We start from the raw sequence: 57,671 nt of genomic DNA on the forward strand, positions 1-57,671 counted from the left end.
GGGGCCGGTGTGTCCCGTGGCGCCGGTCGCGCCGGTCATGCCTTGTGCGCCCGGGGTGCCGGGGGTGCCCGTCGCACCCGTGGGTCCGGTCGGTCCTGTGGGTCCGGTGGGTCCGGTCTGGCCGTTGGTGCCGGGCGTGCCCGTGGCGCCGGTCGGTCCGGTGGGTCCGGTGGGGCCGGTGTGTCCCGTGGCGCCGGTCGCGCCGGTCATGCCTTGTGCGCCCGGGGTGCCGGGGGTGCCCGTCGCACCCGTGGGTCCGGTCGGTCCCGTGGGGCCGGTCGCGCCGGTGGCTCCCTTGTCGCCCTTCGGGCCCTTGGGGCCGGTGGGTCCGGTGGGTCCGGTCGGGCCCTTGCAGTGGTCCTTGCCGCCGGCCTCGGTCGCCCCGGACTTGTGATGGTGGTTCGGCTTGCAGTCGCCGCCGCCGCCGTTGCCGGCCGCCGCCTCGGCGCGCCCGGTCATGCTCCGCGCCGCCGCGACGGTCGGGCTGGCCACCCCGGCCGCCAGGACCAGCGCGAGCGAGGCCACCATGCCCGCCTTCCTGAACCTGTCCCGGGCCAGCGGCCCGAGCGGCGATGTGCGGAACTCACGGAACTCAGGGAACTCAGGGTTCATCCACATGCTCCTTGCTCGATCGGTTCGGGTGATCTCTCGAATCCGAGTGCGAGCTTGACCTGGGCCGGGCGGGGTGATCGGCGTACTGGTTCGGAACGCGCCCGTTTGTCGTCGTATCGGACTAATGGGTGCGTTCTGATGGGGCATTTTTTACCTGCGATCACCCGTACGGGCTCAACCGCCGCTGTTCGGGGTCTCTCGGGCGCGGTCGTCCGCGTGGATGGACGGTCGCGGGGCGGACGCGTGCCACTGTGGCGCGCGTGTTTCCGACGGGACGTCAGCGTCCAGGACGGGTGAGGCCGTGAAGCAGCAGACCCTCTGCCTGTGCATGATCGTCAAGAACGAGTCGCTCGTGATCGAGCGCTGCCTGGAGGCCGTCCGCCCGCTCGTCGACTACTGGGTGATCTCCGACACCGGCTCGACGGACGGCACACAGGAACTGATCCGCAAGGTGCTGGACGGTGTTCCCGGCGAACTCCACGAAGACCCCTGGGTCGACTTCGGGCACAACCGGACCCGGAACATCCAGCACGCCCGCGGCAAGGCCGACTACCTGCTCACCCTCGACGCCGACCATGTCCTGCGGCAGGACGGCCCGCTGCCCCGGCTGACAGCGGGCTCGTACATGCTGCGCTACGACGCTCCCGGCACCCAGCACCGGTTCAAGCACCTGATGCGGGGCGACTGGCTGTGGCGCTACGAGGGCGTGACGCACGAGTACCCCCGCACCGACGAGCCCGACACCCAGGAGAACCTGGACGCGCTCGTCATCGAGGACCAGGCCGACGGCGGGTGCCGTAGCGACAAGTTCGAGCGCGACGCACGTCTGCTGAGGCGGGAACTCGCGCGCGACCCGGACAACCCGCGCACGGTCTTCTATCTGGCCAACACCGAACGCGACCTGGGGCACGCGGAGGAGGCGATCGCTCTCTACGAGCGGCGCGCCGCGATGGGGGGCTGGGGCGAGGAGGTCTACTGCTCGCTCGTGGAGGCCGGGACCCTGAGAGCGGAGAAGACCGGCGACTGGCCGGGGGCGATGGACGCGTTCTCCCGGGCCTGGGACGGACGCCCTCAACGACTCGAAGCCTGCTACGAGTTGGCGTCCCGCCTACGGACCGCGGGCCGCTACCGCACCGCGCACGCCCTGCTCGGCGACGTCGTCGGCAGACCGGAACCGGGTGATCTGCTCTTCACCAAGCCCTGGGTGTACCGATGGGGGCTCCTCTTCGAGTTCTCGATCACCGCCTACTGGGTGGGCGAGTTCGCGGCCTCCGTGGAAGCGTGCGACAGGTTGCTGGCGCTGCCGGACCTGCCCGCGTCCATCCGCCGCCAGACCATGACCAACCGCGAGTTCGCCGCTCCGCACGTCGCCGCGGTCCTGCCCCGACCGTCCGACCCCGCGCGCGGACCGAAGGCCTCCCGTGCCGGCAAGGCGGCCAGGGGCAGGAAGAAGTAGGCGGCGTACCGGCGCGCCCGCGGAGTCGGCCGGCCGGCACGGCGACCTCCTCGCGCCGCAGCCCCGCGACCCGGCGCGCCCCGGAACGGGGAGAACCCACCTGCGCGGGCGTCAGCCGGGAGCGCCGCGCACGCAGGAAGTCACCGAAGGCGTAACCGTCCGTACCGTCCATTCCAAAAGCCCACGGGTCCCTTTCGGTTCCTAGGAGTGGCGCACCCAGGAAGCCCCGTCCTGCCTCGTCGGGCCGATCCCGCCGATGCTCGGGAGGCGCGGTGGATCACCGCCGCGAGCAGCGGTATCGGCGAGGCCAATACAGGGAGTTCAGTGTGCGGCGACCCAGTCCGCCACCGTCGTGACCTCCGCCTGCATCGGGAACACCTTCTCGGTGAGGACCCGGTGGACCTCCGGGTCGTTGTCGAGGCAGCCGTCGGACAGGACGGTGAGGGCGAAGTCCAGGTCGGACGCCTGGCGGAGGGTGGACAGGACCACGCCGCTGGTGGCGATGCCCGTCAGGACCAGGTGGTCGATGTCGTTCGCCCGCAGGACCATGTCCAGGTCGCTGCCGGCGAACGCGCTGACGCGGCGCTTGGTGACGAGGATGTCGCCGGGTCCGGGGGCCACGTCCGGGTGGATCTCGTTGGCCTGGGTGGCGGCGGCCGACGCGGGGGAGCCCGCGAGCCTGCCGAACATCTTGTTGCGGGGGCTGATCTCCGGGGCGCCGGGGCGGAATCCGACGGTCACGTAGATCACGGTGACGCCGTCCGCGCGGGCCGTGTCGATCGCCTTGCGCAGGCGCGGCAGATACGCCGGGTCGGGGTAGCGGTCGACGATGACGCGCTGGACGTCCATGACGAGGAGGGCTTGCTGGGACACCGTTGTCCTTTCGGACGGGGAGGGGCGAGGGGAGGGGAAGGGGAGGGGAAGGGGTAAGTCATCACGTGATTACTTGCCTAACGTAACCATGCCCTGTAGTCATGTCAACGAGTGATTACTTGAATGGGTCGAGGGAGGTCGCCGGTGGTGACGAGTGAGGGTGACGGACCCCGTCGGCGGGACGCGGCGGCGACCCGGCAGGCGCTCCTGGAGGCCGCGAGCAGCCGGTTCACCCGACTCGGGTACGACCGCACGACGCTGCGGGACGTCGCCGCCGACGTCGGGGTCAACCTCGCGCTGATCAAGCGGTACTTCGACTCGAAGGAGGGGTTGTTCAAGGCGGCGCTGGCGTCGACTCCCCGCTTCCTGGGCCGCGACGAGGAGTTCCCGCAGGACCGGGCAGGCCTCGCCGAGGCGCTCAGCCACCAACTGTCCGCAGGTGCCTGGCCGGAGTTCGGCGAACACCCCGTACTGATGCTGCTCCGCGACTCCGGCGACGAACGCGTGGACGCCCTGCGCCGGAAGGCACTGGGCGAGTTCACCCGCCAGATCCTCGAAGCGTCCGGCGGGGGACCGGTGGTGGAGGACGACGAACGGCTGCTGCGGGCGGAACTCCTGGTCGCGCTCGGCGTCGGCGTCGCCGTCGTACGGTCCGCCGTAGGGCTGCAACCCCTGCGGGACGCGACCGCCGGCCAACTGGCTGCGCCCCTGCGGGAGATCGTCGACGCGCTCCTCGCGCCCCCTGCCGACGACCGCTGAAGTCCCGCACAGTGCACGGGTGGACGACATCGCGATCCGCCCCGCCGAACCAGCCGAGTTGGACGTCGTCGCCGGGCTGCGGTGGCGGTGGGTCCTGGAGAGCGGACACCAACCCGTCACCACCCGCGAGGAGTTCGTACGGCACTTCGTCGACTGGGCGGCGGAGAACACCGGTTCACATCGGCGCGTGGTCGTCGTGCGGGACGGCGGTGTCGGCGGGCGGCTCGTGGAGGCGGTTCCGGCCCGCGCCCGGGACCTCGGGCTCGAACGCGTCACCGTCCACTCCTCACCCCGCGCGATCCCCGCGTACGCCCGACGCGGTTTCGCCCCTTCACCCCGCCTCCTCCACACCCATGTCACCCGCGCCGACCCCTACCCTTGACGCCGGGGGCGGGCTCTTCGGTCACACCCTCACGCGTGAACTCCGGGAGTGCGGCGACACCTGGCACGAGCCGGAGGGGTTCACCCGGTACTGGATACGAACGGGGCGCTGCGGCGTCTTGGCTGATATGGACGCCCCTGTGAACTTCGAGAAGTCATCCTCGCGGCCCGCGCCGCAGTCGCCCGAGGGGTGTCTCGCCGTCGCGATCCGTGTTCCCGTGCGGATCGTCGTGCTCGTGCTGGTGGTGCCGGTGCGGTTGGTGTGGGACGCGTCGGTGGTCGGCGGGCGGTTCCTGTACCGCACGGTGCTGCGGCCGTTGGGGCGCGCGGTGTTCGTGTGGCCGTGGGTGGTGCTGTGGCGGTACGTCGTCGTACCGGTCGCGAAGGCCGTCGGGTGGCTCGCGAACGTCCTTGTTCTTGTGCCCCTCGGCTGGGCGTACCGGTATGTGCTGACCCCGGTCGGGCACGCCCTCGCCTGGACGGCGCAGGCGGTCGGGGCCGGGCTGGCCTGGGTGTACGCGCGTGTGCTCACTCCCGTCGGGCACGCGTGCGCGTGGATCGTCGGCGGGGCGGTCGCCGTCGTGGCGTGGCTCGGTCGGTATCTGCTAGTCGTGCCCGCCGGGTGGGTGTACGCGTGGGTGCTCGCTCCCATTGGGCACGGGGTCGCCTGGTGCGGGCGGGGGCTGTTGTGGCTTGTGAGGGCTGTTGGTACGGGGATCGGTGTCGTCCTGTACTGGGCGGCTCGGATGCTGCTCGTGCTGCCGGCGATCGCCCTCTGGCGCTGGGTTCTGACCCCGGTCGGGCGGGCGCTCGCCGTCGTCGGGCGGGAGGTCTGGGACGCGCTCGGGCATGCCTGGCGGATCGCGGGGCACATTTCGCTCGCCGTGGGGCGGTTGCTGGGGACCCTCTTCCGGTGGATCTTCGTGGAGCCCGTGAGCTGGGCGTACCGGACCGTTCTCACCCCGGTCGGACACGTCGTACGGGATCTGGTGCTGCGGCCCGCCGCCGAGGCCGCGCGCGGTGTGGGGCGGGTCACCCGGCAGGTGCTGGCCGCCGCGCGGGAGTCCGCCCGGCAGGCGCGTGCCGACTTCCGGCGGATGGTGTTCGGCGAGCCGCGAGCGCCGGAGCCGGTGGAGCGACGGGAACCGATGGGCGACGAGGCACGTACTCTTGGTAGAAGTACGACCGTTCTCACGAAGGACTAGGACACTGGGCAAGCGACAGCCCGAAGGCCCGCCGCCCGCACCCGCGGTGCAGCGCATCCGACTGCGCTACACCAAGCGCGGTCGCCTTCGGTTCACCAGCCACCGAGACTTCCAGCGCGCCTTCGAGCGTGCGCTGCGCCGCGCCGAGGTGCCGATGGCGTACTCGGCGGGGTTCACGCCGCATCCGAAGGTGTCGTACGCCAATGCCGCACCCACCGGCACGGGCAGTGAGGCGGAATATCTGGAGATCGCGCTCACCGCGGAGCGTGACCCCGACAAGCTGCGCGAGCTGCTCGACGAGTCGATGCCCGTCGGGCTCGACATCATCGACGCGGTCGAGGCCCGGACCTCCGGGCTCGCCGACCGGCTCACGGCTTCCGTGTGGGAGCTGCGGCTCGACGGGGTGGCGCCCGAGGACGCCGAGCGAGCGGTGGCCGCGTTCAACGCGGCCGAGAGCGTAGAGGTCCAGCGCATGGCCAAGAACGGCATGCGCACCTTCGACGCCCGTTCCGCCGTGGCAAGCCTTGAGGCCTCTTCCGAGACGGTCAGTCCACAGGCTGATAGGCCTACCGACCAGGCCTGTGCGATACTGCGGCTGGTTGTTCGGCACGTGACGCCTGCCGTTCGACCCGACGACGTCCTGTCCGGTCTTCGCGCCGTGGCCGACCTGGCGCCGCCGGTCGCCGCAGCGGTGACCAGGCTGGCGCAGGGGCTGTTCGATGAAGAGACCGGCACGGTGACCGACCCGCTCGCGCCCGACCGCGAGGCAGCAGTGACCGCGAACATCACGGTCGCCGAAGCTGCCGCCGCGAAGGCGCCGGCGTAGGGAAGGTTCCGCGTAGGGACGGATGTCGTAGCGCCGCCCTCGGACTCGGGAGCCACCTGGGTCGGGCAGCGCACCGACCACAAGACTTTCGCCAGGCCGTCCGCATCTGGGCGTACGGAACCGGCGAGACAGGACACAGAGAGCTCCCGTGCGGCGCCCGCGCCCCGGACGGCGGCACCGCGCAACGCGCGAGCCGCGGACGTCACCGGCATCCATGCCGGACCAGGCGCGGCGCCCGGGAGCCTGACGGGAGAAACGCCCGCATGCTCGAACCGACCGAATCCGCAGAGGGTTCCGAACTCAACACCCCGAGCGACACGCTGCCGCCGCGCCGTAGGCGCCGCGCCGCGTCTCGCCCAGCGGGACCGCCGACCGCCCCCGAGGGCGCGGTCGCGAACAGCGCTCCGGCCATACCGGCCGAAGTGAGCGACGACACCGACAAGAAGAACGAGACCGACGAGAGCGTCGAGACCGTAGAGGTCAGCGCGGTCGCCGAGCCCTTTGAGGCCGAGGTGACCGAAGCGGCTGCCGAGGCGCCCGACGTCGTAGAAGCCGTAAAGGCTGTGGAAGTCGCAGAGGAGGCCGCGCCTGCCGGGCGTCCGCGTCGGCGTGCGACGCGGCGGGTGTCCGCGCCCGCCGGTGCGCCGGAGGCCGGCGAGGTGCCCGAGGTGGCCGAGATCGTGGTGCCGGCCGTTGCCGCCGCCGCGCCCGCCGCCGTCGAGGAGGCCGCGCCCGTCGCGTCCGACGACGATGCCGCTCCGCGGCGCGGTCGGCGTCGTGCCACGCGCCGGGTGACCGCGCCCGAGACCGTCGCGCCCGCCGCCGAGCCGGTGGAGGAGGCCGAGGCGCCCGCTGCCGTCGAGGCCGTGGCCGCCGTAGCGGCCGTGGAGGAAGAGGCCGTGCCCGCCGGGCGTACGCGGCGTCGGGCGAGCCGGCGTGCCGCCGCGCCCGCCGGTGCGCCGCAGGTGGCCGAGGCCGCTGAGGTCGTCGAGGCCGCTGAGAGCGCCGTGGCGGCCGTTGTGAACGAAGAAGTGACCGAAGGTGCCGCGCCTGCCGCGTCCGATGAGGATGCCGCTCCGCGCCGGAGCCGTCGTCGCGCCACGCGCCGCGTGTCCGCGCCTGCCGGGACGCCCGTGGCCGAGGAGGCCCCTGTGAACGACGAGACCGCCGCGGAGACCGCGGAGACAACCACCGCCGCCGAGCCTGTCGAGGACTCCGGGCCGCGTCGTCGGCGTCGGGCCGTGCGCACCGCCGCCGGAGGGTTCTCCGCGCCCGCGCCGAAGAACGGGAACGGTGCCGAGGAGGAGGACGGTCCGCGTCGTCCCGCGCGGCCCGCCGTGGCCGTGTTCCGGGCGCCCGTCTTCACCGAGCCGATGTTCCAGACGCCGGAGCGGGCCGCCGCCGCTGCCGCCGAGGCGGTGGAGGACGACGAGGACGAGGTCGTCGTCGCCGAGCCCGTGGCCGTGGAAGTCGTCGAGGAAGAGACCGGCGGGCGTCGTCGGCGTCGTCGTCGGGGTGCCGCCTTCGAGGCGGAGCCCGAGGCCGCTGTCGTCGTCGAGGCCGTCGCCGTGGAGGAGGAGCCGGAGGAGGCCGACGAGGCCGCCGAGGACTCCGCCGACGGTGACGAGGCCGAGGAGACCGGTTCGCGCCGCCGCCGTCGCCGTGGCGGCCGGCGTCGTCGCCGTGGCGAGTCCGCCACCGGTGAGGACGAGGGCGAGGACGGCGACGAGTACGCCGCCGAGCAGGCCGATCAGGACGCAGAGGACACCGCCGAGCAGGTCGAGGAGGACGCCGAGGAGGCGGACGAGGACCAGGGCGGTTCCGGGTCGAGCAGCAGCCGTCGCCGGCGCCGTCGGCGTCGTCGCGCCGGTGACTCGGGCGGCGAGAGCGAGACGCCCTCGTCGGCCGACGACCCCGAGCGCACCGTCGTCAAGGTCCGCGAGCCGCGCGCCAAGAGGGACGAGCACCCGAGCGACGAGGTGCAGTCCATCAAGGGCTCGACGCGTCTTGAGGCCAAGAAGCAGCGCCGCCGGGAAGGCCGTGAGCAGGGGCGCCGGCGCGTCCCGATCATCACCGAGGCGGAGTTCCTGGCCCGCCGCGAGGCCGTCGAGCGTGTGATGGTCGTGCGGCAGAGCGGTGAGCGCACGCAGATCGGAGTCCTGGAGGACGGGGTGCTCGTCGAGCACTACGTCAACAAGGAGCAGTCGACCTCGTACGTCGGCAACGTCTACCTGGGCAAGGTCCAGAACGTGCTGCCCTCCATGGAGGCCGCGTTCATCGACATCGGCAAGGGGCGCAACGCCGTCCTGTACGCCGGTGAGGTCAACTTCGAGGCGCTCGGCATGGCCAACGGGCCGCGCCGCATCGAGTCCGCCCTGAAGTCGGGCCAGTCGGTCCTCGTGCAGGTCACCAAGGACCCGATCGGGCACAAGGGCGCGCGTCTGACGAGCCAGGTCTCCCTTCCGGGGCGTTACCTCGTGTACGTCCCCGAGGGCTCGATGACCGGCATCAGCCGCAAGCTGCCCGACACCGAGCGGGCCCGGCTGAAGACCATCCTCAAGAAGATCGTCCCCGAGGACGCGGGCGTCATCGTGCGCACCGCCGCCGAGGGCGCGAGCGAGGACGAGCTGAGCCGTGACGTCGAGCGGCTGCAGGCGCAGTGGGAGGACATCCAGAAGAAGGCGAAGGGCGGCGGCGGTTCGAACGCCCCGGCCCTGCTGTACGGCGAGCCGGACATGACCGTCCGCGTCGTGCGCGACATCTTCAACGAGGACTTCACCAAGGTCATCGTCAGCGGTGACGAGGCGTGGCAGACCATCCACGGCTACGTCTCGCACGTCGCCCCGGACCTCGCCGACCGGCTGTCCCGGTGGACCTCCGAGGTCGACGTCTTCGCGACGTACCGAATCGACGAGCAGCTGATGAAGGCGCTGGACCGCAAGGTCTGGCTGCCCAGCGGCGGTTCGCTGGTCATCGACAAGACCGAAGCGATGATCGTGATCGACGTCAACACCGGCAAGTTCACCGGTCAGGGCGGCAACCTCGAAGAGACCGTCACCAGGAACAACCTGGAGGCGGCCGAGGAGATCGTGCGCCAGCTGCGGCTGCGCGACCTGGGCGGCATCGTCGTCATCGACTTCATCGACATGGTCCTGGAGTCCAACCGGGACCTGGTCCTGCGGCGGCTCCTGGAGTGCCTGGGACGCGACCGTACGAAGCACCAGGTCGCCGAGGTCACCTCGCTGGGCCTGGTGCAGATGACCCGCAAGCGCGTCGGACAGGGCCTGCTGGAGTCCTTCTCCGAGACCTGCGTCCACTGCAACGGCCGCGGTGTCATCGTGCACATGGAGCAGCCGACCTCGGTCGGTGGCGGCGGCAAGCGCAAGCGGCGCGGGCGCGGTGGTGACGGGAGTGGGCAGGACGCCCACGACGGTCACGACACGCACGAGCACGACCACGAGCACGATGTGGCCGAGGACGAGATCGAGACCGAGGCGGAGGTGGCCGCCGAGGTCGCCATGCCGGTGCCGTTCGCGGAATCCGAGTTCCGGCCCGACGAGGATCTGTACAGCAGCGCCGCCGAGGCGGAGGCCGCGGCCACCCGTGGCGGGCGTTCGCGGCGCCGGACGAGCCGGCGGGCGTCGGCTCCGGCCGGTGCGCCGAGGGCGGAGTCCCGTGAGTCGCGGCAGCCGCGTGAGGTACGCGAGGTCCACGAGGTCCACGAGGTGCGGGAGGAGGCCGAGCCGACGGCTGTCGCTGTCGCGCAGGCCGCGCCCGTCGCCGTAGAAGACCCGGTGGTCGAGGCTCCGGTCGTTGCCGAAGCCCCGGTTGCCGAGGTGGTCGACGACGCCGCGCCCAGGGGCCGTACGCGCCGTCGTGCGACCCGTAAGGCGACCGCGCCCGCCGGTTCGCCCGCGGGGGCCGAGGAGGTCGCCGTGGTGACGGTCACCGAGGCCGCCGCGCCGGTCGTCGTCGAGACGCCCGCCCCGGCGCAGGACGAGCAGCAGCCCGAGGCGCCCGCCGAGAGCGCGGCTCCGGCCCGCCCGCGGCGTCGTGCCGTGCGCAAGGCCACCGCGCCGACCGCGTCCGAGGAGGCGGCCGTCGTGGTCGTACCGTCGGCCGTGGTGGAAGCGGTGCCCGCCGCCGAGGCCTCCACCGAGGCTGAGGCCGATGGCGAGGCTCCGGCCAAGAAGACGGCCGCTCGCAAGACGGCCAAGAAGGCCACGGTGAAGAAGGCCGCCGCCAAGAAGACGACGGCGACGGCGACCAAGACCGCGGCCAAGAAGACGGCCGCGAAGAAGACGACGGCCAAGAAGGCCGCCAAGACCACGTCGAAGAAGACCGCGGCGGCGGAGCAGACGAACCCGTCCTCCGTCACCGCCTCCACCGACGAGGGCTGAACCCCAGGTGTGCGGCCGGTCGCAGCAGTGACCGGCCGCACACCGCGGGGGCCCGGTTTGACCCGTTCGGCTGCGGCCCCGTAACCTTGACTGTCGGCGTGTCCACTGGTGACACGCCACATCCCCGTAAACCTCTTCCTCCCGGGTGTGTTCCGCCGGGAGAGGCCGTCTGCTCCGCAGGGCGGCTGGACTGCGGGGGTGCCGTCCCTGAGCAAGAGAGTGAGATCCGCGTGTACGCCATCGTGCGCAGCGGTGGTCGCCAGCACAAGGTTGCTGTCGGCGACATCGTTGAGGTTGACAAGATTTCCACTGCCAAGGTTGGCGACACGGTCGAGCTCTCGACCCTGCTCGTTGTCGACGGCGACGCTGTGACCAGCGACCCGTGGGTCCTGGCCGGCATCAAGGTCCAGGCCGAGGTCGTGGACCACCACAAGGGCGTCAAGATCGACATCCTTCGCTACAAGAACAAGACCGGCTACCGCCGTCGTCAGGGCCACCGCCAGCAGTACACGGCGATCAAGGTCACTGAGATCCCCGCGGCTGCGAAGTAAGGGACTGAGGAGAGATGGCACACAAGAAGGGCGCATCGTCCACCCGGAACGGTCGCGACTCCAATGCCCAGCGGCTCGGCGTGAAGCGCTTCGGCGGTCAGGTCGTCAACGCGGGTGAGATCCTGGTCCGCCAGCGCGGCACCCACTTCCACCCCGGTTCGGGCGTCGGCCGTGGCGGCGACGACACGCTGTTCGCGCTGAACGCCGGTGCGGTGGAGTTCGGTACCCACCGTGGCCGCAAGGTCGTGAACATCGTTCCGGTCGCCTGATCGGAAGCTTGCGCGAGGCGGACCTCACTTCCCCTGGTGGGAAGAGGGTCCGCCTTTCGCGTGTTAGTGCAAAGACACCCCGTATGTAACTGGAGGCACATCCCATGACCACCTTCGTGGACCGCGTCGAGCTGCATGTCGCCGCGGGTAACGGAGGCCACGGCTGTGCCTCCGTCCACCGTGAGAAGTTCAAGCCGCTCGGCGGCCCGGACGGCGGCAACGGTGGAAGGGGCGGTGACGTCATCCTCATCGTCGACCAGTCCGTGACCACGCTGCTGGACTACCACCACTCCCCGCACCGCAAGGCCACCAACGGCAAGCCCGGCGAGGGCGGCAACCGCTCCGGCAAGGACGGCACGGACCTGATCCTGCCGGTGCCGGACGGCACGGTCGTGCAGGACGGCGCGGGCAACGTCCTCGCCGACCTCGTCGGCCACGGCACCTCGTACGTCGCCGCGCAGGGCGGCCGGGGCGGCCTCGGCAACGCGGCGCTGTCCTCGGCCCGCCGCAAGGCCCCCGGCTTCGCGCTGCTCGGCGTGCCCGGTGACCTCCAGGACATCGTCCTCGAACTGAAGACGGTCGCCGACGTGGCGCTCGTGGGCTACCCGAGCGCCGGCAAGTCCTCGCTGATCTCCGTGCTGAGCGCGGCCAAGCCGAAGATCGCCGACTACCCGTTCACCACCCTGGTCCCGAACCTCGGCGTGGTCACGGCCGGCGAGACGGTCTACACGATCGCCGACGTCCCCGGTCTCATCCCGGGCGCCAGCCAGGGCAAGGGCCTCGGCCTGGAGTTCCTGCGCCACGTCGAGCGGTGCAGCGTCCTCGTGCACATCCTCGACACGGCGACGCTGGAGTCCGAGCGCGACCCGATCTCCGACCTCGACATGATCGAGGAGGAGCTGAAGCAGTACGGCGGCCTCGACCGGCGCCCGCGCATGGTCGTCCTGAACAAGATCGACGTACCGGACGGCAAGGACCTGGCCGAGATGGTGCGCCCCGACCTGGAGGCGCGCGGCTACCGCGTCTTCGAGGTGTCGGCCGTCGCGCACACGGGACTGCGTGAACTGTCCTTCGCCATCGCGGAGTTCGTCGCCGCGTCGCGTGCCGCGAAGCCGAAGGAGGAGGCGACCCGGATCGTCATCCGCCCGAAGGCGGTCGACGACAGCGGCTTCACCGTCGTACAGGAGGAGGACGGCCTCTTCCGCGTGCGCGGCGAGAAGCCCGAACGCTGGGTCCGCCAGACCGACTTCAGCAACGACGAGGCCGTCGGCTACCTCGCCGACCGGCTCAACCGCCTCGGTGTGGAGGCGGAGTTGACGAAGGTGGGCGCCCGCTCCGGCGACGGCGTCGCGATCGGCCCCGAGGACAACGCGGTCGTCTTCGACTGGGAGCCGACCGTCATGGCCGGCGCGGAGATGCTGGGCCGGCGTGGCGAGGACCACCGGCTCGACGAGCCGCGTCCGGCGACGCAGCGCCGTCGTGACAAGCAGGCCGAGCGGGACGACGCGGCGCAGGAGTTCGAGGAGTTCAAGCCCTTCTGAGTGGACGGGTGAAGATCGTTTGCCCGGCGTAACCGGAACTGGCTGAGACCCGTTGCTCTTTGAGCAACGGGTCTCTTGCTGTGTGCGCATTTGTCATGGACGCGATACCTACTGTTCAACGGGCGGGACTCCGCGCACTGTGAACCTTCCAAGTGACCCAAGAGGCCAACGTCGCAAGGGAGTTCACGATGACCGGAGCCGTATCACCCGATCGACGACGTTTTCTCGCGGCCGGCGCGGCGGTGCTCGGGGCCGCCGCCTCCGCCCAGTTGTGGCTGCCGACGTCCGCCCGAGCTGCCGAAACCCCGCTGCCCGACGGGGTGTTCAGCCTCGGCATCTCCTCCGGCGACCCGCTGCCCGACGGCATCGTGCTGTGGACGCGCCTCGCCCCGGACCCGCTGCACGGCGGCGGTATGCCCGACCAAGTCGTCCCCGTGGAGTGGGAGATCGCGGAGGACGCCCGTTTCAGAAAGAGCGTGCGCCGCGGAGTCGCGCCCGCACGGCCCGAGTACGGGCACAGCGTTCACGTGGATGTACGGGGACTGCGTCCGGGCCGTGACTACTGGTACCGCTTCCGTGCCGGCGGCCAGCTCTCCGCCACCGGCCGCACCCGCACCGCGCCCCACGAGCGCAGCTCCGGCGGCCGGCTGCGCGTCGCGCTCGCCTCCTGCCAGAACTGGCAGAACGGCTACTTCACGCCGTACGCCGACATGCTGTCCCAGGACCCCGACTTCGTGCTCTTCGTCGGCGACTACATCTACGAGTCGGCGCCGTCGAACGCGGGACCGCGCCGGCACGAGGGCACGGGGGAGCCGTACAGCCTGGTCCAGTACCGCAACCGGTACGCGCAGTACCGCAGCGACCCGGACCTCCTCGCGATGCACGCCAACTCCCCCTGGGTGGTGACCTTCGACGACCACGAGGTGGACAACGACTGGGCGGGGGAGATCCCGCAGGACCCCGACAAGCAGTCGCACGACGCGTTCGTGGCGCGGCTGACGGCGGCCTTCCAGGCGTACTACGAGCACATGCCGGTCCGCGCGACCGCCGTCCCTGACGGGCCGCACATCCAGATGTACCGGCGCCTCGAATTCGGCCGCCTGATGCGCCTGAACGTCCTGGACACCCGGCAGTTCCGCAGCGACCAGGCGACCACCCAGGCCGGCGCCGAGGACCCGGCGATGACGATGATGGGCGCCGAGCAGAAGCAGTGGCTGCTGCACGGGCTGCGCCACTCGCCCGCCCGCTGGAACGTCATCGCCTCGCAGATCATGATGGCCGAGACGGACATCCTGCTCGGCGCGGGCAAGCAGTGGTTCTACGACGCCTGGGACGGCTACCAGGCCGAACGCAACGCCCTGCTGGAGGACTTCAAGAGCGTCCGCAACCCCGTGGTGCTCAGCGGCGACCGGCACCTGACGATGATCAGCGACCTGAAAGAGGACTTCGCCGACCCGGAATCCGCCGTCGTCGGCGCCGAGTTCGTCGGTACGTCCATCTCCAGCAACGGCGACCAGGACCAGGCAGCCTTCCACGCCCAGTGGGACCCGCTGAGGGCGGACAACCCGCACTGGAAGGTGATCGACGCCCACCGCGGCTACCACCTGTTCGACATCCGGCGGGACGGGATCGACGCGCAGGTGCGGGTCGTGGACACCGTCGTGAAGCCCACGGCCGTACCCAGTACTTACGCCTCGCTCCGCGTCGAGGCGGGCGACCCCGGGGTCCAGGTGGTCTGAGGTCTGTGAAACCTGTGTGACGGGAGCCTGGGACTCATCCGTGTCCCAGGCTCCTCTCAGGTCGAACTCAGGAACAACTCTTACCTTCCGTTAACCATGGAGACGGACTGTATTGAGGAAGCGCTGCCCGCCGGGACCCGGCTGCTGCACATCGGCCCGCACAAGACCGGGACCACCGCCATCCAGGGCGCGCTGTTCGCCGCGAAGGACGCGATGCCCGCGCACGGCGTCGACTTCCCCGCGCACAGCAGACACCCGATGGAAGCGGCCCTCGCCGCCTGCGCCCGGCCCGCGATGATGGGCGACACCGTGCCCACGGACAAGCACTGGACGCGCCTCCTGGGCGCCGTGCGCGCCACCGGCGACCGCACCTCGGTGATCAGCAGCGAGTTCTTCGCCGACGCCGAGGACGACGAGACGATCGCCCGGATCGTGGAGCGGCTCGGCGGCGAGCGCGTACACATCCTGGTCACCCTGCGCCCGCTGGCGAGGATCATGCCCTCGCAGTGGCAGCAGTACGTGCAGAACGGTCTGCGCATGGGCTACGGCGACTGGCTGGAGCACATGCTTCGCAAGGCGCCCTACGAGCAGCCCAACCCCAGCTTCTGGCGGCGGCACCGGCACGACCGGCTGGTGGAGCGCTGGACCCGGGTCGTGGGTCCCGGGCGCGTGACCGTCGTCGTGGTCGACGACGGCGACCGGGACGGGCTGCTGCGCACCTTCGAGGCGCTGCTCGGGCTGCCCGCGAATCTGCTGCGGCCGGTTCCGGACACGGCGAACCGTTCTCTCACCCTCGCCGAGACCGAAATGCTGCGGAAGCTCAATGTGGAATTCCGCGGCAATGGGCTCCCCGACGAGCTGTATTCCAAGCTCGTGCGCAACGGCGCGGTCATGCATATGAAGAATGCGTGCAGCCCGACCTCGCAGGACGTGAAGATCACCACGCCCCGCTGGGCCGTGGAGGCGGCGGGCGCGATCGGCGCCGAGATGGCCGGCACCATCGCGGCCACCGGCGTGCGGGTCGTAGGGGACACGGCGCTGCTGTCGGCCGTACCGGAGGCCGCCGACAAGGTGTCCGGGCCGCCGCGGATCGCGCCCGAGGTGGCCGCGCAGGCGCTCTACGGAGCGCTCGCGGCGGTGGCCGCGGCGCCGGTCCGGCACACCGCGCCCGCCAAGGCGCGGACGGTTCACCAGACGTCCTCGAAAGAACTCGTGCGCGTTCTCGGTCACCGTTGTCTGAAGAAGCTCCGGCGCCGCTGAGAGGTGTCGTCGCCCGGTTACCGGCAGTGCAAGATGAATGACAGGTGTCGCTTACATATGCGGCGGAGGTCACTCGCCTTGCACTGCGGTAACCGCGAGTGGGACCATTTGCGAGTTCCCCCGTTGTCCCGAGGTAGGTCAAGGTCACCTGTGTCGCACATAGCCAAGCCCCGCACCACCGCAGTGATCCTGGCCGGTGGCACAGGCCAGCGCGTGGGTCTCTCGATCCCCAAGCAGCTGCTGAAGATCGCCGGCAAGGCAGTCATCGAGCACACCCTGACCACCTTCGAGAACGCCGACTCGATCGACGACATCATCGTGCTGATGGCGCCGGGCTACGTCCCGGACATCGAGAAGATCGTCGCCAAGGCCGGCTTCCAGAAGGTCACGCGGATCATCGAGGGCGGCTCCACGCGCAACGAGACCACCGAGCGCGCCATCGCCGCGCTCGGTGAGGGCCTGGCCGAGGGCGAGGACCGCAACGTCCTCTTCCACGACGCCGTGCGCCCCCTGCTCTCGCAGCGTGTGATCGACGACTGCGTGATCGCGCTGGAGCGCTTCCAGGCCGTCGACGTGGCCATCCCGTCCGCGGACACCATCATCGTGACCCGTACGCACGGCGACGACGGCGAGTTCATCACCGAGATCCCCGACCGCTCCCGGCTGCGCCGCGGCCAGACGCCCCAGGCGTTCAAGCTGTCCACGATCCGCCGTGCCTACGAGGTCGCCGCCGGGGACCCCAACTTCCAGGCCACCGACGACTGTTCGGTCGTGCTCAGGTACCTGCCGGACGTGCCGATCCACGTCGTCGCGGGCGACGAGTACAACATGAAGGTCACCCAGCCCGTCGACGTCTTCATCGCCGACAAGCTGTTCCAGCTCGCCTCCACGGCCGCGCCCGAGCAGGTCGACGAGGCCGCCTACCGCGAGCTGCTCACCGGCAGGACGGTGGTCGTCTTCGGCGGCTCGTACGGCATCGGCAAGGACATCGCCGAGCTGGCCGAGGCCTACGGCTCCACGGTGTACGCGCTGGGCCGCTCCACCACCGGCACGCACGTCGAGAACCCCGAAGAGGTCGACGACGCGCTGTCCAAGGCGTACGCCGAGACCGGGCGCATCGACTACGTCGTCAACACCGCGGGCGTGCTGCGCATCGGCAAGCTGGCCGAGACGGACAACGCGACCATCGAGGAAGCGCTGAAGGTCAACTACCTGGCGCCGGTCCAGATCGCCCGTTCCGCGTACAAGTACCTCGCCGAGACCAAGGGCCAGCTGCTGCTGTACACCTCCAGCAGCTACACCCGGGGCCGTGCCGAGTACAGCCTGTACTCCTCGACCAAGGCCGCGATGGTGAACCTCACGCAGGCCCTGTCCGACGAGTGGGCAGGCGACGGCATCCGCGTGAACTGCATCAACCCGGAGCGCACCGCGACCCCGATGCGCACCAAGGCGTTCGGCCAGGAGCCCACGGGCACCCTGCTCTCCTCCGAGGCCGTCGCCCGCACCTCCCTCGACGTGCTGCTGTCCGAGCTGACCGGCCACGTCATCGACGTACGCCAGCAGGACCCGACGGCCGGCGCGGCCAAGGCTTCCGGATTCGAGGCCGCCCTGGCCTCCGTGCTGGACGTTCAGGACGGCGTGTAATAATCGGCAGTAATTAGGCTTTTGCGGGAATTCAGGTCTCTGTGTTCGCCCAATTCGGGGCGTTCGCAGGGACCTGACTCCTTGACCTGGCAAATTACTCAAAAACCCCAAGAGCAGGTTTATCAGTGATTTCCACCGCTATCCGCGTCGCCCGGGTGGGCAGCGCAGCCGAACTGGCCGCGGCGGTCCTCATGATGCTGGGATTCCCCGCCCTCATGCTGGCCGCGCTGATCCCGAGCGTCCCCGCCTTCGCGGCCGCGGCCGTCGTGACGTACGTCGCGGACCACTATCTGCACCGGCAGGCCAGCTATCTGGTCAACCGCCTCAGCAAGGTCAGAGCGGGCATCTCGATCCGCTTCCTGATCCGCCAGCTTCTCCTGATCCTGCTGCTGGCCCGGCTGAACCTCTCGGACCACCTGATCTTCTACGGCGCGATCGCCTGCTTCATCGCCTTCTACGGCCTCCAGGCCCCGCACGGCGCCGTCGTCACGCTGATCCGCAACCGCCGCCGGATGCCGGTCGCCACCCGCAACGTCGACCTCGGCTCGCGCATCCACATCCCGGACGCCCCGCCGTTCGGCCTGCTGGAGCGCTCCGCCGAGAAGATGCTCCACCTCGACCTGTTCGCCGTGATCGGCCTGCTGATCTCCGCGCAGCTGGACGCCGGTCTCGCGGGCTTCGTCGGCATCGGCGTCACCCTGTTCCTGGGCACCGTGTACGTCCTCGGGCTCCTGTCCTACATACGGGGCACGAAGATCCCGCCGACGCCCGAGGTCATCCTCGACGCCGTCGACGACTGGCTGCACGAGTACAAGCCGCAGACGGTGCTCTGCTTCTCCGGCTCCAAGGACTCGGCGTACCAGGTCAACATGTGGCTGGAGACCATGGAGGAGCTGGACACCCGGCCCCTGGTCCTGCTCCGTGAGCGCGTCATCCTGCAGAACCTCGCCCCCACCAAGGCACCGGTCATCTGCGTGCCCGGCGGTGTGCACCTGATGAACATGGACCTGTCGACCGTGCGCGTCGCCCTGTACGCGGCGAACGTCGGCAAGAACATCCACCTCCTGCGCGTCCCCACCATGAAGCACGTCTTCATCGGCCACGGCGACAGCGACAAGCTGGCCAGCGTCAACCCGTTCAGCAAGGTCTACGACGAGGTGTGGACCGCCGGCCGCGCGGGCCGCGACCGCTACGCCATCGCCGACGTCGGTGTCCGCGACGACGACATCGTCGAGGTCGGCCGCCCGCAGCTCGCCCCCATCCAGACCTGGCAGGGCGTGCCCGAGGACCGCATCCCCACCGTCCTGTACGCGCCGACCTGGGAGGGCTGGGACAACGACCCCGGCAACACCTCCCTCCTGCTGGCCGGCGAGAACATCGTGAAGAAGCTGCTCAAGGCCGACCCGCCGGTCCGCGTGCTGTACAAGCCGCACCCCTTCACCGGCACCGTCAGTTCCGCGGCCGGCTCCGCGCACCGCAAGGTCACCGCGCTGGTCGAGAAGGCCGCCGCCGAGCGCGCCGCCGACCCGCGCTTCCAGGCCGACGCGGACGCCCAGACCAAGGCCAAGGCCGACCTGGTCCGCATCGAGGCCCGGATCACCGAACTGTCCGGCGGCCCCGCCGACAAGGGCGACGAGGCCGAGCTGACCCGCGACGGTGTCGTCGACCTGGCCAAGTACGAGGAGATCGCCCGGCTGCGCGCCGAGTGGAACGACGCGTACTGGAACTCCTTCGGCACCTTCGAGCACCGGGTCATCTCGGGCGCCGAGCCGCGCCTGTACGACTGCTTCAACGTGTCCGACGCGATGGTCTCCGACATCTCCAGCGTGGTCTCCGACTTCATCGCGAGCGGCAAGCCGTACGCGGTCACGGACTCCGCGAAGCTGGGCGTGGAGGAGTTCAAGCGGCAGAACACCGCGGTGCGCGCCGCCGTGATCCTCTCCAACAAGGCTGCGGAACTGGGCGAGTTGCTCGCGGCGGTCCGCGCCCCCGACGCCGACCCGCTGGCCGAGGACCGCAAGGAACTCAAGGAGTACCTGCTCGGCCCCGACGAGCCCACGTCCATCGAGCAGTTCAACACCGCGGTGAAGAACCTCGCGCTCAAGTCCGAGGCCCGTAACGCCGGCCAGGAGCGGGCGGCGACGGCGACGGAGGCAGAACTGACGAGCTGAGCCGCGCGCTTCAGTGTCGCGCGTCAGTTTTCGGTCAAGAAGAGCCCGGTTTTCGGGGAGTGATCCTCGAAAACCGGGCTCTTCTGCGTATCCCCTGCTGACGGACGACAACCGATCCACTCGGTCGGCCGTCTTGGAGACGGCGATTCAATGAACAAAAGGGGAGTGCGTAATCGTGACGCAGCCTGATGTGACCGTGGTCATCGGGGCGTACGAGGCGATGCCGTACCTGGTCGAGTGCCTCCGCTCGGTCGAGGCGCAGACCCTGGACCCGTCCCGTATCGAGGTCATCGCCGTCGACGACGGTTCGACGGACGGCACGGGGGAGTACCTGGAGGAGTTCGCGACCCGCGCCGCGACCCACGTCACGGTGATCCGCCAGGAGAACTCCGGCGGCCCCAGCTCCCCGCGCAACGTCGGCCTCGGCAAGGCGAGCGGGCGCTACGTCTTCTTCCTCGACGCCGACGACCGGCTCGCCCCCGAGGCCCTGGAGCGCATGGTCGCGATGGCCGACCGCAACGGCACGGACGTGGTGCTCGGCAAGGTCGAGGGCATCAACCGCGTCCCGCCCAAGGCGGCGTGGGTCGAGACACTGGAGCGCACCGACGTCTTCCACTCCAACATCAAGTTCACCCTGAGCGCCCAAAAGCTGTTCAGGCGGGCGCTGTTGGAGCGGCACAGCATGCGGTTCGACGAGTCGCTGTTCACCGGCGAGGACGCGCTGTTCACGATGGAGGCGTATCTCCGCGCGGACGGCGTCTCGGTGATCGCCGACCACACCTGCTACTTCCTGGTCGGCCGCGACGACGGCAAACACGTGACGAAGAGCGGGAGTTACACGCTCCGCTTCGACTCGGCGCGCGCGTTGATGAACCTCATCGCGGAGATGGTCCCTCCGGGGGTGGAGCGGGACAAGCTGATGCTCCGCCCGTTCCTGGTGACGCTGTTGCCGCAGTTCGGTCCGAAGTACGTGGGGGACAGTGAGCGGGTACGGCGGCACAAGTTCGAGCTGGCGAAGCCGTTGATGGACGCGCACTGGACGGATGAGGTGGCACTCCGCCTCAAGGTCGACGAGCGGCTGCGGTTGCATCTGGTGGCCGAGCAGCGCCCCGAACTCCTCCTGGAGATCGCCCAGTTCCTCAAGTCGAAGAAACGCCCCGAGGCGGTGGTCGAGGGGCGGGGGCGTCGGGTGTACCTGGCGTATCCGCACTTCCGCTCGGCGGAGGCGGGCCTGCCGGACTCCCTCTATCTGGCCGAGCCTCGCGAGGCGCGTGGGGTGGGGGGGTATCGGGAGGGGGGAGCGGGGGTGTTCTTGCGAAGGGTGGTGCGGAAAGTACGTCGACTGCGGGCCGGTGGGGGCGGGCCGCGCAGTTCCCCGCGCCCCTAAAGAACGCAGGGGGACCGGTGTCTTTTAGGGGCGCGGGGAACTGCGCGACCAGCCCCCACCGACCCGCACCCGGAACTCAACCCATCTGTCCGCGACCTGGACCAACGTGCACACCCCAACCCGGTTCGCGTAAATTGCCGCAGGTCACCCGAACTACCCCCGGGGGGATCCGTGGCAGGGGCAAGGCAGGCCGTGACCGAGGCCCGCAGGATCGTCGTCAAGGTGGGTTCCTCCTCGCTGACCACCGCGGCCGGAGGCCTGGACGCCGACCGCGTGGACGCGCTCGTGGACGTGCTCGCCAAGAGCCGCAGCGGGGGCGAGAAAGAGGTCGTCCTCGTCTCCTCCGGCGCCATCGCCGCAGGCCTCGCCCCGCTCGGACTGCGCCGCCGCCCCAAGGACCTGGCCCGCCAGCAGGCTGCCGCCAGTGTCGGGCAGGGCCTCCTCGTGGCCCGCTACACCGCCTCCTTCGCCCGCTACGGCATCCGCGTCGGCCAGGTCCTGCTCACCTCCGACGACATGAGCCGCCGCTCCCACCACCGCAACGCCTCCCGCACCCTCGACAAGCTCCTCGCCATGGGCGCCCTCCCGATCGTCAACGAGAACGACACCGTCGCCACGGACGAGATCCGCTTCGGCGACAACGACCGGCTCGCCGCCCTCGTCGCCCACCTCGTCCACGCCGACCTCCTGGTCCTGCTCTCCGACATCGACGGCGTCTACGACGGCGACCCCAGCAAGCCGGGCACCTCGCGGATAGCGGAAGTCCGCGGCCCCGCCGACCTCGCGCACGTCGAGATCGGCAGCGCGGGCAAGGCCGGCGTCGGCACCGGCGGCATGGTCACCAAGGTGGAGGCGGCCCGGATCGCCGCCGCCGCCGGCATCCCCGTGGTGCTGACCAGCGCGGTCCACGCGACCGACGCGATGAGCGGCGGCGACACGGGAACGTACTTCCACGCCACCGGGAAACGGTCCGCCGACCGGCTGCTCTGGCTCCAGCACGCGTCCACCCCGCAGGGCTCGCTGACGCTCGACGACGGCGCCGTGCGCGCGGTCGTACAGCGCCGGATGTCGCTGCTGCCGGCCGGAATCGCCGCCGTGGAGGGCGAGTTCAGCGCGGGCGACCCCGTAGAACTCCGGGACAGCACCGGACATCCGGTCGCCCGGGGCCTCGTCAACTTCGACGCCAAGGAGATCCCCCAGCTGATCGGCCGCTCCACCAGGGAACTGGCACGGGAGCTGGGACCGTCGTACGAGAGGGAAGTCGTACACAGGGACGACCTGGTGATCCTGCACCCGTAGAACGACCGAGACGTCCGCCTCCCGGACCCCCGGCCGAAAAGAGTGGGAACGTCCGGCCGGAGCACCCCACCCGCGGTGGACCTTCTGTAAAAGCGCCACGCGGACGTCTTCGGCCTGCTCAACTTTGCTCAGGGACACATCCGCGCGAGCACAGCAGCTCGACCGTTGCGTAAGGAGGCCGTCGTGAGACGAGTGCGCCCTGGGGCGGCGGCGTCCCGCGGTGGTGCCACCTCCCGTCTGCCCGGCGAGGAGCGCACGCTGACGAGCGTCGCGGCCGGTGCCCGGTACGAGGGCGAGGAACCCAAGGACCTCCCCCGTCTGTGGCATGTCACCCTCAGCGTCTCCGGCGACGAGGCCCCGCTGAAGGAGGTCAGGCGCGGCCTGGAACAGCTCGCCCACGACCACCCCTTTCTGCTGACCAGCCGCTACGCCAACGACCACGCGGAGATCCGCTACTGGGAAGAGGCCCGCGACCTGCACGACGCCGCCGCCGTCGCCCTCCGCCTGTGGGGCGAGCACCGCCAGACCGCCAAGCTGCCCCCGTGGGAGATCGTCGGCCTGGAGGTCATCGACCGCGAGACCTACCACCAGCGCATCTCCGAGGGGTACGGCCCGCTGCCAGCGACCCCCGTCGGCGTACATCCCTTTTGAGCCCGCTTCTGGTCCTTCTGGGCTTGTCTCGCGGTTTGGGATAGCCGGTGGACGCCTCCGCCCGGCGCACTACCCTTCCCTCATGACCACGCTCTCGCCGTACGACTCCCTGTCCCCGGTCACGCAGGCCGCGTACCGCGCCAAGTCCGCCGCCGCCGACCTCGCGCCGCTCCCGCGCGCCGAGAAGGACGACGCGCTGCTCGCCATCGCGGACGCGCTGGAAGTCCGTACGAGCGAGATCGTCGAGGCCAACGCCAAGGACATCGCCAAGGCCCGCGCGGCCGGCACCAGCGAGACGGTCATCGACCGGCTGACGCTGACGCCCGAGCGCGTACGGGCCATCGCCTCGGACGTACGGGACGTCGTCGCGCTGCCCGACCCGGTCGGCGAGGTCGTCCGCGGCTCGACCCTCCCGAACGGCATCGACCTCCGCCAGGTCCGCGTCCCCCTCGGCGTCGTCGGCATCATCTACGAGGCCCGCCCGAACGTGACGGTCGACGCCGCCGCCCTCTGCCTCAAGTCCGGCAACGCGGTACTCCTGCGCGGTTCGGCCTCCGCCTACGAGTCCAACGCCGCCCTCGTGCGCGTCATCCGCGACGCCGTCGGCGGCGCCGGACTGCCCGCCGACGCCGTGCAGTTGGTGCCCGGCGAGAGCCGCGAGAGCGTGCGCGAACTGATGCGCGCCCGGGGCCTGGTCGACGTCCTCATTCCCCGCGGCGGCGCCTCCCTGATCCAGACCGTCGTCACCGAGTCCACGGTCCCCGTGATCGAGACCGGCGTCGGCAACTGCCACGTCTACGTCGACGCCGACGCCGACCTCGACATGGCGATCGACATCCTGATCAACTCCAAGGCCCAGCGCCCCAGCGTCTGCAACGCCGCCGAGACCCTCCTCGTCCACCAGGACATCGCCCCCGAGTTCCTGCCGCGCGCCCTGGACGCCCTCGCCGAGGCCGGCGTCACCGTCCACGCCGACGAGCGCGTGCTCGCCTACGCCAAGGACTCCGAGGCCACCGTGGTCGAGGCCACGCCGGAGGACTGGGACACCGAGTACCTCTCCTACGACATCGCCGCCGCCGTCGTCGACTCGCTCGACAAGGCCGTCCAGCACATCAGGCTGTGGAGCTCCGGCCACACCGAGGCGATCGTCACGACCTCCCAGCAGGCCGCCCGCCGCTTCACCCAGCTGGTCGACTCCACCACCGTCGCCGTGAACGCCTCCACGCGCTTCACGGACGGCAGCCAGTTCGGCTTCGGCGCGGAGATCGGCATCTCCACCCAGAAGCTGCACGCACGGGGCCCGATGGGCCTGCCGGAGCTGACGAGCACCAAGTACATCGTCACGGGCGACGGGCACATCCGCCGCTGAGACCCTGCCGTCCGGCATATGCGCGGGGCATAACGGCTCGTGGCGGGGAAGACGTCTCACCCAGCGGATGAATTTCCCTACCGTCTGCCCAAATTGACCCCCCAGGTCTACTCTGGAGAGGTGCCGGAGGACGTGGGGGGCACGCCGTTCCCTGACGGCTGGGAGCCCGACGACGACCACGACCGCGGAATGTCGGACGAAGAGTTCGCATCCGTGGTCTTCGACGAGGCCTTCGTACGGGCGGCCGTAGTACACGAGCCGACCGCCGTCGAGCGTCTCCTTGCCGCCGCGCAGGCCAGAGCCGAGGCCTCCGAGGCCGAAGCGCGCCGCGCCCAGCACGGCAGAGGCGCACGGGACGACCTCTTCGAGGACGCGTACGGGCGCGAATTCGGCCATGATCCGGAACTTGACGAGCTGGACGACTCGGATCTCGTCGAGGGCCGCTACGGCGCCCCGGGGACCTACGGCAAACAGGTCCGCTGGCACCGCCCCGTCGCCTGGCTGCTCGCTCTCGTGATGGGCATCGGCATGGTCGCCCTGGCTTTCTCGGCGGTCTACCGCGGCGCGTCCTCGGGCAGCAGGGACCGCGTCCCGCCCCCGGCCTCCACCGGCGTGGAACAGGGCACGGCGGCGGCACCCTCCGCTTCCGCCGACAACTCCCAGCCACCACTGTCGGCGGCTCCGCGCAAGCCCTGAGCGATCCCCGACCGGCCCCGTGAGAACCTGTCAGAACTTGTCGTGTACCAGGGCGTTTACCTGAGGCTCCAGAGACCTACTCTGAAAGTATGGGCGGTCCAGGAGACCCACCCGAGGGGACGCCCGAGGGCGCTCCCGGTGGTGGTGAGGACGAGTACCGATCCGTCGTCTTCGACGAGTCGTTCGTCCGCGCTGCCCGCCTCCAGGAATTCTCCGCGCAGGAGCGCATGGCCGACCACGCGCCCGCCGTCCGCCGCCGCCCGGCCCTGCGCCGAGGTCTCTCCCGCCAGGCACTGGTCCTGGTCATGCTGATCGCCGTCGCCTTCGGCACCGCGATCTACATGGGCGTACGGCACCCCTACACGACCCCCGCGGCCCAGCAGCCCGCCGAGCCGCTGCGGATGACCGTCATACCGCTGTCCCCCCAGGGCAAGGTGCCGGGAGCGGCCGACGCCGAGTCCCTGTACGCGCACAGTCCCGCCGCGGAGTTCGGCATCGGCGGCGAGGGCATACCCCTGCCGGCCGCGCGGCGCACCGGGCACTTCTCGGACAGCCAGGTCGTGGCCGCCCTGAGCACCGCCAAGGACTACATCGTGGAGTCCTCGCTCTACCCGGCGGTCCTCACCGGCGGACAGATCCGCCCCGCGCGCGTCCTCGTCGACCCGGACCAACTCGACCAGTTCGACCAGAGTTTCGAGCACCCCATCGCCGACGGCCGGCACGAGCCCACCGGATGGCTGGTTCGCTTCGACCCCTCACGCGTCCAGCTGGCCGACCGCAAGATCCGCGTCCAGGGCACCCTCCAGGCCACCGAGATCGACTCGTCCACCCTTGAGGTCACCGCCGACGGAATCTTCGTCTACGCGCTACGGCCGACCGCCTCGGCGGGCTCCGCCGACAAGGCCCAGGTGTCCCTGTTCACCGTCCGCCGCGAACTGCACTTCCGCTTCGACCGCGACGACCTGCGCATGCACCAGGCCCAGATCGTCGTCTCCTACGTCCAGGCCGGGCCGCTGTCCTGCGCCGACGACTCCGTGACCCATCTGCACCCCCTGCTCGCCGGGCAGACCGCCAGGACGGGCGGCCCGGCCGGCACCGACCCGTACGCGACGGGCAGCGCCACGGCGGTGTGCGGATCACTGGCGGCCGGCGCGCAGCCCAAGGTGTGAGTTTCCTGAGTTTCCGCACCTGGGGCCGAGCACCGGATCCATGTGTCCGAGGTCAGTCCCCGTCGCGCGGCGGCGTGTCCGTCGGCGGCTGCTCGGTGCCGTTGGCCGAGTCGGCCGGCGGCTCGTCCTGCGGTGACGTGCTCGCGAAGCCGCCGAAGCCGCGCCGCACCCGGCCGCCCAGGTCGCCCGCGCCGCCGGCGATGTCGCTGACCAGCTTCATCAGCGGGTCCTTGGAGCTCTTCACGTTGGTGGCATAGCTCGCCGCCGACTCGCGGAACGCGTCCGTGACCGAGGTGTCCTTGTCCTCGCTGCGCCGCGGGTAGTGGCCGTCCATGATCCGCTGGTAGTCGCGGGACTCGGCCCACTTCTTCAGCTCGGCGGCCCGCACGGTGGTGAACGGGTGGGAGCGGGGCAGCACGTTCAGGATCTTCAGCACCGAGTCGCGCAGGTCGCCGCCCGACTCGAACTCCTCGGCCTGCTTGAGGAAGGCGTCCACGTTCATCTCGTGCAGGTGGTTGCCGCCCGCGATCTTCATCAGGCCGCGCATCGAGGCCCGCAGGTCCTGGCCGACCAGCAGACCCGCGCGGTCGGCGGACAGCTCCGACTTGCGGAACCACTCGCGCAGTGCCGTCACGATCGCCAGGATCGCGAGGTTGCCCAGCGGGATCCAGGCGACCTTCAGGGCCAGGCTGGTCAGGAACAGCAGGATCGTGCGGTACACCGAGTGGCCGGAGAGGGCGTGGCCCACCTCGTGGCCGACGACCGCCCGCATCTCCTCCTCGTCGAGCAGCTCGACCAGGCCGGTGGTGACGACGATGATCGGCTCGTCCAGGCCGATGCACATCGCGTTGGGCTGCGGGTCCTGGGTGACGTACATCGGCGGGACCTTCTCCAGGTCCAGGATGTAACAGGCGTCCCGCAGCATGTCGTTGAGGTGGCTGAACTGCTGGTCCGACACGCGCACCGAGTCGGAGAGGAACAGCAGCCGCAGACTGCGCTCGGGCAGCAGCCCGCTGAGCGCCTTGAACACCGTGTCGAACCCGGTCAGCTTGCGCAGCGCCACCAGGGCGGAGCGGTCGGCGGGGTGTTCGTACGCACGCGAGGAGATCCCCGGGAAGCGCCTGCGCTGCCTGCTCGGCACGTTCTCGTGCCCGTTCTGCTCGTGGCCGTCTTCGGACATGTGGTCCCCCATGTGCGTGTGAGTGCCCTGAGTGCCCCCGAAGCAGAGCCCAGCCTAGGCGGAGATACCGTGGACGGGCAGTACAGCGAAGGAGTCAACGCATGGAGCCCCATTCCGCAGCCGCCTGGCTCGCAGAGGCCGCGAGCGCCGCCCCCCGGCAAGGGTCGGGGGATCTGCTCAGGGTCGTACTGATCGTGATGTTCCTCGGCTGCATCCTGACCGCGTGGTTCCTGCTGCGCGGGTACAAACAGAAGGACGACTGAGGCGCCCGTCGAGTTCCCTGCCGACGCCCATGTCGACTTCCCCATGGCGGAGTCGGCGTGATCGCCGCCAGGGTGCCCGCTTATCATGGGCCGACATCTTTATCCCGCTCTCCCCCACTCTCGACTTCGCTCGGGCGGGGGGACCCCCATCGGATAGGTTCTGCTGAAGATGAGCTACCACGGCACTGTTGCCCAGTTGGTCACTCTTGCCGCCGAGGGGGAGGGCGGGGGCAACCACGAGAGCCTCCAGCCGATCGTCACCGGTGGCGGCGCGTTCCTCCTCCTCATGCTCCTGCTGTGGATCACCACCCGCTTCAACCGCGACCGCTAGGGTCTGTCCCTTCTGTCCGCCGGACGGGTCTCGGGGCCTTCACACCGGGCCGGTAGGGTCTGCACGCATGGGAGAGCAGGACATGCCTACCGGTCCGGCGAACGACACGACGCGCGGCACGGAGAACCGAATGGTGAACGGCCCGCGCAACAACGGCCCGTCGAACCCCGGCAAGCGCCGTCTCGGCGTCATGGGCGGAACGTTCGACCCGATCCACCACGGACACCTCGTGGCGGCCAGTGAGGTCGCCGCGCAGTTCCACCTGGACGAGGTGGTGTTCGTACCGACCGGCCAGCCCTGGCAGAAGACCGACCGCAAGGTCGCGCTGGCCGAGGACCGCTACCTGATGACGGTGATCGCGACCGCCGAGAACCCCCAGTTCTCGGTGAGCCGTATCGACATCGACCGCGGTGGCCCCACCTACACCACGGACACCCTGCGCGACCTGCGCGCGATCAACCCCGACGCGGACCTCTTCTTCATCACCGGCGCCGACGCCCTCGGCCAGATCCTGACCTGGCGGGACGCGGAGGAACTGTTCTCCCTCGCGCACTTCATCGGGGTCACCCGGCCCGGCCACACCCTGACCGACCCGGGTCTCCCGGAGGGCGGCGTCTCGCTGGTCGAGGTTCCCGCGCTCGCCATCTCCTCCACAGACTGCCGTGCGAGAGTCGCGAAGGGAGATCCCGTCTGGTACCTGGTGCCCGACGGAGTCGTGCGCTATATCGACAAGCGCGAGCTGTACCGCGGCGAGTGAGCCGAGAGGGGCACCGGTGAACGACCGATACGACGCCGGGTACGGCGGCGACCAGTACGAACTCGTCGGCTACGACGAGTACAACCAGCCTGTCTACCGTCAGGTCCCGGTCCAGCAGACCCAACAGCCCCCGCAGCAGCAGCCGTACGACCCGTACGGACAGCAACAACAGGGCTATGCCTACGACCCGTACGCGACCGGCACGCAGCAGCAGACCGCCGCCGCGTACGACACGGGCCCGCAGGCGCCCCAGTCCGGCTACGACCCGTACGCCACCGGGACGACGACGGCCTACGACCCCTACGGGCAGACCGCGGCAAGCGGACAGCAGCCCCGGGTGGCCGAGCAGACCGCCTACATCCCGCAGCAGGCCGGGCCGGCCGAGGACACCGAAGCCCCGGACACCCCGGACGCGCGTGAACGGGATCACAACACCGGGCAGTTCGCCTTCGTGGAGGAGCCGACCGACGACTCCGAGGACGTCATCGACTGGCTGAACTTCACCGAGAACCGCACCGAGCGCCGCGAGGAGGCCAAGCGCCGGGCCCGCGGCCGTATGGTCGCCCTCGTCGTGGTCCTGGCGCTGGTCGTGTCCGGCGGTGTCGGCTACCTCTGGTACGCCGGGAAGCTCCCCGGAGTGTCCTCGTCCGCCTCGAAGTCCGGTACGACGACGGCCGCGGGCGCCCAGAACCGCGATGTGATCGTCGTCCACCTGCACAACACCTCGGGGGGCGGCACCTCCACGGCGCTGCTCGTGGACAACACCACCATCAAGCAGGGCACCACCGTCCTGGTGCCCAACTCCCTCGCCCTCACGGACGACGACGGCAACACCACGACGCTGGCCAAGTCGGTCGACGACGACGGCTCCTCCGGGACGCGCGACGAACTCGACACGGTCCTCGGCACCAACATCGAGGGCACCTGGCGGCTGGACACCCCCTACCTCCAGAACCTGGTCGACCTCGTCGGCAACATCAACGTCGACACCAACGTCGCCGTACCCGACCCGGCCGCGAAGAAGAAGAGTGCCGCGCCCCTCGTCCACAAGGGCAAGGACCAGACCCTCAGCGGCAACATGGCCGTCGCCTACGCCACCTACCGGGCCTCCGGGGAGGCCCAGAACGCCCAGCTGGAGCGGTTCGGGCAGGTCATGCAGGGCGTCCTGCGGCAGCTGACCTCCGACCCGACGGCGGCGACGACGACCGTGCAGACGCTGGCCCAGATCCTCGACCCGTCGCTGACCGACAAGGACCTCGGCACCTTCCTCGCCAAGCTCGCCGACCTCGCCAAGGGCGGCGCCTACAAGACGGCCCTGCTGCCCGTCCAGAACGACGGCACCATGACCGCGCAGGCCTCCGCGAGCGTCGTCAAGGACGTCCTCGGCGGCACCGCGAAGAGCCCCGACGAGGGCTCGGCGGTCCGGGTCGCCGTCCAGAACGCCACCGGCGTCAAGGACGACACCGAGAAGGCCCGCGTCGTCCTCCTCAACGGCGGCTTCACCTTCCTGGAGGCCGGTACTGCGGCCGCGGCCTCGGCCACGTCCAAGGTCACGTACTCCGGCCCGGCCGACAAGGAGAACGCCACCGAGGTAGCCAAGACCCTGGGCCTGCCCACCAGCACCGTGACCAAGGGCACGGTCTCCGCGAACGCGGACGTCTCGGTGGTCCTGGGCGAGGACTACAAGCCGTCGTCGTCCTCATGACGACCACGTAGGGGACGACGACGTAGTGGCTGTGTGACGGAGAGCACGCCCCGGAGCCGAAGCCGGTGTCCCGACCGGTGTCCGGGGCGTGATCCGTTATTCACGTGGGGTGCCGTCCGCGGTCCGTGAGACCCTTGAGGTCTGTTGACCGCCGACCGAAAGCCGCGTAGTGACCGCCACTGACCGCTCCATCGAGCTCATCTCCGCCGCCGCCCAGGCGGCCGCCGACAAGCTCGCGCACGACATCATCGCCTACGACGTCAGCGATGTGCTGTCGATCACGGACGCCTTCCTGCTGGCCTCCGCTCCCAACGACCGTCAGGTCAAGTCGATCGTCGACGAGATCGAGGAGCGGCTGAACAAGGAACTCGGCGCCAAGCCGGTGCGCCGCGAGGGCGACCGTGACGCCCGCTGGATCCTGCTCGACTACGTCGACATCGTCGTCCACGTCCAGCACAGCGAGGAGCGTGTCTTCTACGCCCTGGAGCGGCTGTGGAAGGACTGCCCCGAGCTGGACCTCCCCGCCGAGGCCAAGGCCACCCGCGGCAAGGGTGCCGAGCACGCCAAGCTGCGGGCCGAGGAGGACGCCTCCGAGTTCGGGGAGGTGCGGTGACCGCGGGCGCGGACGGCCGCAAGGCCGGCCGGGGCCGCCGCGTCATCCTGTGGCGGCACGGCCAGACCGCCTGGAACGTGGAGCGCCGCTTCCAGGGCACCACGGACGTCGAGCTGACCGACACCGGCATCGGCCAGGCCCGCCGGGCCGCCCGGCTGCTGGCCTCCCTCAAGCCCGACGCGATCGTCGCCTCCGACCTGAAGCGGGCCGCGAACACGGCCGCCGAGCTGGCCGCCCTCACCGACCTCGACGTCACCCACGACGAGGGCCTGCGGGAGACCTACGCGGGCGTCTGGCAGGGGCTGACGCACGAGGAGATCATCGGCCGCCACGGCGAGGAGTACGCCGCGTGGAAGCGCGGGGAGCCGGTGCGCCGCGGCGGCGGCGAACTGGAGACCGAGGTCGCCGACCGGGCCGCCCCCGTCGTGCTGCGGCACGCCGAGAAGCTGCCCGAGGACGGCACCCTCGTGGTGGTCAGCCACGGCGGCACGATCCGTACCACCATCGGGCGTCTCCTCGGTCTGGAGTCCCAGCACTGGGAGAGTCTCGGCGGCCTGTCCAACTGCTGCTGGTCCGTGCTCGGCGAGGGTGCCCGCGGCTGGCGCCTGCTGGAACACAACGCCGGCACGCTCCCGGAACCGGTGCTCGGCGACGACGACTGAGCGGCCCTCCAGGGCCCCGACCCCGGATTTCACTTTCCGGCAGGTCGCAGGCTAAAGTTCTTCTTGTTCGCCCCGCCGAGCGGGGCGAAACACCATGCGGCTCGGCCGCGTGGCACGAGGGGCTATAGCTCAGTTGGTAGAGCGCCTGCATGGCATGCAGGAGGTCAGGAGTTCAATTCTCCTTAGCTCCACAGATCGACACTCTCGAGTTGTCAGAGACCGGGAGCCGTCCAAGATCGCTTCGATGAGATCCCGTCCCGTTCAGGGGCGGGATTTTTTCGTCCCTGGCGGCACTGCCGGGCGACGGCGCGCCTCGGGGCCGTACTGTACGTGGCGTACGTCGGCGCGGGGGCCGGGCCCCTCGCCGCCCGCGGTCCGAGGCCGGGTCGCGGTTTTCGGCACACTGTTCTTCGACCGGCTTGAGTCACTTGGGGCCCCGGAGGCGTATACCTCTGCGAAGGCGCTTCTGGCGGGCGTGTTCGCCCTGGCGGGGACGGCCGCGGTGGGTGCCGTGTCCGGACTGGTACTAAGGCGTCGCTGACCGTATTGGTCCGGCCGTGGCAGAATCAAACGGCCGGAAGGGGGCGCGGCCCGACGGGAGGGAGTAGCGATGCCTGCGAGCATCATCGAGGAGGTCGACCACCTCTTCGATGCGGCGTTGATACGGGATACGATCACCCGCCTGAGCTGCCCTTCCTGCGGTTCCGCCCACGTGGCCCAAGTCCTCGGGGACAACGGCGGAGTTTCCTACGTGTGCACGGCCTGCGGCCACAGCTGGAGCTGATCGATGGGTGCACACAGGCGAAAGTGCGACTGGTGCGGCAGTGGGACGCCGATCGTCCGTGACATGGAACCGGTGAATCCCGACTACCAGTACTGGTGCGAGGAGTGCGCGCGGGCGCTGATCATAAAGGGCGACCCGATCGAGACGTACCGCGAACTCGAGGGTGAGCCGATCTACGGTCGACTCCTGGAAGAACACTGCACGTTGAAGCGGTTCTATTCGTTCGTCACCGCCTGACCCCGGCCGGGACCCCGCGAGGAGGTCCCGGCGAGCACGGCGACGGAAACGGATTTGGTGGTCCACGGGGTCGCCCGGTAATGTTGGCGTCGCCGCCGGGGAGACCCGGTAGCACATCGCAAGGGGCTATAGCTCAGTTGGTAGAGCGCCTGCATGGCATGCAGGAGGTCAGGAGTTCAATTCTCCTTAGCTCCACAGAAGTCGAAGGCGGGTCATCCCATGGGATGACCCGCCTTCGCTGTGTCCAGGGGGAGTTGCCCCGGTCATGGAGCGGCGGGCCGCCCCTGAGAGGGGTCGGCCCGCCGTCTGTGTGCTCTGCTCAGCGGCCCAGGGCCCGCCGGCCGCGGCCCTGGGACAGGACCGGCAGGTTGCGGGCCGGGCCCTTGTCCCGCGCGGTCTCCTCCTCCAGGCGCAGGGCGAGCGCCGGGCAACGGCGCACCGCGCGGAGCGCCTTCGCCTCCGCGTAACGCGGCACCTGGGCCTGCGCGACGGTGGGGAAGCCGTCGGCGCCGAGTTCGAAGACCTCCGGGAGGATGTCCGCGCACAGACCGTGGCCCCGGCACAGCGTCCAGTCGACGTAGATCTTCTGACGGCTGGGACCGCTCTCCTCGGCCTCCGCGCCGCTGGTGATGCCCGCGGGGAGCTGGCCGCCCTCGAAGAGCGGCAGAACGCCCTCCACGGGCCTTCCGCAGCCGTTTCCGAGGACGTGGGCGGCGAGGTCGTCCGTGAACGCCTTGATGGTCGACTCCAGGAACATCGCGGAGCCGTCGGGGTGCGAGCACGCGCCACGCCGCTTCACGGCCTTGGCGACCTGCTTGAGCGCCTCCAGGGCGGCCGGGCCGCCGCCGTTGAGGATGTCCTCCATGCCGCGCGCGGCGGCGGGCAGACCGAGGTAGCAGGGACCGCACTGTCCCGCGCTCTCGTCGGCCAGCCACTGGGCCACGCGCAGCGACTCGCCCAGGGGGCAGGTCTCCTGGGCGATCGGCATGATGGCGCCCGCGCCGAGCGCACCGCCCACCGCGTCCAGGGAGTTGCGGGAGACGATCGCCTCGTTGACCGTCGCCGCGTCGATCCACTTGCCGTGGTAACCGCCCGTCAGCACACCCTGGGGGACCGGCGGGGCGCCGGCCAGCTGCAGGACGTAGCGCAGCGGTACGCCTGTGGGGACCTCGATCACCATGGGGCGGGCGACCGCACCGGAGACCGTGAGCATGACGGTGCCGGGCTCGTCGTAGAGGCCGGTGTTGCCGTAGCGCTCGGGGCCGATGCGGGCGGCGATGGCGAGTTGGGCGAAGGTCTCGGCGTTGGAGAGCAGGGTGGGGACGCCGCCGACGCCGTTCTGGGAGGCGCTGACCTTGCGGCCGGGCGGGATCGCCGGGCCGCCGTCGATCGAGCGGATCAGGGACGCGGCGGCGCCGGTGACCATGCGGACCGGGTTGCGCTGGACGAACGCCTTCAGGGCCGAGCGGCGGGTGTTGCTCAGGCCGCGTTCGGCGAGCGCCGCCTCCATGGAGCGCTGCGTCGACTCCCGGGTGACCCCCACCACGAGCGTGCGGGCACCCAGGGCCTCGGCGACCAGGAGGGCGCCGTCCAGGATGAGGTGCGGGGCACGGTTGATGAGCACCGTGTCCTTGCGGCAGGCCGGTTCGTCCTCACTGCCGTTGACGACGACGACCGGCCGTACGCCGCGTTTGATCGCCGCTTCGGCGACCGACCGCAGCTTCTTGTGGAAGGGGAAGCCCGCGCCGCCGCGGCCCTTCAGGTTGATGGCCTCGGACAGCTTCGCGAGCTGCTCCCCGCCCATCGGTTCGAGCGGCCCGTGGACCTTGAGGTGCATGGGCAGGTCGAGTCTCTCGACAAGGTCGAAGCCCGATGTGAGCTGAGGAAGCCCGACGACGCGGACTTCCGGGACGTCGGGCAGGGCCTCGTTCACCTATAGCCTCCGGAAGGCGTGTTCCAAGGTTCGCCCGAGCCGCCCTGCGCGTCGAAGTCGTACGAAGCGTTGGGCGTTTGATCAGTGGCGGGACCGCTGTTGTACGTGTCATTGGGGTTGTACGTACCGGAGGCACCGTTCGACTCACCGGTGTCGTACACATATCCCTCGCCGTACCCGCCCGTGCCCGGATTGTTGTTGTACGTCGGGATGTTGTACCCGGTGTCCTGGAGCGGGTCGTAGGCCGACGGGGGCGCCTCGCCGACCGGCGGCGGGGACGGGATCGGCCAGCTGCCGGAGACGCTGCCGCCGCTGTCCACGCGCGGGACCCCCTGCGTGTTCTGCATGTCCATCGGCACGTTCATGCGCGCGGTCTGGTCGGTGACGTACGGCATCTGACCGGTGGACTCCGGCGTGGCGGTGCGATAGGCGGCGGCGAAACCGTTCGTGTCGGCCACCGGGGTCATGGACCTCGTCTCGTACTGGGCGGCGGGGTCCATACGCGGGATCGACCCGGTGTCGGTGAACGAGGGCTGCTGCGCGGGGCGTCGGCCCTCGGCCGGACGGCGGCTCTCGTAGCCGGGCAGCGCCGACTCGGCCACGCGGCCCCGGCTCGCGTCGAGTTCGTCGAGACCCGGCCGCTCCTCGTTGCCCAGGAGCATGGCGACCTTGTCGGCGAACTTCCGCTTGAAGGGGCGGGGTGCCGAGCGCAGGGCGAGGGCGGCGGCGACCCCGACCAGGCACAGCTCGTACGAGATCATGAAGAACGGCTTCGCCGCGCGGCCCGCGAACAGGCCGTGGACCAGCGCCGCGCACCAGGCCGGATAGGCCAGCATGTGCATCGCGCGCCAGCGGGCGGCGACCGGGGCCGGGGAGGCGAACTGGTTGCGCAGGGCGCCGGTGATGCCCACGAAGATCATGAGCAGGCCGGCCAGGGAGCCGAGGCCGATGAGTCCGGCGCTGCCCTTGACGCCGAGGCTGAAGGGGATCAGCGCGGCGATCAGGACGGTGTGGTCGAGCGCCAGCTTGACCGTGATGTGGATCACGAGGAACGCGATCGAGCCGACGGCGGTCACCCGGTGGATGCCCTGGGCCACGATCCGCTGGCGGATGTTGAGGACGACCCGGTCCTGGGCGACCAGCCCCCAGATCACCGAGCAGGTGAGGGAGACGAGCGAGAGGACGCCCGCGCCGAAGTTGAGGAAGCTCTGTACCTGGCTGCCTCCGAGCAGCACGAACACAGGTATGAAGATGAGGACGACGAGGCTCACCACGCCATAGGCCGAACGGCCCGGCTTGGGGAGCGAACTGGTACTACGACGAGGGTTCATGGGGGCAACTCCGAGCAGTATCGGGAAAGCGGTCCCGCTGCCGAACTCTAAGTGGCTCCATACCGGTGGGTACGAGGTTTGAGTTATTGCGTTGTTATCAAACGACTATGCGGTTGTACTGATGTCCCTTAGGGGGCGTTACGCGAAGTAACCCTTGACCTTGGGGCGGTGCTGCGTGCGATGCGCGGGGGCATCTAGAAGGCATACGGAAGCGCGTCGCGTTGTGCTCAAGCGCTGCGGTACCCTCATGCCATGCGTGCCGTACGCCTTCTGCTTAGCGAGCCGCGCTGATCAGTCCCGACCACCGGTGAACGGTGAGGTCGGAATCGGCGCGGCGTCCCCTCCTGTGCGAGGGGATTTTTCATTTGGTGGATGTCACACCCCGAATGTCGCAGCCGCCGGCAGAGACGATCGATGGAGTTTTGGATCATGAGCGAGACGAACCCCGCTGCCGCCGCCGAGGTGGTCGCCCCGCACCGCTACACGGCCGCCATGGCCGCGGACATCGAGGCACGCTGGCAGGACTTCTGGGAGGCCGAGGGTACCTACGAGGCGCCGAACCCGAGCGGCGACCTGGCAGGCGACCCCGAGCTGGCCGCCCGGCCCAAGAAGTTCATCATGGACATGTTCCCGTACCCCTCCGGCGCGGGCCTGCACGTAGGCCACCCCCTGGGCTACATCGCCACCGATGTGTTCGCCCGGTTCCAGCGGATGACCGGCCACAACGTCCTGCACACCCTGGGCTTCGACGCCTTCGGCCTGCCCGCCGAGCAGCACGCCGTGCAGACCGGTGAGCACCCCCGGATCACCACCGTGGCGGCCATCGACAACATGAAGTCCCAGCTGCGCGCGCTGGGCCTGGGCCACGACAAGCGCCGGTCGTTCGCCACGATCGACCCCGAGTACTACAAGTGGACCCAGTGGATCTTCCTGCAGATCTTCAACTCCTGGTACGACGACGAGGCCGACAAGGCCCGCCCGATCGCCGCGCTGATCGCCCAGTTCGAGTCCGGTGAGCGTGCCGTACCGGGCCACACGCGCGCGTGGCAGGCGCTGACCGCCGTCGAACGTGCCGACGTCCTGGGCGAGTTCCGCCTGGCGTACGCCTCCGAAGCGCCCGTCAACTGGTGCCCGGGCCTGGGCACCGTACTGGCCAACGAGGAGGTCACCGCCGACGGCCGCTCCGAGCGCGGCAACTTCCCCGTCTTCAAGGCCAAGCTGCGCCAGTGGAACATGCGGATTACCGCCTATGCCGACCGGCTGCTGGCGGACCTGGAGCAGCTGGACTGGCCCGAGGCCATCAAGCTGCAGCAGCGCAACTGGATCGGCCGCTCCGAGGGCGCCCGCGTCGACTTCCCTGTCGACGGCGAGCACGTCACCGTCTTCACCACGCGCCCCGACACCCTGTTCGGCGCGAGCTACATGGTGCTGGCGCCGGAGCACCCCCTGGTCGACAAGTTCACCCCGGCCGCCTGGCCCGAGGGCACGCACGACGTGTGGACCGGCGGCCACACCACCCCGGTGGAGGCCGTCGCCGCGTACCGCGCGCAGGCCGGCACCAAGTCCGACGTGGAGCGACAGGCCGAGGCCAAGGACAAGACCGGTGTCTTCACCGGCGCGTACGCGACCAACCCGGTCAACGGCGACCGCATCCCCGTCTTCATCGCCGACTACGTACTGATGGGCTACGGCACCGGCGCGATCATGGCCGTCCCCTGCGGCGACCAGCGCGACTTCGACTTCGCGCGCGCCTTCGAGCTGCCGATCCACTGCATCGTCGAGCCCACCGACGGCCGCGGCACCGACACGTCGACATGGGAGAACGCCTTCGGGGCGTACGACGCGAAGATCATCAACTCCTCGAACGACGAGATCTCCCTGGACGGCCTGCCCGTGGCCGAGGCCAAGGCCCGCATCACCGAGTGGATGGCCCGCAAGGGCATCGGCGAGGGCACCGTCAACTTCCGCCTGCGCGACTGGCTGTTCAGCCGCCAGCGCTACTGGGGCGAGCCCTTCCCGATCGTCTACGACGAGGACGGCGTCGCGCACTCGCTGCCCGAGTCGATGCTGCCCCTGGAGCTGCCGGAGGTCGAGGACTACTCGCCGCGCACCTTCGACCCGGACGACGCGAACACGTCCCCGGAGACGCCCCTGTCGCGCAACGAGGACTGGGTCGCCGTCACCCTGGACCTGGGCGACGGCCGAGGCCCCCAGAAGTACCGCCGCGAGACCAACACCATGCCGAACTGGGCCGGTTCCTGCTGGTACGAACTGCGCTACCTGGACCCGCACAACGACCAGAAGCTGGTCGACCCGGCCATCGAGCAGTACTGGATGGGCCCCCGCGCGGGCATGCCGCACGGCGGCGTCGACCTGTACGTCGGCGGCGCCGAACACGCCGTACTGCACCTGCTGTACGCCCGTTTCTGGTCCAAGGTGCTGTTCGACCTGGGGCACATCTCGTCCCCGGAGCCGTTCCACAAGCTGTTCAACCAGGGCATGATCCAGGCCTACGTCTACCGGGACAGCCGGGGCTTCCCGGTGCCGGCCGCCGAGGTCGAGGAGCGCGACGGCGCCTATTACCACCAGGGCGAGAAGGTCTCCCGGCTGCTGGGCAAGATGGGCAAGTCCCTGAAGAACGCGGTCACTCCGGACGAGATGTGCGCCGAGTACGGCGCCGACACCCTGCGCCTGTACGAGATGGCCATGGGCCCGCTGGACGTGTCCCGGCCGTGGGACACGCGCGCGGTGGTGGGCCAGTACCGGCTGCTGCAGCGGCTGTGGCGCAACGTCGTCGACGAGACGACCGGTGAGGTCACGGTCGTGGACGTCCCGGACTCCGACATCGACGTGGAGACGCTGCGCGCGCTGCACAAGGCGATCGACGGTGTCCGCCAGGACCTGCAGGGGCTGCGCTTCAACACGGCCATCGCGAAGATCACCGAGCTGAACAACCAGCTGACCAAGGCGGGCGGGGCGGTACCGCGGTCCGTCGCCGAGTCCCTGGTGCTGCTGGTCGCGCCGCTGGCCCCGCACATCGCCGAGGAACTGTGGCGCAAGCTGGGCCGCACCGACACGGTGGTCCACCAGGAGTTCCCGGTCGCCGACCCGGCGTACGTCGTGGACGAGAGCGTGACCTGCGTCGTGCAGATCAAGGGCAAGGTCAAGGCGCGTCTGGAGGTCTCCCCGACGATCTCCGAGGCCGAGCTGGAGAAGGTCGCGCTGGCCGACGAGAAGGTCGTCGCCGCGCTGGAGGGCGCGGGCATCCGCAAGGTGATCGTGCGGGCGCCGAAGCTGGTGAACATCGTTCCGGCGTAGCGGTCGCAGTGGGTGTGGTCGCGGTCGATCGACAGGCCGCGGCGGGTCCCTCGGGGTAGTCCCCTACGGGCAGGTTCGGGGTTCTGGTGGAACTCCGGACCTGCCCGTTGCGTTTACCGTTGAAGAGCGGCGCGGCGTGCGCCGCCCCAAGCCGGTGGAGGAGCGTTGGAAGCCGTGATCGCAGTCTTCGCCCTTCTCTTCCTGCTGTTCGTGGTTCTCGGTGGCTACGCCGCGGTGAAGGCGATCGGCGCGGCCAAGCGCGGCGTCGACCGCACCGTCGCGCAGGCCCGGCGCACGGTCGAGGACCACACCCTGCGCGCCAAGTCCTTCGCCCAGCCCGGACCGCAGGGACAGGTCGCCCAACTCCGGCTCGCGCTGCGCACGTCGATGCGCGCGACCCAGGACGCGCTGCACGCGGGCGTGACCGAGGACGAGTCCCTCAAGGAGTCCCTGGGCCTCTTCGAGCGGCTCAGCGCGCACGGCCGCGAACTCGACGGCGAACTCAGGCGACTGGAGTCCGAGCCGGACCGCGGCACGCTCGCCGAGCGACTGCCCGCCCTGCGCGAGCGCACCGAGCGCATCACGAAGTCGGCGGACTCGCTGCGCTGGGCGGCCCGCGACCGCGCCGGCCGCTTCGCGGAGGACGACCTGGACGCGCTGAGCGCCCAGATAGACGTGGAGGCCGGTGCCCTGCGGCACTGGACGAAGTCGGAGCACGCGCCACCCCCGTGGCCCGACGCCCCGCCCGCCGACGCCACGACGGGCCGGCAGACCTGGCCGGAGACCCCGCGCTCCCGCCCCGCCGAGGAACCGGCCCCGTCCGCCATCACCCCGCCGGGACGGCGCCCGACCTACCCCTGGCAGAAGAAACCCCGCCCGGAGAGCACGACTTGATCGGGCGGCACGGCCCGGTCCGCCGGCCCGTGGTGATCCGGCCGGTTCCGGCCCAGGTGAGAGGGGTCGGGCTGCCGTCCGGCCGTTGCGACAGGTAACCTCCAGCTCATGTCCCGCCATGTCGCGATCGTCACCGATTCAACGGCCTACCTGCCGCCGCTGACGATGGAGCGCCACGGCATCACAGCGGTGCCGCTGACCGTGGTCCTCGGCGACCGGGCGCTCGAAGAGGGCACCGAGATCTCGACCCGCTCCCTGGCCCAGGCCCTGCAGAAGCGGCGCCCGGTCACCACCTCGCGCCCCAGCCCCCAGCTCTTCGCGGAGACCTACCGCAGGGTCGCCGAGTCCGGCGCCACCGGCATCGTCTCCCTCCACCTCTCCGCCGAACTCTCCGGCACCTACGACGCGGCGGTCGTCGCGGCGCGCGAGGCACCGGTGCCGGTGCGGGTCGTGGACACCGGGATGGTCGCGATGGCCCTCGGCTTCTGCGCGCTCGCCGCGGCCGAGACGGCGGAGGCGGGCGGCACGGTGGACGAGGCCGTCACGGCCGCCGAGAAGCGCGCCGCCGGTACCTCCGCCTACTTCTACGTCGACACCCTCGACTATCTGCGCCGGGGCGGCCGAATCGGCGCGGCACAGGCCCTGTTGGGCTCCGCGCTCGCTGTGAAGCCTCTGCTCCAGCTGGAGGGCGGGCGCATCGAACTCCTGGAGAAGGTTCGGACGGCGTCGAAGGCGATCGCCCGTCTGGAGGAACTCGCGGCGGACCGGGCGGGCAGCGCGCAGGTAGACATCGCCGTTCACCATCTCTCCGCGCCCGAGCGGGCGTCGGCTCTCGCGGACCGGTTGCGGGCGCGGGTGCCCGGGCTGGTGGATCTGCATGTGAGCGAGGTCGGGGCGGTGATCGGGGCGCATACCGGGCCCGGGTTGTTGGGGGCTGTGGTTTCGCCGCGGTGACGGATGCCAGCGGGGGTGACGGATCCCGGCGGGGTGACGTTCGTGGGCCGGTGGTCCGTGTGGGTGACGGAGTTGTCCACAACTGGCCGGTCGTCCCCGGGAATTGACCAAGATCATCGCGAAGTCGCGGAATGTCCGATCCTCGGCGCATGGCACTTCGATCACGCTCACGCACAGCGACCGCGACCAGCGGCCCGGGCCGCGCCCCGTCCTCCGACGGCCGCACCCGGCATCGCCGCCTGCCGACCCGGGGGCGGGCACATCGGCAGGCTTCGGCGGAGGAACTTCGGCGACGCGCGGAGGTGCTGTTCGCTGAACGGGGCGGGGAGCGGGGGGAGTTGGGGGACGGGCCGCCGGGTGGGGAGCCGGGCGTGGGGGACGGCGAGGACTCTCGTCCGGCGGTGGCCGAAGGTGCGGGGCGTCATGTTCCACCCGCGACCGAGGCGATGGGGCGTTCTGTTCCGCCTGTGGTGAGGGCGTCGGGGCTTCGTTCTCCGGTGCCGGCCGATGCCGGTCCGTGGGCTGTTCCGGGGTTGGGGCAGCGGGCGGTCCCGGTGGCGTCGTCGGCGGGTGTTGCCGTGGCGCCTGATGTCCCGTACATCGAAGGCGCCGGCCATGCCGGAGACTTCGGCGGTACCGGAGAAGCCGCTGTCGGCGGCGATCGTACGGCCGGGCCCTGGCGGGAGCGGGTCGGGCCGGCTCTGCGGGAGCGGATGCCGGTGTGGGTGCAGACGCGGTGTGGGCTGGAGCGGCGGAGCGCGGTCGCGCTCGGTGTGCTGCTTGTCGTGGCCGCGGTGTTCGCCGTGCAGCATTTCTGGGCGGGCCGGACCCAGCCCGTGCGGGCACCGGACGTGGTGCGGGCGGTGGCTCCCTACGCGGGCGGGGACGCGGGTGGGAGTGGGGGTGAGGACGGGAGCGGGGCCGCCGGCAAGGCGGGTGGGTCGCGCGTTTCGTCGGCCGGAGTGCGGGGCGCTGCGAGCGCGGCCGGGACCGAGATCGTCGTGGACGTCAGTGGCAAGGTCCGTGCGCCCGGGGTTCATCGGCTTCCGGCCGGTTCGCGGGTGACCGATGCGCTGCGTGCGGCGGGTGGGGTGCGCCCGGGTACGAACACCGAGGGGCTCAACCGCGCGCGGTTCCTCGTGGACGGCGAGCAGATCGTCGTCGGCGGTCCGGCACCGGCGGCGGTGCCCGGCGCGGGCGGTGCGAACACCGCGGGGGTGGCGGGCTCGGTGGGTTCCGTCGGGGGAGCGGCTCCGACGGCCCCCATCTCGCTCAACACGGCCACCGCGGACCAGCTCAACTCCCTGCCGGGCGTGGGTCCGGTGCTGGCCCAGCACATCATCGACTACCGCACCCAGCACGGCGGCTTCCGCTCGGTGAACGAGCTGCGCCAGGTCAACGGCATCGGCGACCGCCGCTTCGCCGATCTGCGGAATCTGGTGCAGCCATGATCCGCGTGCGCGACGATCCGCCCGAGTCCGCGACGCGTCGTCGCCCTAGTGCGAAGGACGACGGCTCCTCGCCGCCTCGCCGAGACGTGCACGCCGCCGCCGGGAATCGACGGGGTGCCGCACACCCCCACCAGGAAGGGCCGACGGACCTACGACTCGTACCGCCCGCGCTCGCGGCCTGGGCGACGGCGGCACTGGCGCTGGACGCGTCGCCGGCCTGGGTCACCGGGATCGCCCTCGCGGCGCTGATGGTGGCTCTCGTACTGCTCCTGGTGACAGGGCGGAGGGGCGGCGGCCGTATCTCTTCACAGCTGGACGCACACCCTGACCCCTCACCGGAAGAAGTCCGCCTGGCACCGCCGACGCGGCAGGCCGTATGGCCCCGGGCCTCGATCGCCGCCCTGCTCCTCTCCATCGCCGCGGCTGCCGCCTCCGCCGGGCTGCACGGGGCCGATCTGCGCCGTGGGCCGGTGCCGGAGTTGGCGCGGGAGTACGCGGCCGTCACCGCGGAGGTGGAGGTCGGTTCCGATCCACGGCTGACCCGGCCCCGGATCAGTGGGGATCACGCGGCTCCGGTCTCCGTGCTGATCGAGGCCGAGGTGCGACGGGTGGAGGAGACGGACGGGACCGTCGTGGAAACGCGGGCGCCGGTGTTGTTGATCGTCGATCCGGGCTCGTCCGCCAAGGGAGCGGGAAGGTTTGGCGGGGCACGGGGTTCCGGTGGTGGGCCGGGGCGTTCGCCCTGGCTCGGGCTGCTTCCTTCGACGCGGGTGAGGGTGACCGCGCGGTTGGCGCCCCCGCTGACGAGCGGGGACCGGGTCGCGGCCGTGCTGCGGGTGCGGAACCAGCCGGTGCCGGAGGTGGTGGGGGAACCGACCGGAGCACAGCGGTTCGCGGGACGGTTGCGGGCCGGGCTGCGCGAGGCCACCGACGGGCTGCCGGCGGACGCGCGGGCCCTGCTGCCCGGGCTGGTCGTCGGCGACACGGCACGCATCACACCCGAACTGGACGAGGCCTTCAAGGAGACCGACCTCGCACACACCCTCGCCGTCTCCGGAAGCAACCTCACCATCCTGCTGGCTCTCCTCATCGGACCACCCGGCCTCGCCCAGCACATCGAACGCCGGGGCCTGGCACCGCGCTTGGGGATCTCCCTCAGGGCGACGGCGCTGCTCGGCGGGGTGCTCACACTCGGATTCGTCGTCGTGTGCCGGCCCGACCCGAGCGTGCTGCGGGCCGCGGCCTGCGGAGCCGTCGCGCTGCTCGCCCTGGCGACCGGACGCCGCAGATCACTGATCCCGGCCCTGGCGACGGCCGTACTGCTCCTGGTGCTCTACGACCCGTGGCTGGCCCGCAGTTACGGCTTCCTGCTCTCCGTGCTGGCCACCGGCGCCCTGCTCACGCTCGCGCCGCGCTGGAGCGAGACGCTGCGACGGCACCGGGTTCCGCCGCGGCTGGCCGAGGCGGTGGCCGCCGCTGCCGCAGCGCAGGCCCTGTGCGCGCCGGTCGTGGCCGTGCTGTCGGCGCGGGTCAGCCTGGTTGCCGTGCCGTGCAACCTGCTCGCGGAGATCGCCGTCGCACCGGCCACTGTGCTGGGCTTCGCCGCGCTGGCGACGGCACCGGTGGCGATGCCGGTGGCCAAGGTCCTTGCCTGGGGCGCGAGTTGGCCCGCCGGATGGATCGCGGACGTCGCGCGGACCGGCGCGGCGCTGCCGGGTGGGGGAGTGGACTGGCCGGGCAGTTGGACCGGGGCGCTGCTGCTCGCCGTGGCCGTAGCGGTCCTCGTGCTGGTCGGGCGACGGCTGTTGAGGCATCCCTGGCTGTGCGGTGTCTGCGGGTTGCTCCTGCTGCTGGTCGTGGTGGAACCGGCGCCGCTCACCCGGGTGATCACGGGATGGCCGCCGCCGGGCTGGCGGTTCGCGATGTGCGATGTCGGGCAGGGTGACGCGACGGTGCTCGCGGCGGGCGAGGGCGCCGGCGTGGTGGTGGACGCCGGACCCGATCCGAAGCTGGTCGACCAGTGTCTGCGCACCCTCGGCATCACCAGGATTCCGCTTGTCGTCCTGACCCACTTCCACGCCGACCACGTGGCGGGACTGCCCGGGGTGTTGCGGGGCCGTTCGGTCGGCGCCATCGAGACGACGTCCTTCGAAGAACCCGCGGACCAGGCCGAGTTCGTCAGGAGAGCGGCGGCGGAACGGCACATCCCGATCACCCGTGCCGTGGCCGGGGAACAGCGACGCACCGGTCCGCTCTCCTGGCAGGTGCTGTGGCCCCCGCCACGCCCGGCGCCGGACCCGGACGGCCCGAACGACGCCAGCGTCGCCCTGCTGGTACGGACGGCCGGGCTGCGCCTGCTGCTGCTCGGGGACCTCGAACCCCTGGCCCAGCAGGAGCTGTTGAGGTCACCGGCGGCCGGTCTGCTGGGAGGGGTGGACGTGCTCAAGGTCGCCCACCACGGTTCGGCCTACCAGGACCCGGATCTGATACGCAGGGTGGCCCCGCGGCTGGCGCTGATCTCCTGCGGTGAGCACAACGTCTACGGGCACCCCGCCCCGAGCACGGTCGCGGCGCTGCGGGCCATGGGCGCGGTGGTCCTGCGGACGGATGTGGACGGGGCGCTGGCGGTGGGAGGCGCGGGGGACGGGCTCCAGGTGACACGGGACTGACGGCATCGGCGCTTGGCCGCAGGCGGAGCCAGACTGGGGGCATGAATCCCGCACAGGTTGACGCCTATCTCCGCCGGCTGGGAGTCCAGCGCCCGGCGCGGCCCACCGTCGATGTCCTGCGCGAGCTGCATCTGCGCCATCTGCGGACCGTGCCCTTCGAGAATCTGTCGGTTCATCTGGGAGAGGAGATCGTGCTGGAGGAGAAGCGGCTGCTGGACAAGGTGGTGGGCGCGGGAAGGGGAGGGTTCTGCTACGAACTGAACGGACTGTTCGGCGCGTTGCTCACCGCGCTGGGCTTCGAGGTCACGCTGCTCGCGGCGCGGGTGCACGGGGACGAGGGGCGGCTGGGCATTCCGTACGACCATCTCGCGCTGCGGGTGCGGACGGGGGACGGGGACGGAGGCAGGGACGGGGACGGGGACGACGGCGTGTGGCTGGCCGACGTCGGGTTCGGGACGCACAGTCACTATCCGCTGGCCTATGAGGAGCGGGGTGAACAGAAGGACCCCGGCGGTACGTTCAGCGTTGTCGCGTCGGGGCCGGACGGGGACCTGGACGTGCTCCGGAACGGAAAGCCCGAGTACCGCCTGGAGGTGCGCCCCCGGGTGCTCGGTGACTTCGTGGCCGGGGCGTGGTGGCACAGCACCTCGCCCGTGTCGCACTTCACCCGGTCACTGGTCTGCTCACGGCTCACGGACGACGGCGGGAGGATCACGCTCAGCGGTCGCGGGCTGACGGTGACGGCGCCGGACGGTACCCGGGACGTACGTGAACTGGCCACGGACGAGGAGGTGTTGGCGGTGTACCGGGAGCGGTTCGGGATCGAGCTGGGGGAGGTGCCGACGGTGCGCGAGCCCGCGTAGCCCGGGTGGGTGCGCGCGAGCCCGCGGTCGTGCCGGAAAATGTCCTCGTGAGCGATGTGAGACATGTGCTGGTACTGCCCGACCGTGACGCGGCCCAGGAGGCGGCGGAGGTGATCGGGGAGCGGTTCGCGCTCGACGAGGAGCCGCGGTTGGTGCGGGACGCGCTGGCCGGTGAGGACGATGCCGAGGACGCGCAGTGGCTTCTCGTGCTGCGGGACGAGGAGGGGCGGCTCGATCCCGGGGAGCTGGACGCGTTCGCGGGGGAGTGGGACGGCTGGCGCGAGGAGCCGTAGCAGCCGCCGGGTCCGCTACCGGCCCCGCACCCGCATCCCGGCACCCCACCCGCACCCCCCCCGCTCGTACCCCGAGTGTCAGTGGCGCGTGCGATGCTTTACGAGATGGCCAGGAAGACTGCGAATGACGACCCTCTCGCCCCGGTGACGCTTGCCGTGGGCCAGGAGGACCTCCTGCTCGACCGTGCCGTGCAGGAGGTGGTGGCCGCCGCCCGGGCCGCCGACGCCGACACGGACGTACGTGACCTGACTTCGGACCAGTTGCAGCCCGGCACGCTCGCCGAGTTGACCAGTCCGTCGCTCTTCGCGGAGCGGAAGGTCGTGGTCGTACGCAATGCGCAGGATCTGTCCGCGGACACGATCAAGGATGTGAAGGGGTATCTCGACGCGCCCGCCGAGGAGATCACCCTGGTGTTGCTGCACGCGGGCGGGGTCAAGGGCAAAGGGCTGCTCGATGCCGCACGCAAGGCGGGGGCGCGGGAGGTGGCCTGCCCGAAGATGACGAAGCCGGCGGACCGGCTGGCCTTCGTGCGGGGTGAGTTCCGGGCGACCGGGAGATCGGCCACGCCGGAGGCGTGCCAGGCGCTCGTCGACTCCATCGGCAGCGATCTGCGGGAGCTGGCGTCCGCCGTCTCCCAGTTGGTCGCCGATGTCGAGGGGACCATCGACGAGGCGATCGTCGGGCGGTACTACACGGGGCGGGCCGAGGCGTCGAGCTTCACGGTCGCGGACCGGGCCGTGGAAGGGCGGGCGGCGGAGGCGCTGGAGGCGCTGCGGTGGTCGTTGTCCACCGGGGTGGCGCCGGTGCTGATCACCAGCGCGTTGGCGCAGGGGGTGCGGGCGATCGGGAAGCTGTCGTCCGCGCGGAGCGGGCGGCCGGCGGATCTGGCGCGGGAGCTGGGGATGCCGCCGTGGAAGATCGACCGGGTGCGCCAGCAGATGCGCGGGTGGACACCGGACGCGGTCTCCGTCGCGCTGCGGGCGGTGGCCGAGGCGGACGCGGGAGTGAAGGGCGGGGGGGACGATCCGGAGTACGCGTTGGAGAAGGCGGTCGTCGCGATCGCTCGGGCGGCTCGGTCGCGGGGACAGGCCTGACAGCTCCACCCCCGGAACACACGACTGAGCGGGGACACAGCAATGCCCCCGAAGTGGGTCCGGGGGCACTGTACGTGGCGTGGCGACCACGATGTCTGTCCGTGAATCGAGGTAGAGGGCTCGACGTGTCCTCACGGTGGATTGCTACTGGTCCCGGCCCGGGATGCGGGCCGAGTCGAGTGCGGGAGGATCAGCCCTTGAGCGCGATGACCTTGGAAGCAAGCGCCGACTTCTTGTTGGCGGCCTGGTTCTTGTGGATGACGCCCTTGGCGACGGCCTTGTCGAGCTGACGCGCGGCAGCGCGCTGGTACTCGGTGGCCTTCTCGACGTCACCCGCGGCCGCTGCCTCACGGGCCTTGCGGATCGCGGTCTTCAGTGAGGACTTGACGGCCTTGTTGCGCAGCCGAGCCTTCTCGTTGGTCTTGATCCGCTTGATCTGGGACTTGATGTTCGCCACGAATGAGCCTTTGCAGGTTCTGGCACGGGGCCGCACGGGTCCCGGGCCGATGATTTTTCTTGGGGTGCGTCCCGCGCCCGAACTCGTGCAAGAGAGGGCATGAGACACAGCCACCCAGGCTACCAGCCGCCCACCGGGCCACCCAAACCGGTCCTAGAGAGGCGTCCGAGAGGCCTCCGGCGAACCTCTCGCACCGGCCCAAACCGGACCGCACCTCCCACGCGTGGGACGATGGAGTCTACGTATCGATCCGACCCGAGACCGCAGACACTGCGGACGCCTCAAGAATCAGGACCCTGCGTGCCCGCGATCCCCAGCCATGTGCCCGAGCCGAGCCGTACCGACCCGGCGTTGATCCGCAATTTCTGCATCATCGCGCACATCGACCACGGCAAGTCCACGCTCGCCGACCGGATGCTCCAGCTGACCGGAGTGGTCGACCAGCGGCAGATGCGTGCTCAGTACCTCGACCGCATGGACATCGAGCGCGAGCGCGGCATCACGATCAAGTCCCAGGCGGTGCGTCTGCCGTGGGCCCCCACCGACGGGGCCGACGAGGGCAGTACCCACATCCTCAACATGATCGACACCCCGGGACACGTCGACTTCACGTACGAGGTCTCGCGGTCGCTCGCCGCCTGCGAGGGCACCGTGCTGCTCGTGGACGCCGCCCAGGGCATCGAGGCCCAGACCCTCGCCAACCTGTACCTGGCGATGGAGAACGAACTCACGATCATCCCCGTACTGAACAAGATCGACCTGCCGGCCGCGCAGCCCGAGAAGTTCGCGGAGGAGCTGGCCAACCTCGTCGGGTGCGAGCCCGACGACGTGCTGCGGGTGTCCGCGAAGACCGGTATCGGGGTCGACGTACTGCTCAACAAGGTCGTCAAGGAGGTCCCGGCGCCCGTCGGGAACGCCGACGCGCCCGCCCGCGCCATGATCTTCGACTCCGTCTACGACTCCTACCGCGGTGTCGTGACGTACATCAGGGTCATCGACGGTCAGCTCACCAAGCGCGAGAAGATCCGGATGATGTCCACGAACGCCACGCACGAGCTGCTGGAGATCGGGACGAACTCGCCGGAGATGCTCGGCGCGGACGGCCTCGGCGTCGGCGAGGTCGGCTATCTGATCACCGGTGTGAAGGACGTCCGCCAGTCCAAGGTCGGTGACACGATCACCACCCTGCACCAGGGCGCGACCGAGGCGCTCGGCGGTTACAAGGACCCCAAGCCCATGGTCTTCTCGGGCCTGTATCCGCTGGACGGGTCCGACTACCCGGAGCTGCGCGAGGCCCTCGACAAGCTCCAGCTCAACGACGCCGCGCTCGTCTACGAGCCGGAGACCTCGGCGGCGCTGGGCTTCGGCTTCCGTGTCGGTTTCCTCGGGCTGCTGCACCTGGACGTGATCCGGGAGCGGCTGGAGCGCGAGTTCGGACTCGACCTCATCGCGACCGCGCCGAACGTGGTGTACCGGGTCGAGATGGAGGACGGCAGCGAGCACGTCGTCACCAACCCGAGCGAGTTCCCCGAGGGGAAGATCGACAAGGTCTACGAGCCCGTCGTGCGCGCGACGATCCTCGCGCCGTCGGAGTTCATCGGCTCGATCATGGAGCTGTGCCAGACCCGGCGCGGCACCCTGCTCGGCATGGACTACCTGTCGGAGGACCGGGTCGAGATCCGGTACACGCTCCCCCTCGCGGAGATCGTCTTCGACTTCTTCGACCAGCTGAAGTCCAAGACCCGCGGCTACGCCTCGCTCGACTACGAGCCCACCGGCGAGGTGTCCTCCAGCCTGGTCAAGGTCGACATCCTGCTGCACGGCGACAAGGTGGACGCCTTCTCGGCGATCACGCACAAGGACGCGGCGTACGCGTACGGCGTGCGGCTGGTCGCCAAGCTGCGGGAGCTGATCCCGCGGCAGGCCTTCGAGGTGCCCATTCAGGCGGCCATCGGCTCCCGGGTCATCGCCCGCGAGACCATCCGCGCCATCCGCAAGGACGTCCTCGCCAAGTGCTACGGCGGTGACATCTCCCGGAAGCGGAAGCTGCTGGAGAAGCAGAAGGAGGGCAAGAAGCGGATGAAGATGGTGGGTTCCGTGGAGGTTCCCCAGGAGGCCTTCATCGCGGTGCTGTCCAGCGACGACAGCGGCGGCGGGGCCAAGGGCAAGAAGTAGCGGCGACGCATGGGGCCCGTTGCGCTTTCGCGCGGCGGGCCCCAAGTCTTGGCTCTGGAGGAAGTGACCGTCCGCCGCCCCTTACGCACCGGCCGGTCGCGGCTTACTCTGATCACTGCTCGATAGTTACTCGCGAGTTAAACAACAGCCGTAGCAATGAGCCAGCCGCACTGTCGCGGGCCCCGGAGGATGTCGTGAGCGACACACAGACCCTGATCGAGAACCGTCCGCCGTCCGTGGCGGGCCTCTTCCTGGAGCGGGTGGCGGCCACGCCGGACGCCGAGGCCTACCGCTACCCGGTGCCGGCGACCTCCGGTGAGGGCCCCGACGCCTGGAAGTCGCTGAGCTGGGCGCAGGCCGCCGAGCGGGTCTTCGCGATCGCGGCCGGTCTGATCGAACTGGGCGTACAGCCCGAGCAGCGCGTCGCCCTCGCCTCCGCCACCCGCGTCGAGTGGATCCTCGTCGACCTGGGCATCCTGTGCGCCGGCGCCGCCACGACGACGGTGTACCCGCAGACCAACGCCGACGAGTCGACCTTCATCCTCTCCGACTCCGGCAGCAGGATCCTGATCGCGGAGGACGCGGCACAGCTCGCCAAGGCCCGGGAGAAGCGCGCCGAACTGCCCGAGCTGACCCACGTCGTGGTCATCGACCCGGCAGGCGTCGAGACCGGACAGGCCGGGGAGACCGACGACTGGGTGCTGACCCTCGCCGAGCTGGAGCAGCGCGGTGCCGCGTACCTGGAGAAGAACCCGGACCTGATCAAGGAACGGGTCGCGTCCATCACCAGGGACCAGCTCGCGACGATCATCTACACCTCCGGCACCACCGGCCGCCCCAAGGGCGTCCGCCTGCCGCAGGACAACTGGTCGTACATGGCGAAGGCGATCTCGGCGACCGGGCTGCTCGGCCCCGAGGACGTGCAGTACCTGTGGCTGCCGCTCGCGCACGTCTTCGGCAAGGTGCTGACCTCGGGACAGATCGAGGTCGGGCACGTCACCGCCGTCGACGGCCGGGTCGACAAGATCATCGAGAATCTGCCGGTCGTGCAGCCGACGTACATGGCGGCCGTCCCGCGCATCTTCGAGAAGGTCTACAACGGGGTCGCGGCCAAGGCGCGGGCCGGCGGCGGCGCCAAGTACAAGATCTTCCTGTGGGCGGCCGAGGTCGCCCGCGAGTACGCCAAGGTCACCCAGGACAACTTCCGCCGCACCGGCGTGGCCAACGCGCCCTTCGGCCTCGCCGCCAAGCACAAGGTCGCCGACGCGCTGGTCTACGCGAAGATCCGCGAGGCCTTCGGCGGCAAGCTGCGCGCGTGCGTCTCCGGATCGGCCGCGCTCGCGCCCGAGATCGGCTACTTCTTCGCCGGCGCCGGCATCCACATCCTGGAGGGCTACGGCCTGACCGAGTCCTCCGCGGCCTCCTTCGTGAACCCCGGCGAGGCCTACCGCACCGGCACGGTCGGCAAGCCGCTGGCCGGCACGGAGGTGCGCATCGCGGACGACGGCGAGATCCTGCTGCGCGGCCCCGGCATCATGGAGGGCTACCACGGGCTGCCCGAGAAGACCGCCGAGGTCCTGGAGTCGGACGGCTGGTTCCACACCGGCGACATCGGCGAACTGTCCCCCGACGGCTACCTGCGCATCACCGACCGCAAGAAGGACCTCATCAAGACGTCCGGCGGCAAGTACATCGCGCCCGCCGAGGTCGAGGGCCAGTTCAAGGCCGTGTGCCCGTACGTCTCCAACATCCTCGTCCACGGCGCCGACCGGAACTTCTGCACCGCCCTCATCGCCCTCGACGAACCGTCCGTCCTGGAGTGGGCCAAGGAGAACGACCTCGCGGGCAAGTCCTACGCCGAGGTCGTCGCCGCCCCCGCGACGCTCGCCCTGATCGAGGGCTACGTCAAGGAACTCAACGAGGGTCTCCAGCGCTGGCAGACCATCAAGAAGTTCCGCCTCCTCCCGCGCGACCTCGACATCGAACACGGCGAGATCACCCCGAGCCTCAAGCTCAAGCGCCCGGTGGTGGAACGGGAGTACAAGCACCTGATCGACGAGATGTACGCGGGTTCGAGGGAGGCGTAGCCACAATGATGGCCCGCGCCCCGAAGGGGCCGCGGGCCATCAGGGGCGCGGGGCTGTATTGATATGCGGCTCCGCCGTGTGGGCGCGCCCAGCCCCCACCGGACCCGCACCCAACAACGCACCTACCTGGTCGAGCGCCGCCGCAACTCCCTCACCAGCTGCCCCATCTCCCTCACCTGATCCCGAAGCTCCCGCACCTCCTCCACCGTGCTCGCAGCCACCCGCGCCTCAATCTCCTTGAGCCGCGACGCCAGTTCCTCGAACTGCCCCTGCTCCCGCGCCAGCATCCGCTCCAACAGCTGGTTCTTCCGGTGCAGTTCGAGGAAGACGGTGACCTTCGCCCGCAGCACCCAGGGATCGAACGGCTTGGTCAGATAGTCGGCCGCCCCCGTGGCATAGCCCCGGAACGCGTACCCCGCGTCCGAGTCCGTGCCGGTCAGGAAGATGATCGGCACGTCCTTGGTCTGGTCGAGCCGTTTGATGTTGGCGGCGGTCTCGAAACCGTCCATGCCCGGCATCCGGATGTCGAGGAGGACCACGGCGAAGCGCTGCCGCAGCAGCGCCTTCATCGCCTCCTCGCCCGAACGGGCGCGTACCAGTGGCTCGTTGAGGGACCCCAGGACGGCCTCCAGCGCGACCAGGTTGTCCTCCATGTCGTCGACCAGGAGGATGCCGGCACTCTCGTCGGTCGTTGCCTCAGCGCTCATGATGACTGTGCCTCACTCAGTCGTCGGCGGTGCCGCCGTCTCCCCTGGTGTACCCGTATCCGTCCCCGCGATGTCCTCGGCCTCGGGGTCCAGGAGGGCGCAGACGACGGTCAGCAACTGGTCGACGTCCACCGGCTTCGGTACGTAGTCGTTGGCGCCCCGCGCGATGGACTTCTCCCGGTCGCCCGGCATCGCCTTGGCGGTGAGCGCGACGATGGGCAGCCCGGTCCAGCGCGGGGCGCGGCGGATGGCGGCGATGGTCTCGTACCCGTCCATCTCCGGCATCATGATGTCCATCAGCACCAGTTCGACGTCGGGATTGCGCTCAAGGGTCTCGATGCCCTCGCGGCCGTTCTCCGCGTAGAGCACCGGCATGCCGACCCGGCCCAGCACATGGGTGAGTGCGAAGACGTTGCGGATGTCGTCGTCGACGATCAACACCCGCCGCCCCGGCAGCACTTGACCCGCCCGCCCGGCCTTCCACGCCTCCAGCTTGGTGGGCGTCGGCCATGAGTCGTCCACCTCGTGCGCGGTGAACGGCTCGGACGACAACTGCTCGGGCAGCGAGGGCGGTTCCCGGTCCTCGGAGGTCCGTCCGGTCGCCGCGTGGCCGGGGCTGGCGACCGGGACGTAGAGCGTGAAGGTCGAGCCGCTGCCGGGCTCGCTCTCCGCGACGATACGGCCGCCCAGCAGCCCGGCGATCTCGCGGCTGATCGACAGCCCCAGTCCCGTACCGCCGTACTTGCGGTTGGTCGTGCCGTCGGCCTGCTGGAACGCCTCGAAGATCACCGGGAGTTTCTCGGCGGCGATGCCGATACCGGTGTCGGAGACGGCGAACGCGATGACTTCGTCGCTGTCGGTGGAGTGGCGGTGATCGGGGTCCTTGACCCGGTTGACGCGGAGTTCGACCCGGCCCGTGGCGGTGAACTTGATGGCGTTGGACAGCAGGTTGCGCAGGATCTGCTGGAGCCGCTGCTCGTCCGACCACATCTCGCGCGGTACGTCCTCGCCGACCGACACCTCGAAGGAGAGCCCCCGGTCCAGGGTGAGCGGGCGGAAGGTGGCGTGGACGTAGTCGAGGAGCTTGATGAGGGGGAGCCGTTTCGGGCGTACGTCCATCCGGCCGGCCTCGATCTTCGACAGGTCGAGGATGTCGTTGATGAGCTGGAGCAGGTCCGAGCCGGAGCGGTGGATCGTGGTCGCGAACTGCACTTCCTGGTCGGAGAGATGGCCGTCCGGGTTGTCCGACAGCAGGCGCGCCAGGATGAGGAGCGAGTTCAGCGGGGTGCGCAGCTCGTGGCTCATGTTCGCCAGGAACTCCGACTTGTACTGGGAGCTGGTGGCCAACAGGGCTGCCTTCTCCTCCAGTTCGGCGTTGGAGCGCTGCAACTCGGCCTGCTGTTTCTGGAGTTCGTCCGAACGTTCCTGCAACTGCATGGCCAGCCGCTGGGACTCGCCGAGCAGGGACTCCGTGCGGGAGTTGGCGATGATGGTGTTGATCGCGACGCCGATGGTGTTCACGAACTGGTCGAAGAAGGCCAGGTGGACGTCGGAGAAGCGGGAGAAGGAGGCCAGCTCGATCACACCGAGGAGCTTGTCCTCGAAGATGATCGGGATGATGACCACGCTCGCCGGGGCGGCTTCCCCCAGCCCGCTGTTGATCTTGATGTAGTCCGGCGGGGCCTCCTCCACCAGGATCCGCTTCTTCTCCCGCGCCGCCTGCCGTACCAGCCCGTGCACCGGCATCCCGCCCGTGTCCACGGTCGCCCCCTGCGCCGACCCGTACCCGGCGATGAAGGCAAGTCCCTTGGCGGGGATGGCCGTTCGCAGACTGTCCTCGTCCGGATCGGCCAGGAAGAACGCCCCGTACTGCGCGTTCACCAGCGGGGTCAGCTCGCGCAGGATCAGGTCGGCGACCTCCATCAGGTCCCGGTGCCCCTGCATCAGGGCCGCCAGGCGGGCCAGGTTGGACTCCAGCCAGTCCTTCGCGCGGGTCGTCTCGCGGAGGTTGGCCACCATCAGGTTGATGTTGTCCTTCAGCTCGGTGACCTCGCCCTGGGTCTCCACCGTGATCGAGCGGGACATGTCGCCCTGCGCCACCGCCGAGGCCACCTCGGCGATCGCGCGGACCTGCGTGGTCAGGTTGAGCGCGAGTTCGTTCACGTTGGTCGTCAGGCGCTTCCAGGTGCCGTAGACGCCCTCCACCCGCGCCTGGCCGCCGAGTTGGCCCTCGGAGCCGACCTCGCGGGCGACACGCGTGACCTCGGAGGAGAAGGAGGAGAGGGTGTCGACCATCGTGTTGATGGTGGTCTTCAGCTCAAGGATCTCGCCGCGCGCGTCCACGTCGATCTTCTTCGACAGGTCGCCCTGCGCCACGGCCGTGGCGACCTGCGCGATGTTCCGGACCTGTGAAGTCAGGTTGTCGGCCATGTAGTTGACGTTGTCGGTCAGGTCGCGCCAGACGCCGGAGACGCCCAGCACCTGGGCCCGGCCGCCGAGTCGGCCGTCGGTGCCGACCTCGCGGGCCACCCGGGTCACCTCGTCGGCGAAGGCCCGCAGCTGCTCCACCATCGTGTTGACGGTGTCCTTCAGTTCGAGGATCTCGCCGCGCGCGTCGACGGTGATCTTCTTCGAGAGGTTGCCGTTGGCGACCGCGGTCGTCACCTGGGCGATGTTGCGGACCTGCGAAGTCAGGTTCAGGGCCATGAAGTTGACGTTGTCCGTCAAGTCCTTCCAGACGCCGCTGACGCCCCGCACCTGCGCCTGACCGCCGAGGTTGCCCTCCGTGCCGACCTCGCGCGCCACGCGCGTCACCTCGTCCGCGAAAGCCGACAACTGGTCCACCATCGTGTTGATCGTGGACTTCAGCTCCAGGATCTCGCCCTTGGCCTCCACCGTGATCTTCTTGCCGAGGTCGCCCTGTGCGACGGCGGTCGACACCAGCGCGATGTTCCGGACCTGCGAAGTCAGGTTGTCCGCCATGAAGTTGACGTTGTCGGTCAGGTCCTTCCAGACCCCCGAGACACCTCGCACCTGGGCGCGCCCGCCGAGGTTGCCCTCGGTGCCGACCTCGCGGGCGACGCGCGTCACCTCGTCGGCGAACGCGGAGAGCTGGTCCACCATCGTGTTGATGGTCGACTTCAGTTCGAGGATCTCCCCTTGGGCGTCGACCGTGATCTTCTGGCTCAGGTCGCCGTTCGCCACGGCGGTGGTCACCTGGGCGATGTTCCTGACCTGTGAAGTCAGGTTCGACGCCATGAAGTTGACGTTGTCGGTGAGGTCCTTCCAGACCCCGGACACGCCCCGCACCTGCGCGCGACCGCCCAACTGCCCCTCGGTGCCGACCTCGCGGGCGACGCGCGTCACCTCGTCGGCGAACGCGGAGAGCTGGTCGACCATCGTGTTCACGGTGAGCTTGAGTTCGAGCAGCTCACCGGTCGCCTCGACGGTGACCGTACGGGTCAGGTCGCCGCGCGCCACCGCCGTCGTCACCAGGGCGATGTCCCGCACCTGCGCGGTCAGCCGGGACGCCATCGTGTTGACCGCCTCGGTCACATCCCGCCAACTGCCCGACAGGCCCTGTACTTTGGCGCGCCCGCCGAGTCTGCCCTCGGTGCCGACCTCGCGGGCGACCCGGGTCACCTCGCCGGTGAACAGGGAGAGCTGGTCCACCATCTTGTTCACGGCCCGGCCGAGGCGCCGTAGATCACCGCGCAACTGCCTGCTGCCGTCGTGCAGATCGACCCGCTGGGTCAGATCGCCGCCCGCCACCGCGTCCAGGACCCGGGTCGCGTTGGCGGCCGGGGCGACCAGGGCGTCGAGGAGCTGGTTGACGTCGTTGACGCGGGAGGTCCAGCCGCCCTGGCCGGGGCTCGCGGAGAGGCGTTCGTCGAGGCGGCCGTGGCGGATCAGCTCCCGTTTGACACGCTGCGTCTCGGCGTTGAAGTGGGTGCTGCGGTCCATGATCTGGTTGAAGGCGGCGGTCAGTTCGGCCACCATTCCGGAGCCCGTCTCCGGCGCCTTCGTGAAGTCGCCGTCCCGGGCGGCCGTCATCACGGCGAGCAGCGGACGGAGGTCCGATGCTCGAATCCAGTCCTCTTTGTGTCCGTCTTCGAGCACACGCGTAGCACTGTTCTCACTCATGGCGGCCCACTTCGGTAACTCGGCGCTTATGGGCGCGGCCAGTCTGTCACTCTGTCGCCATCGACTGAGGCGTATTCGTCCGATCTGCTCGGGGAGCTGTGCATGGGGGCCATTCCGACGCAAAGGGAGACCACTTCGCGTGCTCCCGATGCGCCCGCGCACCACGGCGCGGACCCGCGCACGACGATGCGCGCCACGCTGTCCGGAAGCCCCCTCGCGCCCGGTTCCGCCCGCGGCCTGGTGCGCGCCGCGCTCCGCGAATGGACCGAACTCGGCCTGTCCGGAACCGAGTTCCTCACCGACCGGCTCGCCGAAGACGCGATGGTCGTCGTCAGCGAACTCGTCACCAACGCCGTCGTGCACGCGGGCACCGACGTCGAACTGATCTGCCGGCTGGAGGACACGGAGTCGGTCGTCGTCGAGGTCGCCGACCACCACCCCTCCCGCGCCCCGCGCGACAACAGCCCCGAACCGGCCCACGAGACACCGGAGTTCGGCCGCGGACTGCGGC

Annotated in this window: 45 protein-coding genes, 2 tRNA genes and 1 pseudogene (1 of these 48 cut by a window edge); 40 read left to right on the plus strand and 8 right to left on the minus strand. The window is 70.2% G+C overall.

All coding sequences use genetic code 11. The annotated features are described in order from the left end of the window. Window positions 1-612: pseudogene (locus ACIQBL_RS15300) on the minus strand (collagen-like protein); the annotation flags it as partial. A gap of 301 nt (window positions 613-913) precedes the next feature. Here ACIQBL_RS15300 and ACIQBL_RS15305 point away from each other — a divergent pair. Continuing rightward, complete coding sequence (locus ACIQBL_RS15305) at window positions 914-2,068, plus strand: glycosyltransferase (protein ID WP_401941364.1); 1,155 nt, start codon at window positions 914-916, stop codon at window positions 2,066-2,068. 321 nt (window positions 2,069-2,389) lie between these two features. Here the strand turns inward: ACIQBL_RS15305 and ACIQBL_RS15310 are convergent, their stop codons facing one another. Beyond that, window positions 2,390-2,941: a cysteine hydrolase family protein gene (locus ACIQBL_RS15310; protein WP_401941366.1), complete on the minus strand. Its 552-nt coding sequence runs from the start codon at window positions 2,939-2,941 to the stop codon at window positions 2,390-2,392. Window positions 2,942-3,085: 144 nt separating this feature from the next. On the opposite strand from ACIQBL_RS15310, the gene ACIQBL_RS15315 reads away from it, so the two are divergent. The 18 genes from ACIQBL_RS15315 to ACIQBL_RS15400 all read left to right on the plus strand — a co-directional run bounded on the left by ACIQBL_RS15315 (window position 3,086) and on the right by ACIQBL_RS15400 (window position 26,258). Further along, window positions 3,086-3,700, plus strand: coding sequence for a TetR/AcrR family transcriptional regulator (locus tag ACIQBL_RS15315; RefSeq protein ID WP_401941369.1), 615 nt, complete (start codon window positions 3,086-3,088; stop codon window positions 3,698-3,700). 19 nt (window positions 3,701-3,719) lie between these two features. Continuing rightward, entirely contained in the window at window positions 3,720-4,082 is a 363-nt protein-coding gene (locus tag ACIQBL_RS15320) for a GNAT family N-acetyltransferase (protein WP_401941372.1), read from the plus strand. 127 nt (window positions 4,083-4,209) lie between these two features. Continuing rightward, a complete protein-coding gene (locus ACIQBL_RS15325) occupies window positions 4,210-5,286 on the plus strand; it encodes a hypothetical protein (protein WP_401941374.1) in 1,077 nt (358 codons plus the stop codon). Between the two features lie 46 nt (window positions 5,287-5,332). Beyond that, on the plus strand, window positions 5,333-6,112 hold the full coding sequence (locus ACIQBL_RS15330; RefSeq protein WP_401941376.1) for a TIGR03936 family radical SAM-associated protein: 780 nt from the start codon (window positions 5,333-5,335) through the stop codon (window positions 6,110-6,112). Between the two features lie 263 nt (window positions 6,113-6,375). Continuing rightward, complete coding sequence (locus ACIQBL_RS15335) at window positions 6,376-10,512, plus strand: ribonuclease E/G (RefSeq protein ID WP_401941378.1); 4,137 nt, start codon at window positions 6,376-6,378, stop codon at window positions 10,510-10,512. Window positions 10,513-10,742: 230 nt separating this feature from the next. Beyond that, on the plus strand, window positions 10,743-11,063 hold the full coding sequence (gene rplU, locus ACIQBL_RS15340) for a 50S ribosomal protein L21 (protein ID WP_007381993.1): 321 nt from the start codon (window positions 10,743-10,745) through the stop codon (window positions 11,061-11,063). A gap of 14 nt (window positions 11,064-11,077) precedes the next feature. Further along, the gene (gene rpmA / locus ACIQBL_RS15345) at window positions 11,078-11,332 is read left to right on the plus strand and encodes a 50S ribosomal protein L27 (RefSeq protein ID WP_019063244.1); all 255 of its coding nucleotides are present in this window, start codon (window positions 11,078-11,080) and stop codon (window positions 11,330-11,332) included. A 104-nt stretch (window positions 11,333-11,436) separates the two neighbouring features. Further along, complete coding sequence (gene obgE, locus ACIQBL_RS15350) at window positions 11,437-12,873, plus strand: GTPase ObgE (protein ID WP_401941381.1); 1,437 nt, start codon at window positions 11,437-11,439, stop codon at window positions 12,871-12,873. A gap of 188 nt (window positions 12,874-13,061) precedes the next feature. Continuing rightward, a complete protein-coding gene (locus ACIQBL_RS15355; protein WP_401941383.1) occupies window positions 13,062-14,612 on the plus strand; it encodes an alkaline phosphatase D family protein in 1,551 nt (516 codons plus the stop codon). A 96-nt stretch (window positions 14,613-14,708) separates the two neighbouring features. Then, entirely contained in the window at window positions 14,709-15,872 is a 1,164-nt protein-coding gene (locus tag ACIQBL_RS15360) for a hypothetical protein (protein WP_401941384.1), read from the plus strand. Between the two features lie 150 nt (window positions 15,873-16,022). Further along, window positions 16,023-17,516 (plus strand): SDR family NAD(P)-dependent oxidoreductase, encoded by a 1,494-nt coding sequence (locus tag ACIQBL_RS15365; RefSeq protein WP_401941386.1) that lies wholly within the window; start codon window positions 16,023-16,025, stop codon window positions 17,514-17,516. Window positions 17,517-17,641: 125 nt separating this feature from the next. Continuing rightward, entirely contained in the window at window positions 17,642-19,687 is a 2,046-nt protein-coding gene (locus tag ACIQBL_RS15370; protein WP_401941389.1) for a hypothetical protein, read from the plus strand. A gap of 175 nt (window positions 19,688-19,862) precedes the next feature. Beyond that, a complete protein-coding gene (locus tag ACIQBL_RS15375; RefSeq protein ID WP_401941391.1) occupies window positions 19,863-21,074 on the plus strand; it encodes a glycosyltransferase family 2 protein in 1,212 nt (403 codons plus the stop codon). A gap of 192 nt (window positions 21,075-21,266) precedes the next feature. Next, window positions 21,267-22,373, plus strand: a complete 1,107-nt coding sequence (gene proB / locus ACIQBL_RS15380) for a glutamate 5-kinase (RefSeq protein ID WP_401942510.1) — start codon at window positions 21,267-21,269, stop codon at window positions 22,371-22,373. A 192-nt stretch (window positions 22,374-22,565) separates the two neighbouring features. After that, window positions 22,566-23,024 carry a hypothetical protein gene (locus tag ACIQBL_RS15385; RefSeq protein WP_401942512.1) on the plus strand — a complete coding sequence of 153 codons (459 nt, stop codon included), beginning with the start codon at window positions 22,566-22,568 and terminating at the stop codon, window positions 23,022-23,024. Between the two features lie 82 nt (window positions 23,025-23,106). Then, window positions 23,107-24,393, plus strand: coding sequence for a glutamate-5-semialdehyde dehydrogenase (locus ACIQBL_RS15390; protein WP_401941394.1), 1,287 nt, complete (start codon window positions 23,107-23,109; stop codon window positions 24,391-24,393). 93 nt (window positions 24,394-24,486) lie between these two features. After that, the gene (locus tag ACIQBL_RS15395; protein WP_401941396.1) at window positions 24,487-25,089 is read left to right on the plus strand and encodes a hypothetical protein; all 603 of its coding nucleotides are present in this window, start codon (window positions 24,487-24,489) and stop codon (window positions 25,087-25,089) included. An 89-nt stretch (window positions 25,090-25,178) separates the two neighbouring features. After that, window positions 25,179-26,258 carry a hypothetical protein gene (locus ACIQBL_RS15400; RefSeq protein ID WP_401941399.1) on the plus strand — a complete coding sequence of 360 codons (1,080 nt, stop codon included), beginning with the start codon at window positions 25,179-25,181 and terminating at the stop codon, window positions 26,256-26,258. Between the two features lie 52 nt (window positions 26,259-26,310). On the opposite strand, the gene ACIQBL_RS15405 is transcribed toward ACIQBL_RS15400, so the two are convergent. Next, on the minus strand, window positions 26,311-27,438 hold the full coding sequence (locus ACIQBL_RS15405; RefSeq protein ID WP_401941402.1) for a M48 family metallopeptidase: 1,128 nt from the start codon (window positions 27,436-27,438) through the stop codon (window positions 26,311-26,313). A gap of 101 nt (window positions 27,439-27,539) precedes the next feature. On the opposite strand from ACIQBL_RS15405, the gene ACIQBL_RS15410 reads away from it, so the two are divergent. From ACIQBL_RS15410 to ACIQBL_RS15455, 10 genes are all read left to right on the plus strand, one after another. Further along, window positions 27,540-27,701 (plus strand): hypothetical protein, encoded by a 162-nt coding sequence (locus ACIQBL_RS15410; protein ID WP_033285921.1) that lies wholly within the window; start codon window positions 27,540-27,542, stop codon window positions 27,699-27,701. A 169-nt stretch (window positions 27,702-27,870) separates the two neighbouring features. Further along, on the plus strand, window positions 27,871-28,032 hold the full coding sequence (locus ACIQBL_RS15415; RefSeq protein WP_401941405.1) for a hypothetical protein: 162 nt from the start codon (window positions 27,871-27,873) through the stop codon (window positions 28,030-28,032). Between the two features lie 67 nt (window positions 28,033-28,099). After that, the gene (gene nadD / locus ACIQBL_RS15420) at window positions 28,100-28,789 is read left to right on the plus strand and encodes a nicotinate-nucleotide adenylyltransferase (RefSeq protein WP_401941408.1); all 690 of its coding nucleotides are present in this window, start codon (window positions 28,100-28,102) and stop codon (window positions 28,787-28,789) included. Between the two features lie 16 nt (window positions 28,790-28,805). Then, window positions 28,806-30,494: an LCP family protein gene (locus ACIQBL_RS15425; protein WP_401941410.1), complete on the plus strand. Its 1,689-nt coding sequence runs from the start codon at window positions 28,806-28,808 to the stop codon at window positions 30,492-30,494. Between the two features lie 169 nt (window positions 30,495-30,663). Then, a complete protein-coding gene (gene rsfS / locus ACIQBL_RS15430; protein ID WP_401941413.1) occupies window positions 30,664-31,107 on the plus strand; it encodes a ribosome silencing factor in 444 nt (147 codons plus the stop codon). Further along, window positions 31,104-31,769: a histidine phosphatase family protein gene (locus tag ACIQBL_RS15435; RefSeq protein ID WP_401941416.1), complete on the plus strand. Its 666-nt coding sequence runs from the start codon at window positions 31,104-31,106 to the stop codon at window positions 31,767-31,769. The genes rsfS and ACIQBL_RS15435 overlap by 4 nt, the downstream gene beginning before the upstream one ends. Window positions 31,770-31,887: 118 nt before the next feature. Further along, window positions 31,888-31,960, plus strand: a tRNA-Ala gene (locus tag ACIQBL_RS15440). 419 nt (window positions 31,961-32,379) lie between these two features. After that, window positions 32,380-32,553, plus strand: coding sequence for a hypothetical protein (locus ACIQBL_RS15445; protein WP_019063265.1), 174 nt, complete (start codon window positions 32,380-32,382; stop codon window positions 32,551-32,553). 3 nt (window positions 32,554-32,556) lie between these two features. Further along, window positions 32,557-32,790 (plus strand): hypothetical protein, encoded by a 234-nt coding sequence (locus ACIQBL_RS15450; RefSeq protein WP_003976229.1) that lies wholly within the window; start codon window positions 32,557-32,559, stop codon window positions 32,788-32,790. 122 nt (window positions 32,791-32,912) lie between these two features. Then, window positions 32,913-32,985 (plus strand) — tRNA-Ala (locus ACIQBL_RS15455). Window positions 32,986-33,109: 124 nt separating this feature from the next. Here the strand turns inward: ACIQBL_RS15455 and ACIQBL_RS15460 are convergent. Next, a complete protein-coding gene (locus ACIQBL_RS15460) occupies window positions 33,110-34,723 on the minus strand; it encodes an NADH-ubiquinone oxidoreductase-F iron-sulfur binding region domain-containing protein (protein ID WP_401941419.1) in 1,614 nt (537 codons plus the stop codon). Further along, on the minus strand, window positions 34,720-36,054 hold the full coding sequence (locus ACIQBL_RS15465) for a cytochrome b/b6 domain-containing protein (RefSeq protein WP_401941422.1): 1,335 nt from the start codon (window positions 36,052-36,054) through the stop codon (window positions 34,720-34,722). The genes ACIQBL_RS15460 and ACIQBL_RS15465 overlap by 4 nt, the downstream gene beginning before the upstream one ends. A 429-nt stretch (window positions 36,055-36,483) precedes the next feature. On the opposite strand from ACIQBL_RS15465, the gene leuS reads away from it, so the two are divergent. The 8 genes from leuS to holA all read left to right on the plus strand — a co-directional run bounded on the left by leuS (window position 36,484) and on the right by holA (window position 47,591). Beyond that, entirely contained in the window at window positions 36,484-39,372 is a 2,889-nt protein-coding gene (gene leuS / locus ACIQBL_RS15470) for a leucine--tRNA ligase (protein WP_401941424.1), read from the plus strand. 165 nt (window positions 39,373-39,537) lie between these two features. Further along, window positions 39,538-40,266 carry a hypothetical protein gene (locus ACIQBL_RS15475; RefSeq protein ID WP_401941426.1) on the plus strand — a complete coding sequence of 243 codons (729 nt, stop codon included), beginning with the start codon at window positions 39,538-39,540 and terminating at the stop codon, window positions 40,264-40,266. Window positions 40,267-40,374: 108 nt separating this feature from the next. After that, window positions 40,375-41,220 (plus strand): DegV family protein, encoded by an 846-nt coding sequence (locus ACIQBL_RS15480; protein WP_401941427.1) that lies wholly within the window; start codon window positions 40,375-40,377, stop codon window positions 41,218-41,220. A 149-nt stretch (window positions 41,221-41,369) separates the two neighbouring features. Next, window positions 41,370-42,671: a helix-hairpin-helix domain-containing protein gene (locus ACIQBL_RS15485; RefSeq protein ID WP_401941430.1), complete on the plus strand. Its 1,302-nt coding sequence runs from the start codon at window positions 41,370-41,372 to the stop codon at window positions 42,669-42,671. Next, a complete protein-coding gene (locus ACIQBL_RS15490) occupies window positions 42,668-45,340 on the plus strand; it encodes a ComEC/Rec2 family competence protein (RefSeq protein WP_401941433.1) in 2,673 nt (890 codons plus the stop codon). The genes ACIQBL_RS15485 and ACIQBL_RS15490 overlap by 4 nt, the downstream gene beginning before the upstream one ends. Before the next feature lie 41 nt (window positions 45,341-45,381). Then, window positions 45,382-46,203: an arylamine N-acetyltransferase gene (locus ACIQBL_RS15495; RefSeq protein ID WP_401941436.1), complete on the plus strand. Its 822-nt coding sequence runs from the start codon at window positions 45,382-45,384 to the stop codon at window positions 46,201-46,203. A 47-nt stretch (window positions 46,204-46,250) separates the two neighbouring features. Further along, a complete protein-coding gene (locus tag ACIQBL_RS15500) occupies window positions 46,251-46,496 on the plus strand; it encodes a hypothetical protein (protein ID WP_401941439.1) in 246 nt (81 codons plus the stop codon). 105 nt (window positions 46,497-46,601) lie between these two features. Next, the gene (holA, locus tag ACIQBL_RS15505; protein ID WP_401941441.1) at window positions 46,602-47,591 is read left to right on the plus strand and encodes a DNA polymerase III subunit delta; all 990 of its coding nucleotides are present in this window, start codon (window positions 46,602-46,604) and stop codon (window positions 47,589-47,591) included. A gap of 190 nt (window positions 47,592-47,781) precedes the next feature. On the opposite strand, the gene rpsT is transcribed toward holA, so the two are convergent. Then, window positions 47,782-48,048, minus strand: a complete 267-nt coding sequence (gene rpsT, locus ACIQBL_RS15510) for a 30S ribosomal protein S20 (RefSeq protein ID WP_363097277.1) — start codon at window positions 48,046-48,048, stop codon at window positions 47,782-47,784. A 300-nt stretch (window positions 48,049-48,348) separates the two neighbouring features. On the opposite strand from rpsT, the gene lepA reads away from it, so the two are divergent. Both lepA and ACIQBL_RS15520 read left to right on the plus strand, forming a co-directional pair. Continuing rightward, window positions 48,349-50,223, plus strand: a complete 1,875-nt coding sequence (lepA, locus tag ACIQBL_RS15515; protein WP_401941444.1) for a translation elongation factor 4 — start codon at window positions 48,349-48,351, stop codon at window positions 50,221-50,223. Between the two features lie 194 nt (window positions 50,224-50,417). Further along, the gene (locus ACIQBL_RS15520; RefSeq protein WP_401941446.1) at window positions 50,418-52,310 is read left to right on the plus strand and encodes an AMP-dependent synthetase/ligase; all 1,893 of its coding nucleotides are present in this window, start codon (window positions 50,418-50,420) and stop codon (window positions 52,308-52,310) included. Window positions 52,311-52,432: 122 nt separating this feature from the next. Here the strand turns inward: ACIQBL_RS15520 and ACIQBL_RS15525 are convergent, their stop codons facing one another. Together ACIQBL_RS15525 and ACIQBL_RS15530 are read right to left on the minus strand one after the other, a co-directional pair. Continuing rightward, window positions 52,433-53,017, minus strand: coding sequence for a two-component system response regulator (locus ACIQBL_RS15525; RefSeq protein WP_401941448.1), 585 nt, complete (start codon window positions 53,015-53,017; stop codon window positions 52,433-52,435). Window positions 53,018-53,029: 12 nt separating this feature from the next. Next, window positions 53,030-57,160 carry a HAMP domain-containing protein gene (locus ACIQBL_RS15530; RefSeq protein WP_401941451.1) on the minus strand — a complete coding sequence of 1,377 codons (4,131 nt, stop codon included), beginning with the start codon at window positions 57,158-57,160 and terminating at the stop codon, window positions 53,030-53,032. Window positions 57,161-57,262: 102 nt separating this feature from the next. Here ACIQBL_RS15530 and ACIQBL_RS15535 point away from each other — a divergent pair, with 102 nt between their 5' ends. Beyond that, window positions 57,263-57,671, plus strand: the 5' portion of a protein-coding gene (locus tag ACIQBL_RS15535) for a SpoIIE family protein phosphatase (protein WP_401941453.1). It continues 1,487 nt past the right edge of the window; the window shows 409 of its 1,896 coding nt (coding positions 1-409); its start codon is at window positions 57,263-57,265; its stop codon lies off the right edge, out of view.

Source organism: Streptomyces sp. NPDC088350 (assembly GCF_044753545.1).
In the GTDB taxonomy this organism is placed as follows: domain Bacteria; phylum Actinomycetota; class Actinomycetes; order Streptomycetales; family Streptomycetaceae; genus Streptomyces.

Coding starts and splice junctions, on each gene's coding strand:
- ACIQBL_RS15445 (WP_019063265.1), top strand. CDS start 32,380: ATGCCTGCGAGCATCATCGAGGAGGTCGACCACCTCTTCGATGCGGCG.
- ACIQBL_RS15525 (WP_401941448.1), bottom strand. CDS start 53,017: ATGAGCGCTGAGGCAACGACCGACGAGAGTGCCGGCATCCTCCTGGTC.
- obgE (WP_401941381.1), top strand. CDS start 11,437: ATGACCACCTTCGTGGACCGCGTCGAGCTGCATGTCGCCGCGGGTAAC.
- ACIQBL_RS15325 (WP_401941374.1), top strand. CDS start 4,210: ATGGACGCCCCTGTGAACTTCGAGAAGTCATCCTCGCGGCCCGCGCCG.
- ACIQBL_RS15415 (WP_401941405.1), top strand. CDS start 27,871: ATGAGCTACCACGGCACTGTTGCCCAGTTGGTCACTCTTGCCGCCGAG.
- ACIQBL_RS15490 (WP_401941433.1), top strand. CDS start 42,668: ATGATCCGCGTGCGCGACGATCCGCCCGAGTCCGCGACGCGTCGTCGC.
- ACIQBL_RS15465 (WP_401941422.1), bottom strand. CDS start 36,054: ATGAACCCTCGTCGTAGTACCAGTTCGCTCCCCAAGCCGGGCCGTTCG.
- ACIQBL_RS15355 (WP_401941383.1), top strand. CDS start 13,062: ATGACCGGAGCCGTATCACCCGATCGACGACGTTTTCTCGCGGCCGGC.
- ACIQBL_RS15400 (WP_401941399.1), top strand. CDS start 25,179: ATGGGCGGTCCAGGAGACCCACCCGAGGGGACGCCCGAGGGCGCTCCC.
- ACIQBL_RS15335 (WP_401941378.1), top strand. CDS start 6,376: ATGCTCGAACCGACCGAATCCGCAGAGGGTTCCGAACTCAACACCCCG.
- ACIQBL_RS15410 (WP_033285921.1), top strand. CDS start 27,540: ATGGAGCCCCATTCCGCAGCCGCCTGGCTCGCAGAGGCCGCGAGCGCC.
- leuS (WP_401941424.1), top strand. CDS start 36,484: ATGAGCGAGACGAACCCCGCTGCCGCCGCCGAGGTGGTCGCCCCGCAC.
- ACIQBL_RS15495 (WP_401941436.1), top strand. CDS start 45,382: ATGAATCCCGCACAGGTTGACGCCTATCTCCGCCGGCTGGGAGTCCAG.
- nadD (WP_401941408.1), top strand. CDS start 28,100: ATGGGAGAGCAGGACATGCCTACCGGTCCGGCGAACGACACGACGCGC.
- holA (WP_401941441.1), top strand. CDS start 46,602: ATGGCCAGGAAGACTGCGAATGACGACCCTCTCGCCCCGGTGACGCTT.
- ACIQBL_RS15405 (WP_401941402.1), bottom strand. CDS start 27,438: ATGTCCGAAGACGGCCACGAGCAGAACGGGCACGAGAACGTGCCGAGC.
- rpmA (WP_019063244.1), top strand. CDS start 11,078: ATGGCACACAAGAAGGGCGCATCGTCCACCCGGAACGGTCGCGACTCC.
- ACIQBL_RS15390 (WP_401941394.1), top strand. CDS start 23,107: ATGACCACGCTCTCGCCGTACGACTCCCTGTCCCCGGTCACGCAGGCC.
- ACIQBL_RS15485 (WP_401941430.1), top strand. CDS start 41,370: ATGGCACTTCGATCACGCTCACGCACAGCGACCGCGACCAGCGGCCCG.
- ACIQBL_RS15530 (WP_401941451.1), bottom strand. CDS start 57,160: ATGAGTGAGAACAGTGCTACGCGTGTGCTCGAAGACGGACACAAAGAG.
- ACIQBL_RS15480 (WP_401941427.1), top strand. CDS start 40,375: ATGTCCCGCCATGTCGCGATCGTCACCGATTCAACGGCCTACCTGCCG.
- ACIQBL_RS15450 (WP_003976229.1), top strand. CDS start 32,557: ATGGGTGCACACAGGCGAAAGTGCGACTGGTGCGGCAGTGGGACGCCG.
- ACIQBL_RS15360 (WP_401941384.1), top strand. CDS start 14,709: ATGGAGACGGACTGTATTGAGGAAGCGCTGCCCGCCGGGACCCGGCTG.